We start from the raw sequence: 57,087 nt of genomic DNA on the forward strand, positions 1-57,087 counted from the left end.
CCTCAAGTGGCTCCCACTGGCTGGGCTGCTGGGCCACTACGCACTGTCCGTCGTCATCCCACTCAACGGCTGGCCTCCGCGCCTGCTCTTCCTCACCTACGCGATCTGGGTCGTCGTCACGACCCAACGCACCATCCGGCAGTCCCAGCACCCGGCGCCGCCTCTCCACGAATCCGCCACCCGGCGCAGCGATCTCGATTGACTGCGCCGCGCACACTTCGGCTTGAGCGCCCGGCGGCCGGACGGCCGAACGTGGTGGGTGTCAGCGAGCGGATCGCGGCGTGAGCGGATACGGCTGCGCATGCGCCCGAGACGCTTGAGCTCACCGCGGCCGTCGGTCGACGGCGACCGAGTGACACCGTGGCGCTGTGAGCGTGTGGGATGAGCTGACACCGGAGCAGTGCGCCGTGATGACCCTCGCAACCGAGGAGACGTACCTCAACGGCGTCATCTACTGCCACAACTTCCTCGTGCACCGGGTGACAACCGATGGCGCTGCTATCGCGCCGCCGATATCGGAGGCGGCAGTACGGTCGTTGATCCCGCACTTTGCCCAGGTCGTGGCCGACCTGATGGAACGCAACTGGATCGAGATCCGCGAGCCTTACGACGGGGTGGAAAAACGCCGCACCCATGTCGGCGGCGCAGGTAGCGGCGAGGTTGGCTGATCCGGATTCGTGGATCTGGGACGATGACGGCGGCAGACGGATGGTCATGCTGATGACGACCGACCGATGGGACGCCCTGTTCACCAAGTAAGGTCATCCCGCAGTTGCTGTAGGTCGTCGAACGTCTCGCAGATGGTGTTGTCACCGACGAGCAAGAACCTGGTGACCTCGGGGTGCAACGTCGACGGGGGCAATCGGCGAGTCGGCCGAACATGCCGTCCTTTGGCATGCAGGACTGCTGTGGTCGTCTGGGCAATGCGATCAAGCGCGACCAGCGGCATGACAGCGTGGGTCTACACCCGAGCGCGCAGGCATGGCGCGCAGCGGTGTCAGCTGCATTCGTCGACCGTCGAGTGCGGCCGGTGTCGAGGCGAGGAACGCGAGTTCCTCGGACTGAACCGTCCCGTCGTCAGGGCTCTAGATCGCTGCGATGTCGCGGATCCCGACGACCCGGTTCATGCGTAGCCGGCACAACAAGTTGCCGGACTGGCTGTTGAGCTGACCGTACGTCCCCGCCTCCCCGGCCGGGACGTAGCGCTCGGCGATCCGAGTGGCCCAGGTGGTCAGGTCCGACGGATCCTCGGCGATGGAGACGCCGCCGCGCACCGCAACGAAGTCGTACGGGAACCGCTCGACGTCGACGGTGAGCGCGGCTCTGGGATTGGCGCGCAGGTGACGCCCCTTCACAGAGTCACGGCCGGTACTGAAGACAATGTCAGGGCCGTCGACGATGAACCAGATCGGCGCCACGTGCGGGTCGCCCGTCGGCCCGGCCGTGGCGAGTTTGCCAGTGTGGGTTTCCTCCGCCAGGAAGGCGATCGCTTCGTTCTCGGTCATTGCTGGCACACCTGAAGTGTGTCGCGACTGGCGGCGTCCACAGGATGAGTGTCGGCATGATGTGGCGGACGCCGGTCTGCTGTGTCATCCCTAACGGGGACCGTCGTCGTCGATCTGTCACGACGATTGACGGTCCTTGAAGGCCGCTTCGTACGTCTCGAGCCCCTCGCCCTGTCTCATGTCCCCGCCCTGTTCGCAGCGGGCGGCCGGGACGACGAGGTCTGGCGCTGGCTGAGCGCGCCGACTCCCCGTACATCGCAACGTCGTGCACCCCGCCGAGCGGCGACGAACACAGAAAAACGAGCAGCTGCCCGAGCTCCGCACAATGACAGCTGCATGAGCGCGCACGTGATCTTGGGTGAAGCGGTGCACAGGAGTTCGAGGGCGTCTGGCCGCTCGCGGCGTCAGGTAGCGCTGGGGCCAGCGGCGCGGTGAACGCGAACGCGGTGTCGATCGTGGCGGTGAGGGCCGGGCCGTCGGTGGTGTGCCGGGCGGCCCAGGCGGCGAGCGCGGTGGTGAACGTGGTGAGGTCGCGGTGGACGCCCTGGAGCAGGTCAGCGAGGTGGGCGCGGGTGAGGGTGATGTGCGGGCCGGAAAGGATCGGAGCGCGGTTTTCTGGTGGCCCGGTGTCCTGCCAGACGGTGATCCGGTCGCCGATCGACATCGTGGGGGTCGGGTCGTGGCCGAGCCAGGGCGGTTCGCTGCCGCTGAGGGCGCGGGCCCAGTCGCGCCAGTCCTCCAGGCCGGAGCAGCAGCCCGGCACGAACGCAGTGTTGGTATCCGTCAGGATCAGGCCGCCCGGCGCGATCAGGTGTTCCGCGGTGGCCAGTTCGCCGGGCGGGATGTTGTTGTAGTCGGCGACGACCGCGGCGAACAGCCCGACCTCCGGGTCGCCGCAGGTGCCGTCGAGGGTGAGCCAGGCGCTGGGTTCGAGCGTGGCGACGAGCCACGGCACGGGGTCCGGTGCCGTGAAGGGGGTCTCCAGGACCGCCCGTAACGTGATGGCCACCTGTCGATTCTGCGTTGCGGCATGGGCTGCTGTCATGCGTCAGCCGCAGCCACGACGGCCATACCTGACCTCACTCCTTCGTCCGCCGGGCACAGCGCGTCGTCCTTCTTGGTGGTCGCATGAGCGGCTGCTCTCGTACGCGCGAGCGCTGTCGGCGGCATGTGCGTAAACCGGTTCACGGCGATGGGATCATTGCACGCCGGCGCGGATCAGTAATGCGCGACGATCTGGGCGACCGAGTGACCGAGCAGGCCAGCCACTCGGGCGAGCTCGCCGGCGTCGAGCTCGCCCTGGGCCCGGGTGGGATTCATGGCGCTGATCTCGAACCGCGCGAATCCGATCGGTTCGTCGTAGTGCAAGCCGTCCAGTTCGACGACGGCCTTGCAGCAGGGAACCCTTACGTCCAAGTGTTCAAAGCTCACGCCACCGTTCTGCCTGACCAGGTCGCCCAGCCAGTCCATGGCGATGCTACCGGCGCAGCGCGGACAGGTGATTCGGGTGGTGTACATGCCCGCATCGATCAGCGTTACCCGTTCGTAGAACTGGTTCTCCACCCGCTCGACATCGCCGCCTGAACCTGACAGCAGCTCTGCCACATAGGCCGCGGCGGCTGTGGCGGCCGCGGGCTCGGGCTGCCAGTCTCGGTCGGTCGGTATCAAACGGATGTAGCTGTCACTCACAGTTCTCAGTCTCCCTGGTACCGCGGACCGGGCACGCTGGGTACTCCTGCTCTGTACGGTCATAGGCAGGTCCGAGCACCCGCACCCGCCTTGCAGCGTCATCGGTGGGGAGGCACGGAGCGTGAACGCAGTAGGTGCGGCCGGCGCGCTGCGTCAGCGGCATGAGCGGAAACGTGATCAAGCGCATGCAGCGGCAGATCCGGTTGCGAGGATCGCCCGTGCGGCTGTCATGATCTGCTTCGGCGTGGAGGGATGCGCGGTTGGCGCCGCGCACGGCTGCTCTCGGGGGTATCGATGGACCACGCCTTGGACCGAACGCTGGTCGTCTGGGCGGCGACGTCGCCGGATTCCGGTCGGGTGACACCGGCCCGCCCGGGCTCGACCTGGGTCGGCGCGGTCATCGCGATCGACAAACCGATCCACCGGCGACGGGTTCTCGGCGGCACGATCAACGAATACCGCCGAGCCGCTTGATCCACTCGCAAATCCCCAGCTCACAAGCGTGAACACAGTTTTGGCACGGTACAGGCCGAGCACGGCCATGAACACGGTCTGGACGGCAGCCGGATCGTCCTCGCCGGTGATGCCGTCGGCGTGACCGGCGCGCTCGGCGCGGACATGGCCGACGAGCTCATGCTCCTGGCCGACAAGCGAGGCAGGCTCTCCTTGGCCGGGCACGTACCGGTCGGTCCCCGGACCCTGGCCGTGCTCCGTGCCGCGCTGGCCTGACGGCGCGGACCGATACGTAGTCCGGGCTGGGTTGCGTCTCGCCCAGGCCCGGACAACGTTTCGAAATCACGGGCCCACCAGGCCGCCGGGCTGGTGACAATCAGCTGGTCAAGAGGGCGCTACGGTTGCAGAAACAAGGGATCCTCACGCAATGATCACCGCAGACTTTCCGGTCGATCAGCAACGTCTTCCCAACAAGAGTCATCCACGGGACAGCTAGTGGGATCACGGGCCGTAGTCAACCTGCTGGGGCGCTCGGACGAGCTGGAACTGATCGAGGCTCTGCTTGCCGGGCACAGCCCGACCGGCCCTAGTCTGCTCTTGCGCGGCGGGCCCGGGATCGGCAAGACAACGTTGCTGGACGCAACGGCGGCCCGGGCCGAGGCAGCCGGGCTGCAGGTGTTGCGCGCTTCCGGGGTGGAGTCCGAGGCGGAAATCAACTTCTCGGTGCTGCACCAGTTGCTCTACCCGCTGCGCGAGCGTGCCGACCGGCTGGCCGTGGGCCAGCGTGACGTCGTCGACCGGGTTTTCGATCTCGCGCGGGCAGCCTCGTTGGATCCGTTGGTCGTCTCGACGGCGGTGCTGGCCCTGCTGGGCGAGGTCGGCGCCGAGCGTCGGGTGCTGCTGGTGGTCGACGACGTGCCGTGGCTGGACCGCGCCAGCGCGACGGTGCTGGGCTTCGTCGCCCGCCGCCTCGCCGATACCCCCGTGATGTTCCTGGCCGCGGCCCGCACCGCGGCCGTCAGCTTCTTCGACGAGGTCCACCTGCCCGAACACGATGTCGGCCCGCTCGACGAGCAGCCGGCGGCCACCCTGCTGGACACCTGGCATCCGCAGCTGGCACCGCCGGTGCGGCGTCGGCTGCTCGACGAGGCTGCCGGCAACCCCCTCGCGCTGCGCGAGTTGCCCGTGGCGCTGACCGACCGGCAGCGCCACGGCGAGGAGCCGCTGCCCGTGTTCCTGCCGCTTTCCAGGCGGCTGGAGGCCGCCTTTGCCCCGGCGATCGAGAGCCTGCCCGCACCGACCCGCCACCGGCTGCTGCTGGCCACGCTGAAGCCCGAGGCCGGCCTGGCCATGCTCCTGCCGGCCACGGGTCGCGCGGATGTCGATGATCTTGAGCCAGCGCGACAGACCGGCCTGATCGTTGCGGACCCGGTCGTCAGCCGCATGTCGTTTCGCCCTCCGCTGATCCGCTCGGCGATCGTGCAACTGTCCTCACCGGCCGAGCGCCGCTGGGCGCACGAAGCTCTGGCCGCCGTGACCGACGAGCCGTGCTCGAGGGCGTGGCATCTTGCCGAAGCCGCGACCGGCCCGGACGAAACGGTGGCCCACGCGCTGGAGCAGGCGTTCCTTGCCGAGTTCCGCCGTGGCGGTGCGGCCACCGCGGTGACCGCGCTGGTACGCGCTGCCGAACTGAGCCCGCAACCGGCCGACCGTTCCCGCCGGCTGATCGAGGCCGCGTACCTGGCCAGCAGCACCGGCCCGCTGGACCAGGTGCCCCGGTTGCTGGCCGGCGCCCGGGAGGCAGACAATGCCCGGCTGGTCTCGGGTACGCGCAGCGGATCGGTCTTCGCCGCGGCTACGGCGGTGTACCTGTTTCATGCCGAGGGCGATGTCGATGGCGCGTATCGCCTGCTGACCCGGGCGCTCGACGACGCGGGCACCGCCAAGACCACCAGCGAGTGGATCGACGACCTGCTGTACGCGTTGCTGTTCGTCTGCGTCTACGCCGCCCGACCCGTGTTCTGGGACCTTCTGGGAGACGCGCTGACCCGATTCGACCCGAAGGCGGCAACGCCCCTGCGGCTGTGCTACGACACGTACACCCGCCCGGACCGGACCTCCGCAACGGTGCACGAGGGCCTCGCCCGCGCCTTCGCCGCGCTACCCACCGAAGCGGCACCCCAGTGGCTCATGCCCCTGGCCTTCGCGGCCGTGCGGATGGACGCCCTGTCCGACTATCGCCACCTGGTCTGGCGCATGATCGGACAGGAACGCGAGGGCGGCGCGATCGCCTTGGTACTTTTCGGAATGCTGCTGCTCAGCATCGACTCCTACCACCACGGGCAGTGGGACGAGTCCGAGACACTGGCACGTGAGGGGCTGGACCTGGCAGTCACCTACGGCTACCACCTGCTCAAGGCACAGCTTCGGATCCGGCCGGCATACATCGCGGCCGCCCGCGGCAACGCCGACCTCGCCCAATCCCTGACCAGCGAGATCATGACCTGGGCCGCGCCGCGGGGCCTCGGGCTGACACAGGCATTCGCCCGGCATGCGCGCGCCATCGCGGACCTGGGCCAGGGCGACTACGAAGACGCCTACGCCCAGACCTCCTGGATCAGCCTGCCCGGCATCCCCGGCACCGGCATTCCTGCCCGCTGGATGGTCATGGACCTGGTCGAGGCGGACGTGCGCACCGGGCGGGTCGAGGAGGCCCGCGCCCACGTCGCCACCGCCCAGCAGGACGGCGTCCCCCGCTTCTCCTCCCACACGGCGCTGATCACCGCCGGGGCGGCGGCTCTGGCCACCGACGACGACCAGGCCGACCCGTTGTTCCAGGCCGCCCTGGCCCTGCCCGACGCCGAACGGTGGCCGTGGGAACACGCGCGCATCCACCTCGCCTACGGACAATGGCTACGCCGCACCCGCGACACCACCCGCGCCCGCCTACACCTCCGCGCCGCCATCGACACCTTCGACCGGCTCGGCGCCGAACCGTGGGCACAGCGGGCCCGCCACGAACTCCGCGCCACCGGAGTTGCCGTCACCGCCCGACCCGACACCGGCACAGCCACGCTGACCGCTCAGGAACGACAGATCGCCACGCTGGCCGCCACCGGTCTGACCAACAAACAGATCGCCGAGCGGCTCTTCCTGTCCCACCGCACCGTGAGTGGCCACCTGCACCGGATCTTCCCCAAGCTCGGTATCACCTCCCGCGCGGCCCTGCGCGACGCCCTGGACACGATCACGCCCGACGAGAACAACCATGCCCCACAGTCAGCGTCCGCACCGAAGATCAGGACGGCCGACGATCCCGTTCGGTAACGCACCGCTGAACCTGCTGAACAGAACTCCCTGCTCAACGTTTTCAGCCGGTACGGCGACCATCCAGGCCCAAGAAGTACCTGGATCAGTCACCCCTCGTCCATGGTGGCCGTCATATCCTGGGTGCCGACCACCGACAGCAGCCGGAGTGCGTTGTGGGACAGGCTGCCGCGTTCGGCGGTGAAGCAGACCAGGTACTGGTCGCGCATGGGCACGGCGAGGGTGTCGCAGTTGAGCTGGAGCGTGCCGACCACCGGGTGCCGCATGGTCTTGTAGTGATGGAAGCCGGTCTCGACGTGGTGGTCGTCCCACAGCTCGGCGAACTCGGCACTGTGCTCGTACAGCGTCTTGACCATGGTGCGGATCTGCGGGTCACGTGGGTAGCGGCCGGCGGCGGTGCGCAGCTGGCCGACTGCCAGCCGGCCGAACTCCTCAGCGCCGGTCATCCCATAGTGGCGTGTGGCGGGGTCCGGGTCCAGGAAGTGACGGTGGATGAGGTTGCGCCGGGCCGGTGGGACGGCGGAGAAGTCCTCGAACAGGGCGGCGGCGAGGGAATTCCAGGCGATGACGTCGTAGCGGGCGTTGACCACGAACGCCGCGATGTCGGTCATGTGTTCCAGCAGGTTCAGCACCGTGGCCGGCACGTCCGAGCGCGGTCCAGCCAGCGATTCCGGGACGACGCCGGCGAGCTCGAAGAGGTGGCTGCGCTCGTCGGTGTTGAGCCGCAGGGCGCGGGCCAGCTCGCCAAGGACCCGCGGGGACGGGCTGGACCCTCGGGCCTGTTCCAGCCGTGCGTAGTACTCGACGGAGATATGCGCGAGCCGGGCGACCTCTTCGCGGCGCAGCCCCGGCGTGCGCCGTGCGGTGCCGGCCGGCAGGCCGACGTTCTGTGGTCGCAGCCGCTCGCGCATGGTGCGCAGGAACTCGGCCAGGTCGTTGCGGTCCATGACGGCAAGTATTGTCCGCGGTCCGCATGCTGCCAGGCACAGATTGTACGTGGATGAGCCGCACGCCCGGACGCCTCGGACCGCCCTGCCAGCCCGAGGCGCCCGCGGCCCGTTGGATGATCAGGGATGGACCTGTGAGCCGACACCGAGGTCGAGGCGGATCGACTCGAGGATGACCAGGGTGCTGCTGGTCGTGAACACGTCCGCGGCGGCCAGCACGCCGGTGTACTTCGCGATCACCGGTGCGGCGGCGTAGTCGGTCACGGCGTCGAGGTACGTCTTCACCGCCGCCCAGGTGTTCGGGCCGTACTTCACGAAGTACGGTGTCGGGTCGACGGTGGCGAGGGCGGTGCGCACGTTCGTGGCGATGTCCGTGATGTACCGCTGGTGCAGCACGACGTCGTCGCGGGTGCCGAGCCGGCCCAGGTGCCCGGCGATGTAGTGCTTCCAAGGGTACGACAGGGCGGTGGCCGGTGCGGCCATGAAGCCGGGTATGTCCTCGCTGAGGTTGAGGTTGTAGATGGGCACCCAGCCGGGGATCGCGACGTCGACGAGCATCAGCGTGTCGTGGTCGGGCAGGTGGATGTAGACGTTGTCCGGCGTGTGGTTGGTGCCGTGCCAGGCCAGGTTGATCCGCTGCCCGCCGACACGCAGCGTGTAGCGGTCCTTGAAGGTGACGTCGGGTGCCGGCCGGGTCGGGTCGTTGTCGCGTAGCAGCAGCCGCTTGGTTTCGGCGTGGCCGAACCGCACCACGTTGCGGCCGAACAGCGACGAGGCGCCGAGATGGTCGGCGTGGTGGTGCGAGTACACCAGATGCGTCACCTTGTTCGACACACCGTTGGCGGCGGCGATCTGGTCGATGGCCCGCTGCAGGTTGTGCCCGATCGTCGGGGGCGCGTCGAACAGCACGACACCGTCGCTGGTGGTCAAGAACGCCGCCTGGTAGGTGCCATCGGTCACCCAGTACAGGTTCCGCTCCACCTGCCCGATGTAGTAGCCCTGCTCGTTGAGCGCAGGCCCGAGCGCCGATGCAGGGACAGGCGCGTAGTCGGGAAGCGTGATTTCGGCGTACGCGGGTCGGGCGGATGCAGGTCCGGCAAGGGCACCGACCGCCAGCGTGGCGATCGACGGTGCGGCCACGACGGCGGCGGTCCGGGTGAGGAACGACCGCCGGCTCGTGGACGGCGTGGATTCGGACACGGTTGTCTCTCCTTGAATCGTGCGATGAAGGCAGCTGTCCACAGTGGCCGGGCCGGGCCGAGTGGCCGGTCGGGTGGGCTCAGCCCGGCTGGCTCAGTCGGTGGTGAGGGCGTCTTTGTGCGCGGTCAGCCAGTCGCGGAAAGTCTGCAGGCCGGGGTGCAGGTTCCGGACGAGGTCCAGGTCGCGGGCGCCGGTAAACGCGTCGGCGGCCTCGGTGTAGTACTGGAACATGTTGCCGATCTCCGCGGCGGCGGGCATGCCCAGCGCGCGGAACTCGTCGTGGGTCAGCGGCCGGTAGGCGACCGGCTCGCCGTACAGCTCAGCGAACCCCGCCGCCAGCTGCTCGCCGGTCAGATGTTCGCCGGCGATGCTGACCGTAGCGCCAATGAACTCCTCGCCACGGGCGAAGACGCCCAGCGCGACCCGGCCGATGTCCTCGGCGGCGATCCCGGCCAACGCGCTGTCACCCATCGGCAGCGTCAGCACCAGGCGGCCGGTGTCATCGCGGCGCGGGGCGAAGCCCTGCAGGAACGCCTCCCAGTAGAAGGTGGTGCGCAGCAACGTCGTCGGCACGCCGAGGTCGATGAAGAACCGGTCCGCCTCGGCCTTGGCGTCGAAGTGCGGAACCGTGTACGACCCCTCAAGGACCGGCACCCGCGGGTCGGTGACCGGGATGTGCGCGCGGGTGTCCTCCAGCGTCGACCAGATGACGTGCGCAAGCCCGGCGCCCTTCGCCGCCCGCGCCGCGTTACCGGCCTGGGCCAGCTCGATCTGCGGGGACATGCCTTCCCAGTAGTTCGTCACCACGTACGCGCCGTACGCGCCGGCGAACGCCCGGCGCAGGCTGGCCTCGTCCCCGAGGTCCGCCTCGACCACCTCCGCCCCGCGCTCGGCCAGCGCACGCGCCTTGTCCGAACCCGCCCGGCGGGTGATCACGCGGACCGCGAACGGCCCGTCCGGGTCCGCCAGGATGGCGCTCGCCAGCCCACCACCCTGCGCACCCGTGGCTCCCACCACCGCGATGATCTTCTTCTCCGACACCGTCACTCCTCACATCGTGTCTGCGTGACGGGCCCGGGTTCTGCGCCCTGTCACGGCTCGATCGTGCGAGCACACTGGAGGACCAACCAGGTACAGACTGGGCGCGGCTCGCAAACTGACCCGATACAGCCGTGGACGGTGATCGCAGTGGCACCACGGTGGATCACAGCCCACGCCCCAGACGCCGGCGGCCAGCCCGGGACCGTGCAGCCATTCGGTGTTGCGCACCGCGCCCAGCGCCACTACCGCCACGTCGGTGTCGACGGTGGTCCCGTCGGACAGGTGGGCGCGGCGCAGCCGGCCGTCACCGTCGCCCTCCAGTGAGGAGACGGTGACGCCACAGCGCAGGTCGACGCCGTGCCCCCGCTGCAGGTCGGCGGCCACGGCGCCGATCTGTCGTCGCACGCACGGTGGCCGAGTGCGCTGCGCCCGTTCACGCATCAGACCTCTGAGACGCAGCGTGCAGCCGCTGGCAGTCGACGTCGGTCGGCAGGGTGGCGAACAGCGACGTCCCGCGACCTGCCGGACTCGACAACCTCAGGTGCCCGCCAAGCGCCTCGACCCGGTCGGTGAGGCCCACCAACCCCGAGCCGAGGGCCGGGTCGGCTCCCCCGACACCGTCGTCGCGAACTGAAACCACGAGCACCTCACGCCCGGTCGCGCGATCGACGGTGATGTCCACGTTGACGTCGACCGCGGAGGCCTGTGCATATTTGGCGGCATTCGTGAGCGCCTCGGACACGACGTAGTACGCGGCCACCTCGACGCAGTCGGGCAGCCGGCGCTTGGGACCCGGGCTGACGGTGACCGGGGCGGGGCTTCGGCGGGCGAGCGTCTTGAGCGCGGACATGAGGCCGCCCTGGGACAGGATGGCCGGGTGGAGGCCCCGGGAGATCTCCCGCAGGTCGTCGAACCTTCGCTCGTCCGGGACAGCTGGGCCTTGAGCTCGCCGCAGTCGGCGGGCACCGACGCCTCCGCCGCGCGAAGTTCCAGGTCGAGCGACACCAGGCGCTGCTGGACACCGTCGTGCCGTTACGCCAGTTTCAAGGCAGTGCGATTTGCCGGCCCGGTACGCAACGGAACCGGTGACCTGCGTCTACGAACATCCGACTGCTTCAGCGCATCGCTGTACGCGAGCTGCTGCGCGCGCTCACTGAATCAACATCTGCCGACGCGGTGTCAAGCAGCTGCCCGCAGTCGATGTCGGTTGGTAGCGTGACGAACAGTGACGTCCCGTGACCTACCGGACTTGCGAACCGCAGGTGTCCACCGAGCGCCTCGACCCGGTCGACGAGACCCACGAGCCCCGAGCCGAGCGCCGGGTCGGCGCCGCCGATGCCGTCGTCGCGGATCGACAGGGTGAGGATCTCCCGCTGGCTTGTGTCGTCGGCGGTGACGTCGACGTCGACGTCGATCGAGGAGGCGTGGGCGTGCTTGGCCACGTTGGTGAGCGCCTCGGACACGATGTAGTACGCGGCGACCTCGACGCAACTAGGTAGCTGGCGTTTGGGGCCTGGGTTGATCGTGACAGGGACGGGGCTGCGGCGGGCGAGCGTCTTCAGCGCGGGTCTCAGGCCACCCTGGGAGAGGATGGCCGGGTGGAGGCCACGGGAGATCTCCTGCAGGTCATGGAACGCGTTGGCCAGGCCTTCGGTTGTCCGGTCGAGCCGCTCCTTGACCTCGTCGGGGTCGCCCGGCAGCAGCGCCTGGGCCTCGCGGAGTTCGAGGCCGAGCGACACGAGGCGCTGCTGGACGCCGTCGTGCAGGTCGCGTTCGATACGGCGGCGGGCCTCATCGGCGGCCAGGACGATCCGGGTACGCGACATGTTGAGCTCCGCCCGGCTCTCGGTGTTCGCGACGGCGGTGCCGACGAGGTCGGCGAACTGCGCCAGCCGGTTTTCGGTATCGGGTGGCGGCGGCTCTCGCCGGGCCCACAGGACAACGAGGGCGCCCCCCACGCGGCCCTCGACCATGATCGGCGCGGCGACCGACGAGCGGATGCCTTTCGCCCGAACCAGGTCGGCGAAGGCACCGCGGCGGTCGTCGTAGCTGTCCACGCGGGCCGGGCGGGAGGTACGGAGCACCAGCTCCGTGATACCGCCCTCGACGAAGGGCCCACCGTCCAGCAGGCGCTCGAGGCCCGGCTTGCTGTGCTCGGCGACTACGGTGACGGTGCCGGCGGTCTCGAAACGGAACAGCCTCGAGGCGTCCGCGTCGAACAGCTGCGCCGTCTCGGCGGCGACCGCGGCGACAACGTCGGCCGGGGGCACACCGTGCGCGACGAGCACCGCCACCCGCCGCAGGCTCGCCTGCTCGCTAGCGAGCTCGCGCAGAGAGTTGCCCGTGGCCTCACGCTCGCTCGCGGTCCGCAGCAGGAGCTCCAGCCGGGGCACCACCCGGTCGCGCAGCTGCCGCAGGATCGACTCAGACACGCCGGCCGAGACGCTAAGGGTCCCGGTCCGAGAGCCGTACCGCAGCGGGAACGCCACCCGCCGTTCGTCGCCTGGGACGCTGTCGAGCTCGATCGCCGCGAACGGCAGCTGCAACGCCCGCGCCAGGCGGCGCGACGCCTCCGGCAGCCACGAGCGCAGATCGTCCGAAGCCAGCATGAGGCGGGCCAGATCGGCGAAGACGTCGGACTCCCGGCGGCGTTCGACCGCCTCGACCGCCCGGACGCGGGCCAGCTGGGCCAACGAACTGGCCAGCATCGCCACGACGAGGAACACTGCGAGTTCCACCCACTCCTTCGTGTCCTGGACGTCGAGGCGCCGAACGGGCGGGACGTAGAAGATGTTGTAAGCCGTGGCGCTCACGACCAGCACCGCCACCCCCAGCCACAGGCCCCACACCGTCGAGACCACCAGCACACCCGGGAGGAAGACCACCACCAGGGTGTTCAGCGACGCGACGCGTCCGAGCGGATAGACCAGCAGTGTCTCGACCACGACGAACAGCGCGCCGACCGTGATCCCCAGCGCGAGCGGCGGCGGCTTCGGCCGCACCAGCCAAGCCGCAAGGCGTGCCTGCATCACCGAACCGAACCTCTCTCCACAACCCGACGCGCCACCAGCATCACCCTGATCGCCACTGGCTGGTGGTACGGCGCAAGCGATTCGCCGCGTCACCCCCACCCCCGGCCATGGCGGCTTCGCAAGCTGGACACCGCGACGAGGCCGTCGTGTCCGCCCCGACAACCACCGAGCCGGTCACCGCACGTCACGCTATGCCGGTCACCGATCGCAATCGAGTGGGCCACCGGGTGACAACCGACGGGTCGACCGGCCCGACATCAACGTTTGAGCCAGGCCCTCGACGTCCGCGACCGGGTCCCGGCCCTCCACCTTCGGAGGATAACCAGATTACCGGTCCACCGGCGGGGGTCAGCCGCCGGCGTCCGGCTTGACGGCCGCCACCACGGCAGAGGCCATCCGGATCGACCCGGTCCCGGTCGGGTGGAAGGGGTTGCTGTCGCCGAGGCCCTGGATGTCGGCGCCGAGACCGTCGACGCTGTCGGTGCACAGCGGGGCGAGCCGTGGCGTGGCGATGCTGAACCGGTACTTCTGCGCGCCGCTGACCAGCAGGTCGTTGAGCGCCTTGTTGCGGCTCGACAACACCGTGATGCCGGCCGGTGTCAGCCCGCTGACGCCGGCCGGGCCCTTGGCGTCGCCGCAGTTCGCGTCCGGATTGAACACGTCGTAGGACGTCATGACGATGATCTGCGGCCGGCCGGGGAGGTCGTTGAGCGCCTGGAGGAGCTCACCGTAGTCCCGGTCGAACGCGGCGAGCCGGTAGTCGAACTCGCCCTCGGTGAGGTTGTCCTGGCAGTCAGCGGCGTAGCAGTATCGCAGGAAGTCGCCCCAGGACAGGTCGTTCGGGCCAATCACGACCGTGACGAACTTCAGTCCTTGCACCTGCTGCAACCGCCCGACCTGGCTGGGTAGCGTCCGCCCGCCCTGTGTCTGCGGACCGAGCAGGCCGCTGGGGATGGAGGCCCCGGAGCAGGCCAGGTTCAGCACCCGGGACCCCTGCATGCTGCCGATCTCGCCGGCGAGGGAATCCGAGCTACGCCCGCAGGCGGTGTCGTCCGCGGTGGCGCCGGCGACCGGCGCGCCCCCGACGCGGGCGGCACGCGAGTCGCCGATCACCGCGCCGGTGTAGCCGGTGGCCTTGGGGCCCACCGGCAGGGGCGGGAGGTGGTGGGTGCCGACGAGGTCGGCGAGCGACCGGACGCCCTGAAGCCCCTGCACCGTGCCCGAATAGGCGAGCGCCCCGGCTCCGGCCCAGGCGACCATGGTGACCGCGACGGCGACGGCCGTCATCCGGAGGCTCTGCCGGGTGCCGCGCTGCCACAGCTCCGCCGCCGGAAGGTGCTGGTGTGGTCGACGGCTCTGCCGCCGGAGGGTGGCCAGGATGCGGAGGTGGGCGGCGACCGCGGTCGCGGTAAGGGTGACGGCGAGCAGGCCGAGGGTGGCCCAGCCGTACCACCGCAGGAACCCGGTGCCGACCGTGGACATCGCCGTGGCCCGCACCTGTGAGCCCGTCGCAGGGTCGGCCGCGGCGGCGGCCGCGGCGTTGCGCTGGATCGGCCCGAGCGTCAGCTGCGGTCGCAGGGGTCCGTAGACCTCCAGGGGCGCGACGTCGAGCCGGGTGTTGCCGATCTGCACCAGTTGGACCGGCCCGGACAGCGACGGGCTGGGCACCCGCGCGCCCACGAACAGCTCCTGACCGGCGACCGTCAACTGCTGGGGTGGCGTCAGCGCGATGGTCGCGGGAATGCCGACGAGCAGACAGAACGCCATCAGCAACACGGTCGGCAGGGTGCGTGCCTCTCGCAGGACGGCACGAAGCCCCCGCCCGTTCTCGGACCTCACGACTTCTCGGTTCTCCCATCCGGGGGACGCACAGGATTTCGGCGCTTTCGGGCGACGCGCCGTCACACCCGGCCGGGCGGCTGCCCGTCCGCGGGGCGCCGGCCGGTCAGTGCCGCGGACGACGCAGACGTCGGGGTGGCTCAGCGGCGCGGCGGCCTGCGCCTCGGCGCGCAGCTGCCTTCGTCGCGCTGCTCCGTGTCGAGCAGTTTTCACGGCCACCCGGCGCTTGAGCACCTCGTCGTGCGCACCCACACGACCGACATGCCGCCCTTGCCGATGGGTTCGATCAGCCGGTACCGGCCGGACAGCAGCCGAGAAGTCGCTACCACGCCCGGCCCGCCGGCAGGGTGAGGTCGCGCCCCGACGCGGCTGATCCTCCGCCAGTCCGGCGCCTCCCCGCCGGTCGTCCCGGTGTGCGGCGGCCGGTCGCCGGCGAGCGGGTCGAGGTCACCCTCGCTGAGCACCGCCGCACGCAGCGAAACCGCCACCAGTTCCGCCAGCAGCGCGCTCACGCGCACCTGCCGACCCTCGGCCGGTTGCAGCGCGCGGACCTCCGAATCGGCGCGGAAGGGGTTGCACGCCTCGTCGATGGCGGCCACCTGGTCGATGACCAGTCTCCGTGCGTCGGGGAGCTGGTCCCGCAAGGTGACGAGCAGGTGCATGGTCGTGTTCCACACCGGCCACATGGCGGCGCCTGTCATGCGGGTGTGCGGAATGCTGTCCTGATACATCGGATCCTCACTCCTCGGTGTCGTGGGTCCCATGCTGGGTAGCAAAGTTATCCGTGGGCTGTGCGCCGCCTGACGGAGTCCTGTCCGGTCGCACCTGCCGCCAGGCGGGAGCCGGGTGAGCCGACACCATGGCGAAGGACCACCGCTGTCGCCGACGCGGTCAGCGACGCCCGGATCCCCGGTCCGGATCACTACTGGCGTCTCGAGCTGCCCGACGAGCCGATTATCGTGACGGGCGATGAGGGCAGCCTCCGCGAGCTGGTGGCGAACCTCCTGAGCAATGGCCGCGTCCATACGCCGCCGGGCACCACGGTGGCGACGCGGCTGGTGGTGGCGGAGAGGCAGGCCACCCTCACCGTCCTGGACGACAGTCCGGGCATCCCGGCCGACCTGGTTTCCACCATCTTCGACCGCTTCACCGCGAGGCGTCCCGGCGTCACACCGTCGGCACCGGCGGCTTGGCCTAGCCATCCTGCAGGCGATCGTGCCGGTGTACCAGGAGCAGGCGATCCTCGCGGGGTCTCTAACGGTGACGGTCGTGGTCGCACGGCTCGCGCTGGCGGTGCGGCTGCGGGCGGTCGACGTGGCCGCCGTCGTCGCCCTCGGGGTGCTGGCCACGTCGTCCGGTCCGCAGGAGCCGGCGCGGCTGTCCAGCGCGGTGCGGTTCGGCCTGGCCGCGGTGTGCGTTCCGGTGGCGGTGGCCGGCTGGGTCGGCGTGCGGCGGGGGCCGCCCGGCGCGAGCGCGGCGCTGGCCGGGCTGGCGTTCGGCGGTACCGCGCTGTGTGCGCGTGCGCTGATCCTGCCCGTACTGTCGCCGCCGGATCTTCCGATGGTTCTGGGAACGTTGGCCGCCGATCCGCTGGTCTGGGGGTTGCTCGGGTTCGGCGGCACCGGAATGCCGCTCTACGCGCACGCGCTGGAACACGGCCAGGTCGGTCCGGTCACCGCGCTGCTGTGGATCGTCGAGGTCGCCGTGCCGTCGGCCGTCGGCGTCCTGCTGCTCGGCGACACGGTGCGGGCCGGTTGGGGCATAGCCGCGGCGACGGCTTTCGTCGCGGTCGTCGCCGCGGCGGCCGTGCTGGCCAACGCGCCCGCGCAGGGCCTTTCTATCTGACGAGGTTGACTGCTGCGGCGAGGAGGTCGAAGTCGGCGGCGATGCGGAGCCGGTCGCGCATGCGTTCTCGGCGTCCGCCGTGGCGGCGGCGCATGAGGTGGCATCGTCCTGGCGGCGACGGCCGCCGGCACGGCGCGGGGCACGCTGCGACTGCCACACCGGTCGATGTAGCGGGCGACGCCGTCCACCGCCAGGTCGCGTTCGCCGCCTCAACCGCCGTGAGGCGGCAAGCCACGCGGCGTCATGCGCCGGCTCAGCTGCCGGCCTCCAGCTGAATCAGTGCCTGTGCGGACAGCACAGCCCGATCCGGCCACGGCGGTCGAGGCTGGCCGACCCGCCAGCGCAACACCGCGACCCCGTGCCGCACTGCGTGACATCCACGCAAGCCACCAGACACTGCCTACGGCCAGATACGACGGGAGTGGCGCCGAAGCTCCACAGCTGCCGCTAGTTGGCGCCGACGGCCTTGAAGTCCTGGGTGACGAAGACGTGGTGTGGCCAGTTGACGCCGATGTTGTGGACCTCGTACTCGCCGCTGCTCAGCTGCACGACGCGGTCGCCCCCCCCGGGAAGCCGGCCAGCGAAGCTTCCGTTGCCTGATTCGCAGCCGTTGCGCTGACGACCGTCCCTGACCTCTCGGTGTAGTTCGCTGGGATCTGGCCGACCTGCTTTGCCGTGGTCGGTGCACCGCGCTGGAAGGGGACCACCCCTGCCGCCGAGGAAGCCGCAGATCCGTAGTCGCCTGCCGGTTGCACGATGCCCTGCGTGGCCGTGATGGTCGTTCCATTGGTCGTGCCAAGTACGAGGACGGTTTCGCCTGCTGCAATGGCACTCGCCGAGGTCGCGCTCGTCCCCTTCTGGTACGTCGTGGCGGACGCCTCGTTGACGGTCACCTTCTGACCGGCTGATGTCGACATTGTGAAGCTTGACGTAGACACGCTGTCGACTGCGCCGGCTGCTCCCCCTGCGGCCGGTCCAGACCGAGCGTTGGATCCCCCGCCGCCGGACCCGGGCCTGCCAGAGGCGCCACTGCCGGGCACGCCGTGGCTTGCTGACGCCAAAGGGGACGTGGCTGTCGCCGAGGGAGACGCGGCGCAACCGGCGGAAAGTCCGATCACCGCACACATCAGCGCAGCGCCCCCGACCCCTCCGATTCCTCTGTTCGACAGCAATCGCCGTAATCCAGGGCGGCGCGCCTGCTTGGCCGGAGTTACCGAGGCCGACGAGTCTGGTGAGGACGCTGGCGAGGGAGGCAGCGCAGCGCCGGCGTCGCCTGGACTTCCGGCAACCGGCGGCCCTGAAGTCACGCCCGAAACGGGGCTGCGGGAAGCGGCTCGTGGGGGTTTGTCGGGTCGTAGTCGGTCATGATGGCGCTCCTCTACTCAGGCAGTTGTGCAGAGAGTGCCAGCCGTTCATGTGAGGTCCGTGTATGCGGCCTGTGATGGAGCTGAGGCTGCTCCGAAGCCTTCTGTGCCTAGTTGCCCAGGCGCAAGTGCCGGTCGGACCCAATGGACTGACCAACCGCGAGCGCGTCATGCGAGTACTGCTCGGCTACCGCTTCCCCTGTCGACCTCGCTGCTCGCGCCTTCACCGCCGTCGGCCACTTTGACAGGCTCATTCGATCCGTTTCATGCGTTTATGCACTGTAAATAGCAAACCGACAGTAATAGCAGTGCATCTTCCTCTTTTGCACCAAGCACGCCTGCCATAACCTCTCGGACGGGAGCGCTCCCGAGGCTGATTCCCCACCCTTGAGGAGCACTGTGACACGTCCAACTCGCGCACTGGCCGCCATCGGCTTGATGCTCGCCTCGGTCGTCACCGCCGCCGCGGGCGGCGGCGGCACCGCACACGCCAGCACCCAGATCTGCGACACGTTCGGCACCACCACGGTCCACGACCGCTACGTGGTCATGAACAACCGCTGGGGTGCCGACACCGCCCAGTGTGTCAACGTGACCGGCTCCGGGTTCTCGGTCACGGCAAACCACAACAAGCCAACCAACGGCGCACCCGCGTCGTACGCCGCCATCTACTACGGCTGCCACTACGGCAACTGCTCGCCCCGCACCAACCTGCCGATGCAGGTCAGCCAGATACGCAACGCTACGAGCAGCGTCAACTTCTCGTACCCGAACAGCGGCACATACAACGCCTCCTACGACATCTGGCTGGACCCGACGCCCAACACGCAGGGAACGAACAAGCAGGAACTCATGATCTGGTTTGCCAAGCGCGGCCCGATCCACCCGGTCGGCGCACGCGTCGCCTCGGTCAGAATCGACGGCCGCACCTGGGACGTCTGGTCCGGCTTCAACGGTTCCAGCGACGTCGTCTCCTACGTCGCGCAGTCGTCGATCAAGAAGTGGGACTTCAACATCCGCAGCTTCATCACCGACGTGAAGAGCCGCAGCGCTGTCACCGACGCCTGGTACCTGACCAGCATCCAGGCCGGATTCGAGCCCTGGGTCGGCGGCACGGGCCTCGCCGTCAACACGTTCACCGCGAAGGTCGACGGCGGTGGCGGTTCCACCCAGCCGCCGTCGCCGTCACCCTCATCCGCGGCGTCGCCCTCACCGAGCGGCGGCCTGTGCCGGTGACGTAGTACGACGTACGGTGGCTCGACGCGCCGATCAAGCGCGTCGAGCCACCGCTGCCGTCCTGGCACAGTCAGGCGCTGGCGTCCGGCCTGATCTCCTGGGCCACGGCCGAGGCCATCCGGATCGATCCGATACCGGTCGGATGGAAGGGGTGTGCACCGTCCAGTCCCTGGATGTCGGCGCCGAGACGGTCGCTGTCGGGCGTACACCACGGGGTCAGCCGCGGGGTGGCGGTACTGAACCTGTACTGTGCGCACCGCCGACGAGCAGGTCGTCGAGTGCCGTGTTGCGGTCGGCAGCAACGTGATGCTCGCCAGGTCGAGCCCCTTCGCGTTGGCTGACCCTCTGGCGTCGGCGCAGTTCGCGTCTGGGTTGAACACGTCGTACAACGTCATGACGATGATCTGCGGCCGGTCCGGCAGGTTGTCGAGTGTTTGCAGGAGTTCGCTGTAGTCCCGGTCGAACGCGGCCAGCCGGTAGTCGAACTCTCCCTGGGTGAGGTTGTCGTGGCAGTCGGCGACGGCGTAGCAGTACGTGAGGAAATCACCCCAGGCAAGGTCGTTCGGACCGGTCACGACCGCGACGTACTTCAAGCCCCCGCACCTGTTGCAGCAGCCCGACCTGGCTGAGTAGCGTCCGCCCGCCCCGCACCTGCGGACCGAGCAAGCCATGCAGCGCAGAAACCCGTTGCCGACCGCGGACATCGCGGCGGCTCGCACCCGTGGGCCCGCCACGGGGTCGACCGCGGCCGCGGCTGCGGCGTTGCGCTGGATCGGGCCCAGCGTCAACTGGGGGCGCAAGGGTCCGAAGACCTGCAGCGGCGCGATGTCGATCCGGGTGTTGCCGATCTGCACCAACTGGGCCGGTCCGGACAGCGAGAAGCCGGGCGGGCGCGCACCCACCGACAGCTCCTGGCCGGCGATCGCCAGCTCCTGGGCGGCGTCAGCCCGACCGTCGCGGGAATGCCGACCAGCAGGCAGAATGCCATCAGGAGCACCGTTGGCAGGAGCGCGCCTCCCGCACCATGGCACCGAGCCCACGCCACCGGGAACCGTTCTCGAACGTCACGACGTTTCAGCACTTCCATTCCGGGGATCCAGCGCAATCCGGCGGGGACTGCCGATTCGGCTCGTACCTCCCGCAGGTGGCGGCAACAGTACCCGGCCCAGCAGGCGCACCGCCGTGGTACTGAGCAGGGCCGCGTCAAGGAGGACAGTACTGGTCGTCGGCCGGTGTGATGCGTGTACGCGAGGGTACGGCTGGGATTCCGGCTGGACGTAGCGGCACGGCCCTGAAACGGAGGGAGCAAGGCAATGAACAGCCAACCACCGACCACGACCACGGACACCGGCATCCCCGTGTCAAGCGACGAGTATTCGCTCACGGTCGGCGCCGGCGGTCCGAACCTGTTGCAGGACACCTATCTGATCGAGAAGATAGCCCACTTCTCCCGGGAGCGTGTCCCCGATCGCGTGTACCACGTCAAGGGCAGCGGCGCCTTCGGCTACTTCGAGGTGACCGCCGACGTCACCCAGTGGACCAAGGCCGCCTTCCTCAACAAGATCGGCAAGCGCACGCCGATCCTCGCCCGGATCTCGACGGTGGCGGGCGAGGAAGGGTACCCGGACACCGACCGCGACGTGCGAGGCTTCGCCCTGAAGTTCTACACCGAAGAAGGCAACTACGACATGGTCGGCAACAACACGCCGGTCTTCTTCGTGCGCGACCCGATGAAGTTCCCCGACTTCATCCACTCGCAGGAACGCATGCCCGACAACGGGCTGCGCGACAACAACATGCAGTGGGACTTCTGGACGCTGTCGCCGGAGTCGGCGCACCAGGTGACGGTCCTGATGAGCGACCGGGGCACGCCACGCACCTTGCGGCACCTGAACGGCTACAGCAGCGACACGTACATGTGGCAGAACGCCGGCGGTGAGAAGTTCTGGGTCAAGTACCACTTCAAGACCGAGCAGGGCATCCAGAACATGACCGACGCCGAGGCCAGGGCCATGAAAGCCGAGGACCTCGACTACCACCGGCGCGACCTGTGGGAGGCGATCGGCCGCCAGGACTACCCGGCGTGGCGCCTCGAGATGCAGATCATGCCGTACGAGGACGCGGCCGACTACCGGTTCAACCCCTTCGACATCACGAAGGTCTGGCCACACAAGGACTATCCGGCGATCCCGATCGGCCGGATGGTGTTCAACCGCAACCCGGAGAACTTCTTCGCCCAGGTCGTCCAGGCAGGGTTCGAGGTGTCGAACATGGTCCCGGGCATCGGCCCCAGCCCGGACCGGATGGTGCTGGGACGGATGTTCGCCTACGGCGACTCGCAGCGCTACCGTACCGGCCCGAACTATGGGCAGCTGCCGGTCAACCGGCCGCTGGGCGAGGTGCACAACTACAACAAGGACGGCCCGATGCGCTTCCACCACCACGGGAACCAGCCGGTGTACGCGCCGAACAGCTACGGCGGGCCCAAGGCCGATGCGCAGCGCTACCGCGACCCGAGCTGGTTCGTGGAGTCCGCCGAAATCATGCGCACCGCCTACCAGGCGCACCGCGACGACAACGACTTCATCCAGCCCGGCATGCTGTACCGCGACGTGATGACACCCACCGACCGGGAACACCTGGCCGGCAACATCGCCTGGCACCTGAAGCAGGGGGTGGAGCACTTCATCCAGGAACGCGCCATCAACGACTACTGGGCCAGGGTCGACCCCGACCTCGGCGCCCGCGTCGCCCGCGAAATCGGTCTGACGGCCGCGTCGCGGTAGCGGGCGGACGGACCGGCGCGCTTACGGTTGGGCTGTCGTGCGGCAGTGGACGCCGTTGAGCAGGAAGCTGTCGGGGATGCCGGCGGCGCCCGAGCCATCGATGGTGGTCCCGACATCGTGCACCGACGCGCCGGCCGCGAGGTCCGGGTGGCCGGGCAGGGCCGCCACGTCCACCCGTTGCCCCTGCTGCTGCCAGACACCGTTCCAGCCGTCCCGCACCTGGAGACCGTCCGGCAGGTCGAACTGCAGCGCCCATTGCCTGACGTCGGTGCCGCCGGTGTTGGCGATCGACAGGGACACGGACGCTCCGCGGTCCCAGGTGTCCTTCACCTGGTACGTCACGCTGCACGTCGGCGCCACCGAGGTGTCGGACGGGGAAGCGTCGGCCGCTGGGGCGGTCGGTCGAGCGGCCGGGTCCGATCCGCCGGGCCGCCAGGACCCTCCGGAAACCGCAGGACCTGCCTGACCGGCAACGGCGACGGCGACGGCCACACCGGTCGCGGCGGCCAGCACCGCCGCGACCGTCACCTTCACCGCGACGCGGCGGCCCCGTCCGTCGCGTCGCGGCGGTATTGGGAACAGTTCCGCCGTACCGGTCAAGGTCCGCGGGTCGGTGGCCGAGGGCGGCGGGTCGTTGTCCACCGCGCCTACCCGTACCCCTGACAGCGCAGCGAACTGGCGGGCGAGTGTCGCCGCAGACGGCCGCAGCAACGGTTCCGCGGCGACACAGTCCTGGTAGAGGGCGGCGACCTGCAGCGGCATTCCCGGGATCAGCGGCAGCGGTGTCGGTCCCGGATCGCCGCGCAGCAGCCCTTCCCCGCGGTTCGCCGGCCGCCGGCCGGTCAACGATGTGAACAGCACGACGCCGAGGGCGTAGACGTCGGCGGCTGGACCGCCGGTCCCCCGGCCGAGAGCACGACGCACCCGAGAACCGGCGAGTGCGGCGATGCCGAAGTCGACGACCTTGACTCCGGTGTCGGTGAGCATGATGTTGCCGGGTTTGATGTCGCGGTGGACGAGTCCGCGGGCGTGTGCGGCGGACAGCGCGGCGGCGATGTGGGCGCAGACCTCGACCGCGGCCCGCCAGGGCAGCGGTCCGCGGGTGAGGCGGGCGGACAGTGTTTCGCCGTCGAGGAGCTCCATCACCACGAACGGTTCGTCGTCGGTCACGCCGTAGTCGTAGACGGCGCTGACGTTGGGATGGCTCAGCAGCGCGGCGGCCTGTGCCTCGGCGCGCAGACGGCCTGCGTCCGGCAGTCGCGTGGTCAGCAGCTTCACCGCCACCCGCCGTCTGAGCACCTCGTCATAGGCCCGCCAGACGACCGACATGCCGCCCTCACCGATGGGCTCGATCAGCCGATACCGACCAGACAACAGCTTTTGTTGCTCTACCACCCGGAACAGTCTGCCACGCACACGGGGCAGCGCTCCCGGGCGAAATGGTTCGCGCGCTTGCCGTACCGATTCATCCGCCGCTGCCTGCCTAAGTCTCATCGTCTTGGGCATCACGCCGAGGTGCTCCGTCCGCACAGGCGCATACGGTCGTGTGGAACCTTCGAGGCGTTCGCTTCACCGGCAGGACGCGCCGACACCGCGGAGCGCATCCCGATCAGCGAAGGACCCCGTACTGCTGAGGAGGACGGCATGCACAAGTACGCTGCCTACGTCACCGAATTGATCGGCACCTTCTTCCTGGTGCTCACGGTCGGCGCGAGCGTTCTCACCGGGAGCCCACTCGCTCCGCTGGCCATCGGTGCCGCGCTGATGGTCATGGTCTACGCCGGTGGTCACATCTCCGGCGGCCACTACAACCCGTCGGTGACCATGGGCGTGCTGCTGCGGCGCCGGATCGAGGTCGCCGACGCCGTCGCATACTGGGTGGCCCAGATCATCGGCGGCGTGCTGGGCGCGGCCGTTGCCTACTGGGTGGTGAACCCGAGGGGTGTCGCGATGCTGTCCCTGTCCGGACGGGCCTGGCTCGCGGCTGCCCTTGTGGAGGCGTTGTTCACCTTCGCGCTGGCCTACGTCATGCTCAATGTGGCGACGAGCAGCAGCAACCCGAACAACTCCTTCTACGGTCTGGCGATCGGGTTCACCGTCACTGCCGGCATCGTCGCCGTGGGCCGGATCTCCGGCGGCATGTTCAACCCGGCGGTCGTGGCCGGCGCTTTGGTGATGGGGCTCCTCCCCTGGTACACCGCCGCGCTCTACCTCGTCGTCCAGCTGCTTGCCGGCGCCGTGGCCGGTGTCGTGTTCCTCGCGCTCAATCCGGATGAGGTGCAGTCGAGACCGCGGGTCGAGGAAGCCGCACGATGAACTCCGTCCTGCCCGGGTGGCTGTTCACGCCGACGCTGCCCCCGTGCCCCTCGACGATCGCCTTGACGATAGCGAGCCCGAGGCCGCCGGTGCCGGTCGTGTAGCGGCGGGACGTGTCGCCCTGGATGAACCGGTCGAAGACCTGGGGAAGCACCCGGGCCGGGATGCCCGGGCCGTCGTCGACGACGCTGAGCTCGGCGTGGTCTGCCGATACAGTCAGCCCAGTGGTCACCGTGGTGCCGGGCGGAGTGTGGACGAGGCCGTTGGCCAGGAGGTTCGCCGCCGCCCGGTGCAAGCTGGCCTCGTCGCCGATCACGATCACCGGCTCCTGCGGCAGATCGAGCCGCCAGCGGTGGTCGGGGCCGGCGACGCGCGCGTCGCTGACCGCGTCGATGACGAGCCAGGACAGGTCGACCGGCACCCTGGCCAGCGGCCGGTCCGAGTCCAGCCGGGCAAGGCGGAGCAGATCCTCCACCAGCACGGTCATCCGCATCGTCTGGGACTCGACCCGGCGCATGGCGTCGGCCACGTCTGGATGGACGCCGGACCTGCGGCGGGTCAGCTCCGCGTAGCCGCGGATCGTCGCCAGCGGCGTGCGCAGCTCATGGCTGACGTCGACGCTGAACTGGCGCAGCCGCGTCTCACCCGCGTGACGCGCGGCGAGGGCTTCGGCGACATGCCCGATCATGCGGTTGAGCGCGGCGCCGACCTGGCCGACCTCGGTACGCGGGTCGGCCTCGGGAACCCGCACCGCCAAGGCGACCTCGCCACGGTCGAGTGGAAGCTCTGCGACGTGCTGGGCGGTGCCGGCGATGCGCTCGAGCGGACGTAACGTCCTGCGCGTGATCAGCCCGCTGAACACCGCCGCCAGGACCAGGCTGACCAGGCTGACACCGGTCTCGACGGCGGCAAGCTGCAGCTGCGCGGCATGCAGCGGGGCCAGCGGAAGCCCGGTGATGAGCCGGTCGCCGTCGGCAGACCTGGCGGCGAACAGCCGATAGTCGCCGAGGCCGGGCACGTGGCGGGTGACCGGGCGGTCGAGGGGCAGGCCCCTGAGCACCGTCGTCTGCTGCAGGGACAGGTTCTGTTGTGCCCCGGTCGTGTTGTCGCGCAGCCCGGAGTCCGTCACCGTTGCGCCGACGATCCGGGTGAGCACGGTCTGCGCGGGCACACCCGGCGCATTGGTCAACGGGTTGTTCACCGGCGGCGAGCCCGGCACCTGGATCTTCCCGTCAGTCTTGTCGAACGACACCACGCGGCCGGAGGTCGTCCCCAGCTCCCGGTCGAGCTGGGCGATCTGCAGGCGGTGCACGACGACTCCTGTGACGACGCTGAGGGCGATACACACCGCGGCGAGCAGCGCCACGTTCTCGGCGATCAGTTGCGTACGCAGCAACCTGGAGGTCCACCAGCGCGTCCACCAACGCGGGTGGCCGGGCGGAGCGTGGTCAGTCGGTGGGTCGCAGGACATATCCGGCACCCCGCACGGTGCGGATCATCGGCTCACGGCCTGCGTCGATCTTCTTGCGCAGGTGGGAGATATACAGCTCGACGATGTTCGTCTGGCCGCCGAAATCGTAGTTCCAGACCCGTTCGAGGATCTGCATCTTGCTCAGCACCCGGCGTGGATTACGCATGAGGAACCGCAGCAGTTCGAACTCCGTGGTGGTCAGGGCGACCGGCTCGTTCGCGCGGTGCACTTCCCGGCTGTCCTCGTCGAGCGTCAGGTCACCGACGACGATCGCGGTGGGTTCGGGCCTGGCCATGCCACTCGTCCGCCGCATCAGCCCGCGGAGCCGGGCCACAAGCTCCTCGAGGCTGAACGGCTTCGTCACGTAATCGTCGCCGCCGGCGGTCAAGCCGGCGACCCTGTCCGTGAGGCTGTCTCTGGCCGTCAGGAACAGCACCGGAATCTCAGGGGTTTCGGCGCGGAGCCGGCGCAGCACTTCCAGGCCGTCCATGTCGGGCAGCATGACATCCAGGACGACCGCATCGGGGAGGGCCGAACGGGCAAGGCGGATTGCGGTGGCGCCGTCGGCGGCGTCGCGTACGTCCCACCCCTCGTATCGCAGCGCCGTCAGGAGCAGATCGGTCATCGCCGCCTCGTCTTCGACGACGAGCACCCGCACCGGTCTGCCGTCAACGCGGCGCAATTCATGTCCGCCTCGCGCCGCGACGGGTGGCATCAGATCCGTACCTGTCCGGAGCGTTTCGTTCATAGCGTCACGAATCCAGCTCGATCGCGGGTCTGCGCATGAGGCTCCTCACTGAATAGGACTCCGTTAGGTGGAGCACAGGTTGCGGATAGGTCCGCTACCCAGCATGGGACCTACGACACCGGCTGTGGCCGGATTCCAGAACGGCCCGGGACGCCATGAGAAGGAGTGAGGCCAGGTGCGACAGGTCGACATGAACAGCATCGAGCGGGTCTCCGGCAACGCTTCGCAACCGCGGAGCCGAGCACTGTTCCGCACACCGCCGTGCCGTGGCAGAGCGATGGTCCGGGCGCCACCACCGCGCCGCGGCAGGCCTGTGCAACGGCGCCCGGTTGCTCGCCGAATCTTCCGGCGAGCAACCGTCCACTGGACAGGGCCCTGTCCAGCGGGGCATCACCCGCGAGAAGGTCGCCGCTCGGCTACGGCCGGAGCCGGAACCTCATGAACGACCGAAACTGAAGGGCGACATCGAGATGCGTCAAGGCAACAACCACCAGCCCGAGCCGAACGGAGCACCCGTCGCGGCGGCGGAGGCACACAACCGTTCGGGCGGCCGTGGGCCGTCTCGCGGGCTTCCGACCCACCAGGCAGGCATCGCGCTGTGGCCGGTGTGGGATTCGACGCTGCACCTCGTCGTCACCGAGCGAGACCGTCTCGCCGAAGCCCGGAAACTGGTCATCGAGCAGGTGACCGCCATCGACGAGGCGTGCAACCCGTTCCGCCCCGATTCGGAGGTGCGCGCGCTGCGGCGGGCCCGCGGCCGACCGGTGCGGCTGAGTCTCCTGCTGGCGGAGCTCGTGGCGGTCTCACTGCGCGCGGCGCTGCTCAGCGACGGCTGCCTCGATCTCATTTCGGGCGAGGTCCTGCGTGTGCCCGACATGGAACTCCTGCAGTCACCGCTGTGCGGCGGCAAGACCGGCGGGCGGCGAGGGCCGGACTGGGGCAGCGCCCGCCTGCTGGACGAACTCCCGAACGAATGCGACCTCACCGTGCCGGCCGGGACGATGCTGGACCTGAGCGCCATGGCCGGGGCCTACGCCGTGGACCGTTGTGTGCGGTTGGTTCACGAGCGGTGCAACGTCGGAGTGCGCGTCGCCGTCGGCGGCGATGTCGCCAGTGCCGGACAACCTCCCGTCGGGTGGCGAACCCTGATCCGGTCGACTCCGGCTGTTCGCAACCTTCCGCTCACCTTGGACTGCACCATGTCGACCACGACCACACCGGTCAGTCAGCAGTCCCGGGACCGCGCTCCGTTGTATTCCACGTTTCGTCCAGGAAGCCGTTCGGCCGTCCCGCCGTGGCGGTCCGTGTCGGTCGCCGCGGCTCCGTGCACGTATGCCAAGGCACTCAGCATGGCCGCGATGATGCGCGGTCACGCCGCGCCGGACTGGCTTCGTGGTCTCGGTGTGTCGGCCCGGCTGGAGGCCACGAACGGCGAGGTGATCACTGTGGGGCGCTGGCCGACGCACGGGCTCGGATAGCTGTGGGTCCGGCGTGGTAGGGGCGCAGGGTCTGTTGTCTGGTCGGTATCGGCTGATCGAGCCCATCGGTGAGGGCGGCATGTCGGTCGTCTGGCGGGCCTATGACGAGGTGCTCAGACGGCGGGTGGCGGTGAAGCTGCTGACCACGCGACTGCCGGACGCAGGCCGTCTGCGCGCCGAGGCACAGGCCGCCGCGCTGCTGAGCCATCCCAACGTCAGCGCCGTCTACGACTACGGCGTGACCGACGACGAACCGTTCGTGGTGATGGAACTCCTCGACGGCGAAACACTGTCCGCCCGCCTCACCCGCGGACCGCTGCCCTGGCGGGCCGCGGTCGAGGTATGCGCCCACATCGCCGCCGCGCTGTCCGCCGCACACGCCCGCGGACTCGTCCACCGCGACATCAAACCCGGCAACATCATGCTCACCGACACCGGAGTCAAGGTCGTCGACTTCGGCATCGCCGCGCTCGCCGGCCGTCCGGTGGACGGCCCGGTCGTCGGTACACCGGGCTATCTCGCGCCCGAGCGCCTCGCCGGTGAGGTCGGAGGCCCGGCCGTGGACGTCTACGCCGTCGGCGTCGTGCTGTTCGAGTCGTTGACCGGGCGCCGACCCGCCGGCATCGACGGGCTGGTGCGCGACGACGCGGAGCTGACGGTGCCGCTGGTCCCAGGGATGCCGCCGGAGGTCGCGGTGCTCTACCAGGAGTGCCTCGCCGTCGACCCGGGTATGCGGCCGTCCTCGACGACCCTGGCGAGCCGGCTGGCGGCCCTGGCGGGGATGCGGGCGGGCGCGTTGGACGGCGGCCCGCTGCCCTCGAGCGCCGAACCGCTGAGCATGACCGGGACCGAGGACCCGCGGACCGCGCCGCCACGCCGCGGTCTGCGGGCTCCTCACGCAGCGCTCAGAACGGCGCTGGCCGGCACGGCGGTGGCCGCCGCCGTGCTGGCGGGGGTGGCACTGGTCTTCGGCGTGCTAAAGATCCCCGGCACCGCAATGCAGGCGACACCGGCGTGCACGGTGGGGTACCGGGTCACGCAGACCTGGCACGACGGCGCGACCGTCTCACTGTCGATCACCAACACCGGCAGGACCGACATCACGCGCTGGGCGCTCACCTTCGACCTGCCAAACGGCCTGCGGGCACGATCCGGCTGGAACGGCGACTGGCGCCAGCAGGGCACGCACGTCAGCGTCGCCGCCACCCCGGACAACGCGTACCTCGCCGCCGGCGCGTCGGTCAGCGACGTCGGCACGAACGTCGACGGCAAGGACGCCGGCAGTGTCCCCGGCCACTTCACGCTCAACGGGGAGCGCTGCCGCAGCGACTCACCCCTCTCCTGACGGAACCCCCGGCCCGTGGCGCAGCCCCGCAGATTCACCCAAGACCAGTGTGTGTCTCCTGGTGACATTGCTGCTGACCCGGGTACCGGCCGCCGGGGTGTAGCAGCAGCGCCCAGCACCACGTGGCGGGTACCTCACCAGATGCGGCAAGAGGTGCAGCGAGACCGGGGAGGTGATGTGCCGCTTCCCCGGTCGAGGCCCGCAGTGCGGACACACAATCCGGCGGTGCCGCCGTGGCTGGTGTCGGCCGTGATCAGCGCTGCCGGCAACATCGGCTCTGTGACCGGGATGCAGCTGCTGATGTTCGCGGTGCTGGGCACCGGACCGCTCGGGGCGATGGGCCCGTGGTGGTCGGTCCTGGGACTGTTCCTCGCCGGAGCAGCCTGGGGAACGGGACTGTCGATGCTCGGCTGGGTGTTCTTCCCCATGCGCCGCAGCAGCACAGCATTGCCGAGGCGTACCGGGTGATCGCGCGGCTGCTTCGCGCGATCGGCACGCAAACGTTCGACGACGAGCGGGGGAATCTCACGACCGCGCTCAACACGGCCTTCGACGAGATGCTCACCGCACGAGCCACAGTGGGCGGCCACGACGCCCTGCAGACCCGCCTGATGGCCGCGCTCAACCAGACCCACCAGGTCGTCGAGGCCGCGATCACGCTCGCCCACGAAGGGACCCGTCCGCCACCGGCCGCCGTCCGCTACCTCGACGCCGTCGCCGACACGATCCAGCGCACTGCGGCTGGGCCCGCGCCCGCGCTGCCGGCCGAGACGGACACACCCGGCGGGCCCGCACTGCACGAGGCACTGGCCGCCACCTCCGACGTCCTGACCGGCGGTGCTGTGGCAGCGGGCCAACCAACCGCGAGGAGACGCGACCGGCTACGAACATCGCCACGGTCCGCTCCGGGCGCTGGTCTGGTTGTTCGCGCTGCGACTGGTGCTGTGCACGGGCGTCGCGGCAGTCGTCCCGCCCGCAAACGTGGGCCGGCTGTGGGCCGTTGCCCGGTCCACAGTCCTGGTCACTGCACGCCCGGCCGTGATCCCCAGCGCTCAGTGGCGAAGGCACCATCCGCCGTCGGCATCGCGCTGCTCGACGATCCCTCACCGTGCCGTGCAGGTCACGTTGACGCGGCTCCACGCGGTGTTCATGTACCCGAGCGGGTTCCACAGGTGCTCGGGTCGTTCGGGTTGGCAGGTCGCGCTGGAGTCCCACGCCCTGGCAGTGATCTTGACGGGCCCTGGCGCAAGGTCCACGACCAGCTGCCACAGCCGCCAGGCCCACGGGCCCGGTGCGGTGCCGAGGTCGGCCTGCCGCCAGCGCTGGCCGCCGTCGACGGACACGTCGACCCGGGCGACCTCGCGGTCCTCGCCGGCGCAGGCGTAGCCGCTGACCCGTACCGGCCCAGCCGGCAGAGACTGGCCCTGGTCGGGTGTCAGGATCGCGGCGTTGAGCGCGGCCACGCCGAGGGGCAGCCCGTGCCCCGCCGCGGCCTCGGCCGGGTCGGCGTCGGCCGGCAGCAGCCGGTAGTCCCCCGCCTGGAAGTAGTTGTCGGAGCAGTGTTCCTGGACGGTGATGCGTCGCAGCCATTTGACGCTGCGCGCGCCGATGTAGCCGGGCACCACCACCCGCACCGGCGCACCGTGCACAACCGGTAGCGGCACACCGTTCATCTGCCAGGCCAGCAGGACCTCACCGGCCGTCGCCTTGGCCATCGGGATGGACCCGCCGAACAGCGCCACTCCGTCGGGCCTGGCCGTCGCGTCTGCCTCGACGAAGGCGACATGGCGACCCCGCTGGTGCAGACCAGCTGCGCCGAGCACGTCGGCGAGCGCGGCGCCGGTCCACTCCGCGGTGGAGATCGCGGCCGGCCCCCACAGCGTCTGGCCCGGGATGGGCCGGACGGTGCTCAGCTCGGCGCGGCGGTTGCCGGCGCACTGCAGCGTGGCCACTACGCTGTGCTGGGCGAACCGTTGCCGCAGGTCGGCCAGGGACAGGGTGAGCGGGCGGTCGACGAGCCCGTCGACGTCGAGTCGCCACGTGTGCGGGTCGAGCTGCTGGATCGGGCCGTGGTTGCGGCTGTAGAACGTGTCCAGCGGGGTGACCGGCCGATGGTTCAACGCGGCCGGGGTGGGCTCCGCGTTGTACGGATCCTCCTGATGCACGATCGTGTCGTCACGTTTGGCCCACTGCCCCATTCCGGCAGCGTACGGCGTACCGGGACCGGCGCGGATGTGCCAACCGCCGCGCCCTCGCGGGTTCACCCGGTTCCTCGCCCGGCGCTGCCCGCCGGGCGGCGTCGCGATCTTCGCGGGCATGTTCGCGGGCGATGCGGGTACGCCGCACCGATGGTCGTGGCGTGGCGTGGCGCGGCGCTGTCGGAGCGGGTGGTAGTGCGGTTGCTGGTGGGTTTGGCCGCGGCTGCGGGCTGCCTGGACGCCGTATGCGTGACGCGGCTCGGTGGCGTGTTCGCCAGCGTCATCACCGGCAACCTGGTGCAGTTGGGCCGCGGGGTTGCCGCGGTCGATCCTCGGCTGGCGGCAGGTGCGACCGCGGCGTACATGTCGGCAATGCCCGTGGCGACGCCCCAGCCGGCGCTGTAGACGAACCGGCCGTCGTTGCCGTCGATGACGCTCGGCGGTGCGGCGGCGGTGACGTCGGCCCGGTCGAGGGCGATGTTGATGCCTGTGGAGGCCGGGTTGCGCTGGCCGGTGTTGACGATCGTGACGGTGTGCGGGCCGTTGCCGAGCACCGGGCTGGTCCACACGACGCCGGACGCGGTACGGGTGGCGGCGTAGTTGTCCACGGTGGTGGCGGCGCCGCCGTCGACGGCGACGGTCATGCGGCCCTGGTCGACGTCGCGGACCGCGCGCAGCGCCACCTGGATGCCGATGAACCGGAACGTGGCGGTGGCGCCGGCGACGTGGCTCCAGTTCGCGGTCCCGGCGTACATGTCGGCGACACCGGTGGTGACGCCCCAGTTGGCGCCGTAGGTGAAGTCGGCCGCGTTCGCGTCCACGATGGACGGTCCGCCGCCGGTGCCGCCGTCGATCGGGTTGCCGAGGGTCACCGTGTACGCGTCGGTGCCGGACACCATCGTGACGGGCACGCTCAGCGAACCGCCTGTGACGGCGACGTCGCCGCTGCTGACGATGACCGGCCCGGCGAGGGGTGACTGGTTGGGGATGCGCTGCACGGTGACCCGGGCCCGGCCGCCGGACAGCAGCCACGACGGGACGCCGCTGAACGCGACGGTGGCCGTGCCGGTCTGCCCGTTCTGGTTGCCCAGCAACACGACCGCGCGACCGGCACCTGATCCAGCGCGGCTGCGGCGGCGCCGTTGGTGGCGACCAGGTTGCCGGTCAGCTGGGCGTACGCGCGGTACACCCACCACTGCCCGGTCGGCTGGCCGTTGTTCAGCACCGAGTCCAGGGTGCCGGCGGTGCAGCAGTCCGACCAGATCGCGTGCGCGGCCGCGGACACGTCGGACGGGGCGAGCCGCGCGAGGTACCAGGCGAGGTACCCCGGCTGCTGCTGTTGCGAGAACAGGTACTCGTCGATGGTCATGGGCAGCGGGCCGACCCCGCGGGCGGACATGATGGCCTTGGCGTCGTTGGAGTCGGCAAGGGGGTCGTTGCCGAAGTGCCAGTTGAGGACGCCCGGCAGGGTGCCGTCGGCCTTGGTGCGCGCCAGCCACGCGTCCAGCCAGCCGTGGTTGTAGCCGCTGTAGGACGGGCCGACGATCACCGCGGCCGGGTCGAGGCGCCGGATCTCGGTGACGGCGGTGTTCCACATCTGGCGCGGGTACCCGATCCGCGCGCCCGCCGGGGCATCCGCCATCAACTGGTCGTTGTGGTCACCGTTGCCGGAGCCCTGGTTCTGAGTCCATAACGAATGGTGTCCAATTTGCCCCATATGCATGGGTTTATAGCTTCTATTTTATCTCTAACCTGTACATCAGGTAAAGAAATCGCATCTTTGACTATCCAGGTACACAAACGATGCCATAACCTCCGCCCTGGGAGCGCTCCCGAGAGCTCATCGCACCAAGGAGGAGCAATTGGCACGTCCACTCCGCGCGCTGGCGAACGTCGGCGTGATGCTCGCAACTTCGTTCGTCGCCGTCGCCGTCACCGGCGGTGGGGCAGCGCAAGCGAACACCCAGCTCTGTGACAAGTTCGGTTCGACGACCATCCAGGACCGTTACATCGTCATGAACAACCGCTGGGGTGCCGACACCACGCAATGCATCAACGTGACGAACGACGGATTCGCGATCACCGCAGACCACCACAAGCCGACGAATGGCGCACCGGCCTCGTACACCGCGGTCTACTCCGGCTGCCACTACAACAACTGCTCGCCCGGCACGAACCTGCCCATGCAGGTCAGCCAGATCAGCAGCGCGAAGAGCAGCGCCACCTTCTTGTACCCAGACCGCGGCGTCTACAACGCCTCATACGACATCTGGCTGGACCCGACGCCCAAAAAAGACGGGGCGAACCAGCAGGAACTCATGATCTGGTTCAACCACAGTGGCCCGATCCACCCGGTCGGCTCACAGGTCGCGTCCGCAACCGTCGGCGGCCGTGCGTGGGACGTCTGGACCGGCAACAACGGCTCCAACGACGTGATCTCGTACGTCGCGCGGTCGCCGATCAACAGCTGGGACTTCAGCGTCCTGGACTTTGTCAACGACACGAAGACCCGTAGCAAGGTCACCAACTCGTGGTACCTGACAAGCATTCAGGCCGGGTTCGAGCCGTGGGTGGGCGGCACGGGTCTCGCCGTCACCTCATTTGCCGCCAGCGTCAACGGTGGCGCCGGTTCGACGCCACCCGTGTCTCCTCCATCCCCCACGACCGCACCCCCGACGACCCCGCCTTCCACGACCGCACCCCCGACGATTCCGTCCCCCACCAGTCCACCTTCGCCCGGAACGCACGTCGACAACCCGTACGTGGGCGCCAAGGGCTACGTCAACCCAGAGTGGAAAGCGAAGGCTGACGCCGCGCCCGGTGGCGGCCGCATCTCCAACAATCCGACCGGCGTATGGCTGGACCGGATCGCGGCGATCAACGGTGTCAACGGCGGCATGGGCATGCGGGCGCACCTCGACGCCGCGCTGGCACAGGGCGCGGGCTACATCCAGTTCGTCATCTACAACCTGCCCGGCCGTGACTGCGCCGCGCTGGCCTCCAACGGTGAGCTGGGTCCGGCGGAGATCGACCGCTACCAGACCGATTACATCGACCCGATCGCGGCGATCCAGGCCGACCCCAAGTACCGCAATCTGCGGATCATCAACATCGTCGAGGTCGACTCGCTGCCGAACATGGTCACCAACACCAGCGGCGCCAGTGCCACTACCACGTGCCAGACGATGCAGCAGAACGGCAACTACCAGAAGGGCATCTCGTACGCCCTGGGCAAGTTCCACCCGATCGCGAACGTCTACAACTACATCGACGCCGCGCACCACGGCTGGATCGGCCATTCGAGCAACTTCGAACGGGCTGCCGACCTATTCGCCACCGTGGCCAAGTCCGCCACGGGCGGCGTTGCCACCGTGGACGGCTTCATCACCGATACGGCGAACTACTCGGCGCTGACCGAGCCGTACCTCACCACCAACACCACCGTCAACGGGACCTCGATCCGGCAGTCCAAGTGGGTCGACTGGAACGACTACGTCGACGAGCTGACATTCGCGCAGGCGTTCCGGAACAAGCTCATTTCGAAAGGCTTCAGCCCCAGCATCGGCATGCTCATCGACACCTCCCGCAACGGGTGGGGCGGCCCCAATCGGCCGACCGGCCCCAGCACCTCAACCGACATCAACACGTTCGTCAACCAGTCCCGTGTCGACCGCCGTATCCACGCCGGCAACTGGTGCAACCAGAGCGGCGCCGGTCTCGGCGAGCGTCCGAAGGCCGCCCCGGCTCAGGGCATCGACGCATACGTTTGGATCAAGCCGCCAGGCGAGTCCGACGGCGGCAGCAAAGCGATCCCGAACAACCAGGGCAAGGGCCTCGACCAGATGTGCGACCCGCAGTACACCGGCAACGCCGGCAACGGCAACAATCTGACCGGTGCTCTGCCCAACGCGCCGCTTTCCGGGAACTGGTTCCCGGCGCAGTTCCAGGAACTGATGCGCAACGCGTACCCGGCCCTGAGATGAAAAGGGTGACCACCTCGCCGTAGGCGAGGCCATCCCCGGGCCCCGCCCATGGCCGTTCGTCCGCCATGGCGGGGCCCGCGCCCCGTCGACTCTGTCGACAACGGATGCACCCGTCCCCCCAGGGCCCCGACAAAGTCGCGGAATGCCCGATTCTGCACCCGGCCGGACCTTCCTGGCGGTTTTGGGGGCAGGGACATCGGGTGACTGCACTATGGCTTCTGCCCGTACGTTGGGAGCGTGGTCGCCGCTGCGCATCCGGGCGTTTCGCGCGCTCTGGCTGGCTGCGCGATGCCGAACAGCCGCTGCGCCGAGACGGTGATCCGGTCAGTGGTGACGCCCAACCTGCTGACGCAGCACGCCTCGTGACGCCGCCGCGCGATGCTGCCGTCGTTCACATGGTCGGCATCAGCCGCACGGCGTGAGTGCCGCCGCACCCGTCCGGGCGTGAGCGTCAGCGGCTCAGGCAGAACGAGGCAGGGTCGGCGCGCAGGCGGGCGTCCACCGCATCGCGCAGCGCCCGGTCGATCGCCTTGACCGTGTAGCGGGCGTCGAACGCGTCGGCCTCGGCGGTCAGCCGCCGTCCGCGATGCACGGCCACGATCCGGGCCGCCTCCTCGAGGAGCGCGCGCAGCTGCGGACTGTCCAGGTGCCGGCCCGCCTCCGCGGCGTCGTCGAAGCGGGCCGGGCGGTGGTGGTCCATGGCGTACGACAGCCCGCCGCGGCGCAACGCGTCGAGCACCGGCAGGACGAGGGCGACGAGACGGTCGCCGTCACCGCCGGGGTTCCGGTCGACGTCGCGTCCCCGATTGCGCCTAATGATCAGCGTTGTCTGGTCGATAATTGCCTCATCCATGGCGTCACCTGCGGTCCTTCTCGCCTGTCTCAACCGTCCGGCTGTCCGGGCAAGCGGCGGGTGGCACGCAGGTGAACAGTTCGTGACACGGTCCGGGGTTCGCGGGCCGACCGACCGTCGGCTCGCTGTGGTGACGATGTCGTCAATCGACGCGCAGGGCAGCAGGGGAACGGTAACCTCGTTGGCCATGGCTCTTTCCTAGGCGTTGCGGACGGTCCGTCGCACATGGAAATAGCCAATCATCACCTGATTCCATCCGATCGGCCGATGCGACTGCCGTCGGCGTGCAGCTCAGCCAAGGGCGGGTAGGCTTCTGCAGCGTCACCCTCATGTGTCGCCGACAAACACGCGCGCTTCCGCAGCTCGTCACCTTGTATAAGCGGATTTTCTCCGGTGACAGGCGTGGCCGGCTGACCCGGACGGTGGCGCCGCAACTCACGAACATCGAAAGTGATGAGATCTCGCCGGCGCCCGAACTCAGCGACATCTGGCGCCGGAAGTCGGTTCTGTCCCGTGAAGAGTGATTGATCTTCGATGGGTGGTGTGAACCTTCGTCGATCGGAGGGTGCAGGATGCCCCTTGTGATCGTTCGTGCTTCGTCGGCTGCCGTGGATGTTCTCGAGGAAGCGATTCGGCAAACGTCCGCGTCCCGCACACGGTGTTGACGCAGAAGAAGCGGCGCACCGTCAGGCACAGTTCCACCAGGCGGCCCACGGCTGGCAGGTCAGCTAGCCAACGCTGATACCGCGAGTGCACCCGCCCCGACACGACCGAGCATGCCGGGCAGCTTTGCTCGGCACTGCGCGACGCGGCATGGAGAACGACGCCACCGCTGGCTTCGGTGATCTCGTTGATTCTTATGCTGCCAAGGTGCGGCAGCAGTCTGCCGATGTCCTCACACCGTCACCCAACGATCGATCATGACCGACGTCGATCACTCTTCACGGGACAGAACCCGGAACTCGCGAGCAAAACCACTCGGCCTATCCACCATCACCACGGCTTCCACCGCACCTGGTGCCTCAGGAACGGCATCCACCCACTCGCCGCCGAATCGCGCGAGCGATACGAAACAGTCCGCCGGCTTGACGGACTACGGAACGGTGTAGCCGCCCGCTGGCGCCGGGTCGTCCGCGGGCCGTGGATCGGCTGCCGTCCAGGGCTGCAAATCCTGATACGGGGGGCGGCTGGCCGGTCGCAGGAGCCGCTCGCTGCGAGGATCGGCCGGCCCGGTGTCGGCGGTGAGCAGGGCCCGCGCTGCCAGGAAGTCTCGGAGTTCGGCGTCCTGCTGTTCGGTCAGCGGAACCCGAGGCAGGTCGAAGATGCCGAAATGCTGCACACCGAACACATATGCCTCAGGCGTGACCCAAACGGTTTGCACAAGCGGCCAGCGATACGTCATGGCTGACAGGTCGGTACTGGCATGCAGCGCTTCGTCATCAACCCGGTACTGGCGTGGCAGCGACCAGAACTCCAGCACGTTCATGAGCGCGGCATAGTTGCGCCATGCCCGCCACAGCGCGTACGTCGTTGGGACGGCGAAGAGCCCGATCGTCAGTGGGACGGCGGAGAGCCCGATCCAGACGACGCCGTCAACGAAAGCGACGACCGTATATCCGAGCAGCACGAGCACGCCAGCGGTGAGGACCCCCGGCAGCGCGGCATGCCTGGCCTTCGGGGCCGCGTACGTCCGGAAGTAACTCTGCGGCCGGGCGAAGGTGAACTCGATATGCACGCGGCGATAGTACGGCGCCGAACCGTTGCACGGGTCACGGCAGCGCAGCGACCGATACCAGCAACCGGCCGCTCCAAAATCACGTGCGCACTCATCGGCATGTCCGCACACCAACCGGCGCTGGACGCCGATCATTGGGCGTGGCGGGCAGCACTCGACCGGCTCAAGGTCGCCCGTACACAGGTCTGCGTCGCCGACGACCGGGCGAACAGCGCCCCTGGCAGATCGCTGCGGCCGAGGCAGCCCTGACGCGTACGCGCGACGCGTCGATGACAATGTCGCGGCCCTCGGTCGCCCGCACGGCCTCGACCGGGCGGTGTGCGATATGTGTTCATCCTTCGCCTCGCAATGACCGTCTCCTTGTTCCCGATCATGCATGTCTGCCGAGTCGTGTTCGGGCAGTTCTTGCCGCGGAAGGCGCCTGTTCGGGTGAGGAGCTGATCACCGGGCGCGGTTAGCATGTGGGCCTATGTGAGGGAGGAGCCTGTCGATGGCTGAGGTCGTACGGTACGCGCTGGACGATGGTTCGGTGGTGTTGTTCGAGGTTGAGCCGTTGGACGGGTTCGATCAGGCGTCGACGGACCGGGTTGTCGGGCGGATCCGGGAGGCCGTCGGACCTGCGGTGCGCGCTGCTCGAGAGGTGCTCGATCAGGTGAAGGCGCATGGCCCGTCCGAAGTCGAGGTGAAGTTCGGCATCAAGGTCAGCGGGAAGATGGACTGGCTGGTGGCGAAGGCGGCGACCGAAGGCAGCTTCGAGGTCACGTTGAAGTGGCAGCCGGGTGCTGCGGGAGCGGAGCCGGCCGAGGCCGTCGGGTCGTGATCCGGTCGCTGGCGCCGGCGTCGGATCCGTGGACGCTTGCCGTGTACCGCAATGAAACCGGGTCTGCTCCGATCGGCACCGCGGTAGCGGTCTCGGCGCGGATGGCGGTGACGTGCGCGCACGTGGTGCTGGACGGGTTCGACGAGCCGGGCGGTGGCCGACTCGTGGCGCCGCTGTGGGTCTCGTTTCCGAGGGCGGCGTCGGCGTTGGGATGGAAGATCCGCCGGTTGGTGGTTCGGGTGGAGTACGACGTCGATGACCCGCAGATCGCTGACGTAGCGGTGTTGCATCTGGCCGAGGACATGCCTGCCGCGATAGAACCGGCCCGGCTGAAGTTGCTTGAGCCGGAGGTGTTGGCGGGCTCCGAGGGTAGGCCCGGATTGCGATGGTGGGCGTTCGGGTTTCCCGCGTCGAGTCGCCGCACCGGCAACGAGGCGTCCGGGACCGTTGGCGCACGTCTGGCATACGGCTGGGTGCGGTTGGATACCGACTCGCCGTATCCGGTGGAGAAGGGGTTCAGCGGCGGTGGTTTGTGGCTGCCGCAGTACGGTGCGGTGGCTGGCATCGTCGGTCAGGCCATGCCGGCGGGCAAGCATCGGGGCGGCGACGCGCAGGCGTTGACCTTGGCACAGGCCGCGGTGTTCCTGCCGAGCGCGAAACTGCAGGTCCTTGCCGGTTGGGCAGCGCCGGATGCCGGTGCTGCGGCGATGGCGGCATGGGGATGGCAGTTGGCGACGGACCCGGAGGCGGGGCGGCATTGGCGTCCGCGGAGTCGCGGGGTGATGACCGATCTCGACCGGGGGTACCGGTTCCAGGGGCGGACGGCGGCGTTGACCCGGATCGTGGAGTGGCTGGACCGGGCAGCTTCCGACCGGCGGATGCTGGTGGTGACCGGTTCGCCGGGTGTTGGCAAGTCCGCGGTGCTGGGCAGGGTGGTGACGACCGCGGACAGCCGTTTGCTGGCGGAGCTTCCGGCTGAGGATGTCGGTGTGGTGGCGTCGATCGGGTCGGTGGGGTGTGCGGTCCATGCCAAGGGCAAGACCGCATTGGACGTGGCGACGGAGATCGCCAGTGCCGCCGGGGCGGTGCTGCCGGACAGGGTCGAGGATCTGGCGGCCGCGGTCCACGCGGTGCTGGCCAGAGGATCGCGTCGGTTCAACATCGTGATCGACGCCATCGACGAGGCCGCGACCGTGGCGGATGCCCGTGAGGTGTTGACCGGGGTGGTGCTGCCGCTGGTGCAGGCCTGCGGGGACATCGGTGTGCAGGTGGTGTGCGGGAGCCGCCGCTACGACGCCGGTGGTCACCTGCTGGGTGTGCTGACCGGCGCCGGCGTCGAGGTCGACCTGGACGAGCCGGAGTTCTTCGAGCTCGCCGATCTGACGGCGTACACCTTGGCCACCCTTCGGCTGGTCGGTTCGGAGCGTCCGGGCAACCCGTACGGCGATCCGGTGGTCGCAGGGGCGGTCGCGGCCCGGATCGCGGTGCTGGCCGAGCCGAACTTCCTCGTCGCGGGGCTCGACGCCCGGACACGCGGCATGTACGACACGGTCGCGGCGGATCCGGCGACGCTGACGCTGACCGCCACTGTCGGCGCCGCGCTGGACGCCTATCTGGATCGGGTGCCGCCGGTCGACGGAATTGCTGTCCGTGCCGTGTTGACCGCGTTGGCGTACGCGGAGGCACCGGGCTGGTCCAGCGAGGTCTGGCAGGTTGCGACCGCCGCGTTGGGCAGTCCCGCAAGCGACGTGCAGCTGGAGCGGTTCGCGCGCTCCGCAGCCGCCGGCTTTCTGGTCGAGACGTCCACGACCGCCGACGTATCGGTGTTCCGGCTGTTCCACCAGGCCCTCAACGACACGTTACTGCGCGACCGGGGACCGGGCGGCGTCCGCGCGGACGAGCGGCGTCTCACGCTGGCAATGCTCACGTTGGGCCGGGAGCGGACGTGGGCGGACGCACCGCCGTACCTGCTTCGATCGTTGGCCGGCCACGCCGACCGGGCTGGTCTCATCGATGAGCTCCTGACCGACGACATATACCTGTTGTTCGCGGACCTGCCGCGCCTGCTCCCGGCGGCGAACCGGGCGCGGACCGAGACCGGCCGCAGTCGGGTGCGACTGCTGCGTCTCACCCCGCAGGCCGCTGCCGCGCCGCCGCGCGAACGCATGGCGATGTTCAGCATCACGCAGGCCCTCGAACAGCTCGTTCCCCTGACCACCGACGTCGCCGGGCCGTACCGAGCACGGTGGACGCGCGCCTCGCAACGCGCAGAACTCCGCCGCTTCGATGGCCACACCAGCGGGCTGACCGCGCTCTGCACCATCACCATCGACGGGCAGAACCTGCTCGCCTCCGCAGGTGTCGACGGCACCATACGGATCTGGAATCCCACCACCGGCACCCAACACCAGCAACTCAACGGCGACTCCGACGGGGTGAACGCGCTCTGCGCGATCAACGTCGAGGGAAGCACCCTGCTCGCCTCCGCCGGCTACGACGGCACCGTGCGGATCTGGGACCCCATAACCGGCGCCCTGTACACCGAACTCTACGGCCACATCGGCGGGGTGAATGCGCTCTGCACGATCAACGTCGACGGACGAGCGTTGCTCGTTTCCGCCAGCAACGACCAGACGGTACGCATCTGGGACCCCGTCACCCGCGCTCAGCGTCATCAGCTCGACGGCCAATATGACTACGGGGTGAACGCGCTCTGCACCATCACTGTTGACGGGCACGTCCTGGTCGTGTCGGCCGGCTTCAGCCGCACCTTGCAGATCTGGAACCCCGTCACCGGCACCCCACACCACCAGTTCGATGCCGACACCCACTGGATACGGGCGCTCTGCACCATCACCGTCGACGGACAGACCCTGCTTGCCTCCGCCGACAACGCGGGCACCATAAGGACCTGGGACCCCGTCACCGGCGCCCAACAGCATCAGCTCAACTACCACATGCACTCCGGCATGAGCGCGCTCTGCCCGGTCACCGTCGACGGACGAACCCTGCTGGCCTCGGCCGGCGACGACGGCACCGTGCGGATCTGGGACCCCGCCACGGAAACCCAACACCACCAACTCGACGGCCACACCAGCCGGATCCAGGCGCTCTGCACCATCGCCGTCGACGGACAATCCCTGCTCGCCTCCGCGGGCGACGACCGCACCGTGCGGATCTGGAACCCCGCCACGGAAACCCAACCCGAGCAACTCGACGGCCACACCCACTGGATACGGGCGCTCTGCACCATCACCGTCGACGGACACGCTCTGCTCGCCTACGCCGGCGACGACCAAACCATACGGATCTGGGACCCCGCCACCGGCACCCAGCACCACCAACTCGACGACCACACCGGCTACGGGGTGAACGCGCTCTGCACCGTCACCGTTGACGGACAGACCCTGCTCGCCTCCGCCGGCAACGACAGCACCGTACGGATCTGGAACCCCGCCACGGAAACCCAACCCGAGCAACTCGACGGCCACACCGGCGGGGTGAACGCGCTCTGCACGATCAATGTCGGCGGACAAACGTTGCTCGCCTCCGCCGGCCATGACGGCACCGTACGGATCTGGGACCCCGCCACAGGCACCCAGCACCACCAACTCAACGGCCACACGTACGGTGTGAACGCGCTCTGCGCCATCACCGTCAATGAACAACCCATGCTCGCCTCCACCGGCTACGACCGCACCGTACGGATCTGGAGCCCTACCACCGGCACCCAATACCGCCAACTCGACGGTCACACCCACTGGGTGAACGCGCTCTGCACCATCACCGTCGACGGGGAAGCCCTGCTCGCCTCCGCCGGCTACGGCGGCACCGTACGGATCTGGGACCCCACCACCGGCACCCAACGTCACCAACTCGACGGCCACGCCGGCCGGATTCAGGCGCTCAGCACGATCTTCGTTGACGGACAGACCCTGCTCGCCTCCGCCGGCGACGACCGCACCGTGCGGATCTGGAACCCTGCCACGTGGAGATGCTTGTGGACGATCCCGGTCCACCACCAGGTGCTGGCGTGCGGTGTGATCACCGACAGCCTCGTAATCGGCATGGACGTCGGCCTCATTGCCATCGACGTTGCAGGCGGGCGAGGACTCTCAGGTTCCGGCTCCGGACGTTGAGAGAGGGCGACGCCGGACGTCTTCGCCCGGCAGTCGGGGTTGCGGTCGACGTCTGCGCCGACGACCGCATCCCGGACAAGGACGCCGTGCAGTCGTGGCTCAGACGGCCGCGGAGACGCGGTCGGTGAGGGTGGCGTCGGCCTGGCGGAACACGGAGCCGGCCGGGCCGTCGAACATCAGGCGCCGGCAGCCGTCGAGCTCGAGGTACACGTCGCCGCCGCCACCGCCGGTCGGCCGGAACAGCGCGAAGCGGCCGGCGTGAGCGGTGCACGGCACGATCGGTCCGGCGTCGAGCATGCGCCGGCGCAGGTCGGTCCATGCCTCTGCGGTGAGGACCCCGCCGCGTTCGAAAGTCCCGGCGGGCTTGACGCTGCCTTGTTCAGAGGCCGGCACCGTGTAGATGCACAGCCGCATCCCGGCCGCGGGCGGGTCGAAGGCGCCCTTGTCCCCGCGCTGTTCGGCGGCCGAGATCCCGACCATCTCGCCCCAGCCCTGCGAGCAGCCGGACTTCGCCGCCTCGGCCGACTCGATCTCAGCCAGCACGGTGGTCGCCACCGTCGTCGTGTCGAGCTGGTCCAGCGCGTTGCGCACCTCGATCCTCGGCTTGCCGCACGTGTCGGTGGCCACGCCGGGGCGCACCCACCGCCCGCCGGCGTCGAGCATCGCGAACCACACCACACCCACGAGGTCCGCCGTGCACGCATCGCTCGTGAGCGGCTGATCGTCGAGGCGCAGCGTCTGGGTCAGCCGCGCCACCGACGTTGCGCGCTTCTCCAGCAGCACCAGGTCCTCGCCGCCCCCGGCGCGCTTCTGCGGGGCGCGGGCACACACAACGGCCGCCACCGGTGTGAACCCGGCCGGCAACGACGGCATGGACAGAGCCTCCGTCGGCTTGGGGTCGAAGCCCGTCGCCGTGCCGAGCTCGGTCCGGCACGACGTCCACGCGTCGTGGACCTCGGCGGCGGACGTCCCGGACGGCGGGCCGGACGCGCCCGGCACGGCAGGCTGTGATCCGGGCCGGGCGCACCCGGCGAGCAGCATCAGGGTTGCGGCGACGACAGCGGTGCTCCTTCTCGGCATGCGCGCTTGGACGCCGCGCCCCGCCCGCCGGTTCCCGCGTGTGGGTGCAGTCGACGGTGTTGCCACGTGGCTTACCACGTGGTAAATCTCCTGCCACGTGGCAAATCATGCTGTCCTGTTCCATGAGCCCCGCCAGCCGAGGAGCACGTGCATGGCTCGACACCCCGCTCGTCAACCCAAAAGATCCCCTCAGCGACGCGCCGCCGCCGCGCTCGTCGCCGCGCTGTCGCCGGCGTTCAGGCCGCACCGCCCACCTACGCGGATGGGCAGGCCGTGAACGTCTGGCTCACCACCGGCGACCTGGTCAGCAAGCTGACCCCGCAGACCTCGCTCGCCTTCGCCACGAACTACCGGGCCGTCACGATCAGCTGAGGGACGGCAGCACAGGAACCGGGACCGCGCCGCGCGTTCAGCGGCGCGGTCCTGCCGTGCTCTCCCGCACGACCAGGGAGAAGTCGGTGACGGTGTCGTGGTCGGCCTCGTCGCTGCCGTTGACCCGGTCCAGGAGCAGGGCCACGGCGGTCTCGGCGATCTGGGCCTTGTCCGGGGAGACCGACGTCAGCGACGGGATGCTGTAGGTCGCCTCGTCGATGTCGTCGAAGCCGACGACGGCCACGTCGTGCGGGATGCGGTAGCCGGTGTCGTGCAGGGCGCGCATCAGCCCCTGCGCGAGGAGGTCGTTGGCGCAGAAGACGCCGTCGGGGCGCTCCTCGGGGGGCAGGGCGAGGATGCGCCGGCCTGCCTCCGCGCCGTCGCGGCGGTGGTATCCGTTGACGCTGAACACCAGTTCGGGGCGCTGCGGGACGCCGGCCGCCGCCAGGGCCTGCCGGTAGCCGGCGAGGCGCAGGTCGGCCATGTGCGATTCGGTGCTGCGGCTCGCCCCGACGAACGCCACCCGCCTGCGGGGCAGCGACAGCAGGTGCTCGGTCGCGGTGCGGGCCGCGGCGACGTTGTCGATCCCGACGTGGTCGATGCCGGCGTGGTCCGGCGCGACGGAGACCTGCTCGCCGAGGAGCACGACGGGGAAGCCGCCGCCGCGGTTGAGGATGTCCTCGCCGCTGCTGGCGATCGGGCTGCAGATGAGGCCGTCGATGAGCCGCTGGTGGCCGAACCCGTTGAGGGAGGCGTGCTCGCGGGTCAGGTCGCCGAACGTCTGGATGATGAGCACCGTAAGGCCGCGGCGCTCGGTGGCCTGCACGACGAGGCGGGTGAGCTCGGCGAAGTAGGACACGTCGAGCTCCGGCACGGCGAGCCCGATCATGCCGGACCGGCCGCTGCGCAGGTTCTGCGCGGCGCGGTTGGGCTGGTAGCCCAGCTCCTCGATGGCGGCGAGGACCTTCTTGCGGATGCGGTCGCTGACGTGCGGGTAGTCGCTGATGACGTTGGACACCGTCTTGCGCGCCACGCCGGCGCGGCGCGCCACGTCCTCCTGCGTCACGGCCAACGCGGACACCCCCCATTTGTTGGAAAAGGCTGCAGAGAGCGACTGCTCGTGCAGCCACTGTACAGGTTCTCTGCCACGTGGTAAAACTTTCTCTGCCACGTGGTAAACCCCGGCGAAGTGATCGTGGGAACGCCGGTAAAACACCGCTGACGTGCTACAACGCAAAGACCAAGGGAGGCGCACATGCCCCGCACCGCGATAGCACCGACATTCGTCGGCGAAGGAAAGATCGAGCTCCGTGAGCACACATACCGTGACCCCGGCCCGGGCGAACTGCTGCTCGCCGTGGGCGCGAACGCGATCTGCGGCACCGACCGCGAGCAGTGGTTCGAGGGCTCGGCCGTCGTGCCCGGACACGAGGCGGCCGGCACCGTCGTCGCCGCAGGCGAGGGCACCACGGTCGCCGAGGGCACCCGCGGCGCCGTGTTCCTGATGGACTACTGCGGCACCTGCCACAGCTGCCGGCTCGGGTACACCAACCAGTGCCTCGCCAAGCGCAACGACATGGGCTTCACCGCCGACGGCGGCTACGGCCCCTACGAGATCGTCCACGAGAGCAACTTCTTCGCCGTCCCGGACAGCGTGACCGCCGCCGAGGCGACCCTCCTGCTCGACGTGATGGGCACCAGCGGCCACGCACTCGGCCGGATCCACCGCATGCGCGAGGACGTCGAGTCGCTCTACGTCGCCGGCGCCGGACCGATCGGCCTCGGCATCCTCGTCATGGCCCGCATCCGCTACGGCACCGACGTCCCCGTCTACGTCAGCGACGTGTCGCCGTGGCGGCTGGCGTTCGCCGAGGAACTCGGCGCCACCCCGGTCGACGCGACCCGGCCGGTCACGCTCACCGGCGTCGACGCCGCGATCGACTCCGGCCTCGCCGGCACCTACTGGCCCGTGTGGATCTCACACACCGTCTACTCGCTGCCCCTGGCCATCTTCCTGCTGCACAACTTCATGCGCGGCCTGCCGAAGGAACTCATCGAGGCGGCCCGCGTCGACGGCGCCGGCCACGTCCAGATCTTCCTGCGGGTCCTCGCCCCGCTGCTCGTCCCGGCCGTCGCCGCGTTCAGCATCTTCCAGTTCCTGTGGGTGTGGAACGATCTGCTGGTCGCCCTGACCTTCGCGAACACCCCCGGCACCAACCCGATGACGGTCGCCCTGGCCAACCTGGCGGGCAGCCGCGGCAGCGCCTGGTACCTGCTGTCGGCGGCCGCCTTCGTGTCCATGCTGCTGCCCCTGATCGTCTTCCTGTCGATGCAGCGCTTCTTCGTCCGGGGGCTTCTCGCCGGGAGCGTGAAGGGATGACGGGCGCGATCACGGTGCTGCCGGAGCTGCGGCACCGCTGGATCATCGAACAGGTGCTGACCGCGGGGGCGGTCACCGTCCGCGAAGTGGCGCAACGCTTTCACGTGTCCGCCTCCACCGCCAACCGCGACTGCGACCGCGTCGCCACCCGCTTCGGCCGCCGGGTTCACGGCGGGATCGTCCGCGACCTCCCGTGAGCCCGCGCGCCCGCCCCAGACGCTCCATCGGGTGTGTCGTCAGCGGTTGCCAGCGCCGAGGTCGCCAGCCGGTCGGCGAGCGCGACGACGCGGTCGCGCAGCTCGTCCGGGCGCTCGATGACGAACGGCAGGTCGAGCGCGGCGAGCACCGCGGGCAGCCAGTCCAGATTCTCCGCCCGGATCTCCACACATTGCCAGCCCTCGTCCGCACCGTCCCGTACCTCGGCGACGCTGGCCGGTAGCCGCTTGCGGACCTGCTCGAGCGTCCCCTGAATCCGCAGCGTCACCTCATGCCGGTACGGCGCCCGCGCCATCGAGGTGAGAAGGCGCTCCGCGGGCTCGCGTCCGGCGGGCGGCTCGAACGAACCTGGCAGCGTCCTCGCGTCGGCGATGCGGTCGAGCCGGAAGGTCCGATCCTCGCCGACCTCCGGATCGGCACCCGTGACGTACCACCGGCCCGCGTGGTTGACCAGCCCGAACGGATGCAGCGTGCGGGCGCTGCTCCGGCCGCGACCCGAGGTGTATTGGATCGAGATCGGCCGGTGGTGGCGGACCGCGTCAGCCACGGTGAGCAGGACACCCGTCTGTGGCGTGGGAAAGTCGCCGGGCTCGGCGGTGAAGGCGAGGGATTCGAGTACGGCGTCCAGCCGATCCGCGATCCGCGACGGCAGGACGCGACGGATCTTCGCGGTGGCCGTTTCGCTTGCCGTGCCCGTGCCCGTTGTCGTCGCCAACCCGGCGCGCCGGCCGGCAACCAGGCCAAGCAGCACGGCCAGCGCTTCGTCGTCGCTCAGCATGAGCGGCGGCAGACGATAGCCGGCGGCGAGCCGGTACCCACCGTAGCGGCCGCGCACCGACTCGACCGGCACGTCGAGGTCGATCAGATGGTCCACATATCGCCGCACGGTGCGCGGTTCGACACCGAGGCGGTCGGCGAGCTCGGCCATCGTCCGGGTGCCGCCGGACTGCAGGAGTTCGAGCAGCGTGAGCACCTGAGCCGTCGGTCGCACCATGCGCCGAACACTACCGACAATACTGGACCGTTTCTGTCCAGTATTCGTCCTAGCCTGGATTTCGACGGGCAATACGGACCTACTGAGCAAGGAGAGAACCATGGACTTCGTCTCGATCCGCGTGATCACCGGCGACATCAACCGCCTCGTCGGCTTCTACGAGAAGGTCACGGGTGTGCAGGCGATCTGGGGCAACGAGGACTTCGCCGAGGTGCGGACCGCCCACGGCACGCTGGCGATCGGCAGCACCCGCACGGTCCCGCTGTTCGCGCCCGGTTCGGCCCGCCCGGCCGACAACCGCACCGCGATCATCGAGTTCCTCGTGGACGACGTGGACGCGCTCTACGAGGACCTGCAGAGCGTGGTGGAGGACTTCGTGAACGTCCCCACGACGATGCCGTGGGGCAACCGGGCCCTGCTGTTCCGCGACCCCGACGGCAACATGGTCAACTTCTTCACCCCAGTGACCCCCGAGGCGATCGCAAAGTTCAGCCGCTGACCGGGCCGGCGCAGACCCGGCGTCGGCCTATGGGCAGGGGAGTCTGTCCACGAACGTGGCTGTCGCGGGGCGGGTCTGCGCGGCGCCGTTCGGTCGTTGTGCGGCGCGATGGCAGCAACCCGATCTGTTCACCCTCGGTGATCAGTTGGCAGGGCACGTCAGGGCCGGGTTCAGCTAGAGCCCGGCGAGGGACGTCGTCCCTCATGCCGGTCCGCGACGGTTCCGTGGCGGTCAGGCGTCCGGCTCCTCCATTCCGCGCCGCAGCGCGCCGGCCTCGTCCGCGCTGATGACCGGATGCGTCGTGATGTCGAGCATCGCCAGCACGACGCGCCGGTCGCCCTCGGGCGAGAAGATGTCGGCGCCGATGCTCCGCGAGATGTGGGCCTGGAACGCGGGGATGCCCATCTCCATCGCGACCATGAGCGCCGCGCGGGTCCTCAGGTCGGCGGTCGGCGGGGTGGTGCGCCGCTTGTCGGCCTCGCCCAGCACCTGCTCGGTCATCGCCACCATCTGGTCGAAGATCTGCCCGGCGCCGTCGAGGTCGTCGATCAACGCGCGGGCGAGGTAACGCCCGAAGGGCAGCAGCGGGCTCCGGGCCTCCTTGAGCGTCCGGGGGTCGCCCAGCCCTTCTTCGGTCGTCGCGAGCTCGAGGTATTCGCGCATCGCCTGCAGCACGTAGGCGTCACACGCCCGGCCCAGCTCCTCCTTGGAGCCGAAGTGGTGGCGCACCAGCCCCTGCGACACGCCGGCGGCGCGGGCGATCTCCCGGATCGTGGCTCGGGCGAACCCGTACTCCGTGAAGTACTGCAGCGCCGCGTCCCTGATCCGGGCCCGAGCGGTCAGATCCTCGTTGGGCACGCCACGGGCGTTGGTGATCCTCATCGAATTTACCGCTTTCGTTGGCCTGCTCTTGTCATGCAAGAAGCTGCCTCTAGGTACTAGGATACTATACGTGCGTATAGCCACTCCACCGATCGAGGGGAGCACGGCGACATGACAGGTCCCATCATCGCGGCGCGTGATCTCGTCAAACGATTCGGCACGAACACGGCGCTCGACGGCGTGTCGCTCGACGTCGAGCAGGGCACGGTCCTCGGCCTGCTCGGACCCAACGGCGCGGGCAAGACCACGACGATCCGGGTGCTCACCACACTGATCAAGCCCGACAGCGGTCACGCCAGCGTCGGAGGGTTCGACGTGGCCACCGACAGCCAGCGGGTCCGTTCGCTCATCGGCCTCGCGGGCCAGTACGCGGCGGTGGACGAGATCCTCACCGGCCGGGAGAACCTGGAGCTGTTCGGGCTCTGGTACCACCTGCCGAAGCAGGAGTACCGGCGCCGCGCGCAGGAGATGCTGGAGCGGCTCTCGCTCACCGACGCGGCCGACCGCCAGGTCAAGACCTACTCGGGCGGCATGCGGCGGCGCCTCGACGTCGGCGCCAGCCTGATCGCGGACCCGCCCGTCATGTTCCTCGACGAGCCGACCACCGGTCTCGACCCGCGCAGCCGCAACGAGCTCTGGAAGTTCATCCGGGAGCGGGTGGAGGCGGGCACGACGGTCCTGCTCACCACGCAGTACATGGAGGAGGCGGAGCACCTCGCCAACCGGATCGTCGTCATCAACAAGGGAAAACTCATCGCCGACGGAACGGCCGACCAGCTGAAGCAGCAGACGGGCGGCTCCACCCTCGAGATCCGCGTGGCCGACCGGCGCGACGTCGGACGCGCCGCGGCCCTGCTCGCCGAGGGCGGCACGGCAGCACCGCGCACCGACCCGGAGCAGGGCCTGATCAGCATCCCGGCCGCGGCGGGCGTCGACCTGCTGCTCGAAACCGGGCGCCGCCTGCAGGAGGCCAGGATCGCCGTCGACGACCTCGGCACCCGCCGGCCGACGCTCGACGAGGTCTTCCTCGCCCTCACCGGCGGCGAGACACCGACCCGCCCGGGACCACTGAGCCACGCCGCATCGGAACCGGAGGCGACGCGATGACCGATCTCCCCGTCCCCCAGCCACCAACGGTGACGCCGCTGCTCGCCCTGCGGGACTTCACCGGCGTCGCCAAACGCAACCTGTTGCGGTCCGTGCGCACCCCACAGATGATCCTCTATCTGGTACAGCCGGTCATGATGCTCATCCTGTTCCGGTACATGTTCGGCGGCGCCATCAAGGTCTCGGGCACCACCTACGTCAACTTCGTCGTGCCCGCCATCTTCGTGCTCGCCGGCCTCATCGGCGCCATGACCTCGGCCATCGGGATCGCCGACGACCTCAAGAGCGGAATGATCGACCGTTTCCGCAGCATGCCCATGGCCCGCTCGGCCTTCCTCGCGGGCCGGTCGCTCACCGATCTCGTCAAGAGCATCATCACCCTGGCGGTCCTGGTCGGTCTCGGCGTCGCGGTCGGGTTCCGCTTCCACGCCGGCGTCGGCCCGGTGCTGCTCGGCCTCCTGCTGGTCCTCGCGTTCGGGTACGCCTTCAGCTGGATGATGGCGGCGATCGGGCTGTCGTCCAAAGACCCGGAGAGCGCGCAGAACGCGGCCACCGGCCCGGTCTTCCTCCTGCTGTTCGCGAGCAACGCCATCGTGCCCGCCGAGACGTTGCCCGGCTGGCTCCAGGGGTTCGCCAGAAACCAGCCGCTGGGCGTGACCACCTCGGCCGTCCGGGCGCTCTTCGAGGGCCACGACGCGGCCGGATACGTCTGGCCGTCACTGGGCTGGTCCGCCGGGATCACGGTGGTCTTCTTCGCGATCTCCCTCACCCTGTACCAGAAGGCCACGTCGCACTGAGGTCATCTCAGCAGCGCAGGGGGTGACGGGTTGGCGGCTCACGCGCCGGTAAAGGTGAATGCTGCCCAGTGCAGCACACCGCTGCGGCTACGCGTGGGGCCTGGGTTCGTGAAGCCCGATGCCAGGTCCGGGTAGGCGGAGACGATGTCGCGGTCGGCGGTGTCCCGAAGCCAGAGCTGTGACTGCCGCAGCGCCTCGGCCGGCTCGAGCCCACCGCCGTGGCGCAGGTCGTAGAAGCGGCGCATGAGCAGCATGGTGCTGCCCTCGTAGACGCTCCACAGTGACGCGACGACGCCCGCGCAGCCCGCGTACTGCAGCGCCGATCCGATCGAGATCGCCTCGTCGGGCAGTGTGAACCCGGGCAGTCCGGTCTCACACGCTGACAGGATTGCCAGCCGGGTCCCGTCCATCTTTGCGGCGAGCAGCTCGTCGACGGTGAGCGTGTCGGATCCGGCGAGCATGAGCGCGCTGGTGCCCGGTGTGGCGAGATCTGCGTACGCGTGGCACGAGAAGTGCACTACCGAGTGCCCGGGCAGCGCCGCTCGCACGGCCGCGGCGCTGGCGCGTGCCCCGTCGAGGACCGTGGCGCCGGGGAACCAACGCGTCGCGGCCTGTGCCTCCCGGTCGGACAGCTGCAACGGGGCGCTGCCGCGGTGCTGCGGATCGCCGACGAACAGCAGGTCGCCGTCGCCGTTCGCCGCGGTACGGGCGCGCCGGTAGGCCTCGCGGTTCGGGGCGTACGTGACAAGCCGTTCGTCGAGGGCGTAGACGCGTCGACCCGCCGGATCTGGCCACCATGCGGCGTGCAGCGGGACTGCTGACAGCAGCCCGCACGGCACGAGCACGACGTGCCGGCAGCCGTCCAGGGCCGGGCGCAGCGGCCGCCACAGGTCAGCGCCGATGCTGCCGAGCGCCCCGTCAAGGCGATGTGCGAACTGCTGCCGGTCCGCCCGGGAGTGCTCGAGGTAGGACGAGATCAGTGCGTTCAGGCGGCGGTCGGTGACGGTCGGCAGCCACACCACCGTGGGCTCGTCCTGGCGTTGGGGCCGCGTCACGATCGCCACACCGCCGGCGTCGGTCGCGGCGAGGTAGACGAACCAGGCGTCCCCGTCGGATGTGGGTCCTTCCGGTTCGCCCGTATCCTCGGCTTGCTGCGGCCGGTGCAACGTCTGCCGCGCCAGCAGATTCTGCCCGCGCTCCATAGCGGTGATCGCGCGCCGCGGATCGCCCTCCCGCGCCCACGCGTATCCGGCGTACGACGACAGGCCTTGGCTCGCCTGCAGGATCTGCTCGCGGTGCCGCCGGCTCGACTGGCGCCCGAGCAGGCCCGCGACCGTGTCCAGCATCAGGTCCATCGCCTCGGCGGCCTCTGCCCACGACGACCGCCCGAATGCCCAGACCGACCACACGTGCTGGGTGCGGAGCCGGGTGACGTCGTCGGCGTTGCGGCTCACGCTTGCGCGCCGGTAGAACCCGGTCCCGTCCCGGAGGTCCGCGTCGTCGCCGGTCAGTTCGTAGCGGTGCTGCGCGGTCCGCGCCGAATTGTTCAGGGCGACCTGTTCGATCAGTGGTGGCGGCGCCGCGGCCAGGACGGCCGCCAGCAGCTCGCCAGCCCGGTCAAGGTCAGCCCGATCGTGCCGCGACTCGTACCGCAGCACCAGCTCGGCCGCGAGCGCGTTGACGAACCGGGGCCACTCCGTCATCTCCACCGGCGTCAGCTCGCGGATCCGCTCGTGCAGGGTGATGGCGCGGTCCAGGTCGGCCCCGGCGGTCCCGTCGCCGCGTTCGACGGCGCGCATCGACAGGCCGCCGGCGAAGTTGTTCTGGTACCGCAGGTATACCGGCAGCGGCACGGTCTCCGGCGGCACCTCGGCGGCCCGCTCATACGCGGCGACCATGCGGTCGGTGACGGCCGGGTCGTGGTCGATGGCCCGCAGCGACTCCAGGCAGTTGCCGTAGGTCGAGGCCACGAACGCGGCGGTGTCCTCGGCCAGGCTCTCATTTTCTGCGAGCCGCGACGTGATGGCCAGTGCCCGGTGCAGGTCGTCGATGACGCCGAAGTGGTGGAACCGGTCGCGGAGCGAGTACGCGAGGTTCGCCTCGCCGTACGGGTCGGCGTGCTCCTCGATCAGGGCCGTCTGGATCGCGATCGCTCGCTGCAGATACGCGACGTCACCGAGGGCCTCGTAGGCGCCCCGCAGCGCGCCGGCGAGCCGTCCCGCGCGGGCGCGGCGCAGCGGCGTGCCCGTCTCGGCCGCCTCGGCCGCCTCCTCCAACGCCGACACCGCCTGGGTCAGCAGGCGTGGGTCCGCCTCGTACTCGTTGAGGCTGTACGCCACGTCGCCGAGCGTGCTTTGGCAGCGGTCGCGGCCGCCCGGCTCAGGTCCCGCCGATGCCACCGCGTCGACGATGAGCCGGTGCGCGCGGCGCAGCTCGCCCAGCCGGGTGACCGGCCGTCCATTGGCCAACGCGACAACGAAGTTGTTGAGCACGACGGCCCGGGCCGGTCCGTTCGCCGTCGCGAAGTCGGGGTGGCGCAGTACCGCGTCATAGCGCTCGATCACCGCGTCGGTCAGGCCGTCGTCGGGCGCGTTGTGCCGGAACAGGGCGTCGCTGGCAGCGTCGGCGTCGAGCATCTCCGGATGCAGCGACGGTGGCAACAGGATGCCGTAGCCGCCGATCGCGCTCCGGGCGAGATCGGCGAACACCTCAGCGACCGACGTCGCACGGGACCGCTCGACATAGCTCCATCGGTGGGCGAGAAACTCCGCCGCGCCGACGCGCCCCTGCTCCCGCAGAAGGTCGATGTTGGCGTGGGCGAGGCGCTCAGCCTCCGCGGCGTACAGGCATCGGTCCTGCAGCACCCGATGCAGGCCCTGGAAGTCCAACCGCTGATCGATCAGCGCGGTGAGCGCGGCAACGACCGCATCCTCATCGCATTCCGGCTGCGTCACGCACGCTCCCGTATCGCCGTCAGTCGAGCATCAGCTGCACCGCGGTCAGCGCAAGCCCGGCGAGCGCCACGAGCTGCAGGCAGGCCGCGGCCAGCAGGAGCCTGAACTTGATGTTGGTCCCGTTGCGCAGCGACGCGGTGGTGCGCACATTCAGGTACGAGCACTGGTTGCCCGCCGTGGTCGCATCGTCGGTCCAGTGATCGCTCAGCATCGCGTCGAGCGTACGGATCGCCGCGACCTTGAACCGCCAGTTCAAGCCGGCCAGCACAGCCAGCATGCCGGAGACGATGAACGCCACGAGCGCCACTGAGAGCGCGACGGCGCCGTATCCGCGCAGCACAACGTCGTTGCCGTTGAGGATCGCCGCCACCAGTAACGTCACCCCGGTCAGCCCGCTCGCCCCGACGATCAGGCCGGAGGCGCGCGCGTTGACCGAATCGCGCCGGTCGTACTCCCGCTGCAACTCCTTCTCGATGAACGCCGCGTATGGGCTCGCGCCGTCAGTCATCGCCGCCGGCCTCACCCTGGGCGGGGACCGGGTCACCGCCCTTCGTGACGTCGTCCATCTCCAGCCAGCCCCGATCCGGCGGCCAGACCGCCGACTCCCCTGGGACCGGCCCGGACGGCGCCGGAGCTGGCGGCGGCTCCTGTTCGTCCGGCTCGCTCATGAAGACGCTCCGCACGCACGCATACAAAAACCGTAGCCGGATCGACACGGATGAGCATCAACCGTTCCGGCGATCACCCGTGACCCCGCCGGGCGGCCCGGCCGCCCGGGTCGCGAAACGTGACGTCCATGCCGACCAGGACGCGACCAAGTTGGGTGGAGTCCCAGCTCGAGCCCGGCGCCCGTCATCCGACTTCCCGGGTGGCTCCCGCTCGCGGGCCTCGCCGCCAGTCGACAGACTCAAGCCCGGACGCCGCCGCCGCTCAGCTCTGGCGCAGCGGCGGCAGCGGGATGGGCACCCCGAGCGCCGTCGCACCTGCGCCGATGCCACCCTCGCACGTGTTGGGCGGCGCGGTACCGATGCCACGTGTCGAGGGCCGCTCGGCCGCCCAGAACATGAAGCCCAGCATGCCGGAGCTGACTCCTGCGCCGTTCGGCGCGGCCGTCTGCACGTACGGCGCGAGAGCCTTGGTCACCGACGTGCCGTAGCTGGTGCACTCCGGGCGGACCTTGCTGCCCTCGGCGATGTACAGGCCGCCGGTGAACTTCGCCGGCGCGAGCGGCGGTACCGGCGGACTGTACTGGGACTTGCCGTCGATGTGCTCCTGCCAGTTGCTCTGCGCGGTCGACGCCGACGGCTGCCGCGCCGGCACCATCGCGTTGGCGAAGTCGAGCACAGGCGTGTCGGTGCGCAACCAGTCGGCGCTCGCCTTGCGGTTGACGTCGATGAGCCAGCGGTCGCCGGCGGCGACGTCGATGGTGAGCCGCGCGGCCGGGTCGGTGCCCGCAGCGTTGTACGGATGGACCACCCGGTACGCCGAGACGAAGTTCTGCAGCTGCGTCAGGTTCGGATTGCTGTTCTGCTCGTAGTCGATCTCGATGCCGACGCCGAACTGCGTCGCCACCGCAGCGGCGCGCTGTCCCAGCAGCGTGCCGTTCTGGGCCAGTGCGGTGTCCCAGTCACCGGTGTAGGTGATCCCACCGATGGAGAACATCACCCGGATGCCTCTGGCAGTGAAGTAGTTGACGATCTCCTGGGTCATTCCCCGCGGCACACCGTTGACGTTGCCGGCGTCGGTGGTCTGGTTGAGCAGCCGCAGCGGGTTGACGAAGCTCAGCACCACCAGGTTCACGGACGGGCGGCCGTCGCCGCGGTCAATGAGCCAGTGGTTCTGGCTGTCGAACTCGGCCGCGCTGCGCACGGCCGCCCACAGGCAGGCGTCGTTGCTGCAATGCCACGCGCCGAAGACGGACACGGGTGTGACGGCCGCCGCGGCGGGCGCCGCCTGGCCGGCCAACGGGAACAGCGCCAGCATCAGTGCGGCGAGCATTGTGCCCGCGCGTCGACGTGAACGGACCGACCGCCACATGGTGGACCTCCAGATGACTGAAAAGACTCCTTACTGAAAGAGCGCCGTCGGCGGTGCCGCCGTTACACGCCCCGGCGGTCTCCCCCGCAGCACCACACCGATCGGCGACCGCTTCCGGCTCACCGGAGAACGCCGGCGATCGTCATCGACCGTGACCTCGCCTCCTACTACGAGGGCCTGAACCTTGCGCCGGAAGCCTCGTGCCGGAGCCTGCAGATCCGGCGCAAGCTGGAGCTCTCCGTCCAGGGCGGAGTACTGGTCGCGCGGTACGACCTCTGGCTGCCGACGGATCATCCGCTGTTTGCGCACTTCGAATCAGGCGAGGCCGTCGACGAGGCCGGGTTCCTGGTCCGCGACGTGCTCGGACCGGTGGAGGTCAGCGAGTACCCGAGCCTGATCGGTGATCCGGTCAGGAACGA

50 protein-coding genes and 2 pseudogenes (1 of these 52 only partly in view) are annotated in these 57,087 nt (G+C 69.5%); 24 read left to right on the forward strand and 28 right to left on the reverse strand.

Annotated elements, in window-relative coordinates:
• Positions 1-202: hypothetical protein (locus tag ACFPIJ_RS00005; protein WP_380112406.1), on the forward strand; the 202-nt coding region annotated here is incomplete at its 5' end.
• A 166-nt stretch (positions 203-368) separates the two neighbouring features.
• Positions 369-668 carry a hypothetical protein gene (locus ACFPIJ_RS00010; RefSeq protein ID WP_380112407.1) on the forward strand — a complete coding sequence of 100 codons (300 nt, stop codon included), beginning with the start codon at positions 369-371 and terminating at the stop codon, positions 666-668.
• Positions 669-1,085: 417 nt separating this feature from the next.
• On the opposite strand, the gene ACFPIJ_RS00015 is transcribed toward ACFPIJ_RS00010, so the two are convergent.
• Both ACFPIJ_RS00015 and ACFPIJ_RS00020 read right to left on the reverse strand, forming a co-directional pair.
• A complete protein-coding gene (locus ACFPIJ_RS00015) occupies positions 1,086-1,505 on the reverse strand; it encodes a PPOX class F420-dependent oxidoreductase (protein ID WP_380112409.1) in 420 nt (139 codons plus the stop codon).
• A gap of 1,218 nt (positions 1,506-2,723) precedes the next feature.
• Positions 2,724-3,194 (reverse strand): hypothetical protein, encoded by a 471-nt coding sequence (locus ACFPIJ_RS00020; RefSeq protein ID WP_380112410.1) that lies wholly within the window; start codon positions 3,192-3,194, stop codon positions 2,724-2,726.
• Between the two features lie 252 nt (positions 3,195-3,446).
• On the opposite strand from ACFPIJ_RS00020, the gene ACFPIJ_RS00025 reads away from it, so the two are divergent.
• A complete protein-coding gene (locus ACFPIJ_RS00025; protein ID WP_380112411.1) occupies positions 3,447-3,668 on the forward strand; it encodes a hypothetical protein in 222 nt (73 codons plus the stop codon).
• A gap of 474 nt (positions 3,669-4,142) precedes the next feature.
• Positions 4,143-6,974, forward strand: coding sequence for a LuxR C-terminal-related transcriptional regulator (locus ACFPIJ_RS00030; RefSeq protein WP_380112412.1), 2,832 nt, complete (start codon positions 4,143-4,145; stop codon positions 6,972-6,974).
• An 89-nt stretch (positions 6,975-7,063) separates the two neighbouring features.
• On the opposite strand, the gene ACFPIJ_RS00035 is transcribed toward ACFPIJ_RS00030, so the two are convergent.
• The 8 genes from ACFPIJ_RS00035 to ACFPIJ_RS00070 all read right to left on the reverse strand — a co-directional run bounded on the left by ACFPIJ_RS00035 (position 7,064) and on the right by ACFPIJ_RS00070 (position 15,764).
• A complete protein-coding gene (locus ACFPIJ_RS00035) occupies positions 7,064-7,921 on the reverse strand; it encodes a helix-turn-helix transcriptional regulator (RefSeq protein ID WP_380112413.1) in 858 nt (285 codons plus the stop codon).
• A 120-nt stretch (positions 7,922-8,041) separates the two neighbouring features.
• Positions 8,042-9,121, reverse strand: coding sequence for an MBL fold metallo-hydrolase (locus ACFPIJ_RS00040; protein WP_380112414.1), 1,080 nt, complete (start codon positions 9,119-9,121; stop codon positions 8,042-8,044).
• A 93-nt stretch (positions 9,122-9,214) separates the two neighbouring features.
• Entirely contained in the window at positions 9,215-10,162 is a 948-nt protein-coding gene (locus tag ACFPIJ_RS00045) for an NmrA/HSCARG family protein (RefSeq protein WP_380112415.1), read from the reverse strand.
• Positions 10,163-10,171: 9 nt separating this feature from the next.
• Positions 10,172-10,603 carry an FAD-dependent oxidoreductase gene (locus tag ACFPIJ_RS00050; protein ID WP_380112416.1) on the reverse strand — a complete coding sequence of 144 codons (432 nt, stop codon included), beginning with the start codon at positions 10,601-10,603 and terminating at the stop codon, positions 10,172-10,174.
• Positions 10,596-11,012 carry a sensor histidine kinase gene (locus ACFPIJ_RS00055; protein WP_380112417.1) on the reverse strand — a complete coding sequence of 139 codons (417 nt, stop codon included), beginning with the start codon at positions 11,010-11,012 and terminating at the stop codon, positions 10,596-10,598. The genes ACFPIJ_RS00050 and ACFPIJ_RS00055 overlap by 8 nt, the downstream gene beginning before the upstream one ends.
• Before the next feature lie 265 nt (positions 11,013-11,277).
• Entirely contained in the window at positions 11,278-13,191 is a 1,914-nt protein-coding gene (locus ACFPIJ_RS00060; RefSeq protein WP_380112418.1) for a sensor histidine kinase, read from the reverse strand.
• Between the two features lie 351 nt (positions 13,192-13,542).
• Positions 13,543-14,961, reverse strand: coding sequence for a GDSL-type esterase/lipase family protein (locus ACFPIJ_RS00065; RefSeq protein ID WP_380112419.1), 1,419 nt, complete (start codon positions 14,959-14,961; stop codon positions 13,543-13,545).
• A 281-nt stretch (positions 14,962-15,242) separates the two neighbouring features.
• Positions 15,243-15,764, reverse strand: a complete 522-nt coding sequence (locus ACFPIJ_RS00070; RefSeq protein WP_380112420.1) for an FAD:protein FMN transferase — start codon at positions 15,762-15,764, stop codon at positions 15,243-15,245.
• 228 nt (positions 15,765-15,992) lie between these two features.
• Here ACFPIJ_RS00070 and ACFPIJ_RS00075 point away from each other — a divergent pair.
• Both ACFPIJ_RS00075 and ACFPIJ_RS00080 read left to right on the forward strand, forming a co-directional pair.
• Positions 15,993-16,175 (forward strand): annotated as a pseudogene (locus tag ACFPIJ_RS00075) (ATP-binding protein); the annotation flags it as partial.
• A gap of 79 nt (positions 16,176-16,254) precedes the next feature.
• Complete coding sequence (locus tag ACFPIJ_RS00080; RefSeq protein ID WP_380112421.1) at positions 16,255-16,878, forward strand: hypothetical protein; 624 nt, start codon at positions 16,255-16,257, stop codon at positions 16,876-16,878.
• A 539-nt stretch (positions 16,879-17,417) separates the two neighbouring features.
• On the opposite strand, the gene ACFPIJ_RS00085 is transcribed toward ACFPIJ_RS00080, so the two are convergent.
• Positions 17,418-17,771 (reverse strand): hypothetical protein, encoded by a 354-nt coding sequence (locus ACFPIJ_RS00085; protein WP_380112422.1) that lies wholly within the window; start codon positions 17,769-17,771, stop codon positions 17,418-17,420.
• An 870-nt stretch (positions 17,772-18,641) separates the two neighbouring features.
• Here ACFPIJ_RS00085 and ACFPIJ_RS00090 point away from each other — a divergent pair.
• On the forward strand, positions 18,642-19,478 hold the full coding sequence (locus ACFPIJ_RS00090; protein WP_380112423.1) for a GH12 family glycosyl hydrolase domain-containing protein: 837 nt from the start codon (positions 18,642-18,644) through the stop codon (positions 19,476-19,478).
• Between the two features lie 1,313 nt (positions 19,479-20,791).
• On the forward strand, positions 20,792-22,264 hold the full coding sequence (locus ACFPIJ_RS00095; protein WP_380112424.1) for a catalase: 1,473 nt from the start codon (positions 20,792-20,794) through the stop codon (positions 22,262-22,264).
• Between the two features lie 21 nt (positions 22,265-22,285).
• On the opposite strand, the gene ACFPIJ_RS00100 is transcribed toward ACFPIJ_RS00095, so the two are convergent.
• Entirely contained in the window at positions 22,286-23,659 is a 1,374-nt protein-coding gene (locus tag ACFPIJ_RS00100; protein ID WP_380112425.1) for a serine/threonine-protein kinase, read from the reverse strand.
• Between the two features lie 249 nt (positions 23,660-23,908).
• Here ACFPIJ_RS00100 and ACFPIJ_RS00105 point away from each other — a divergent pair, with 249 nt between their 5' ends.
• Complete coding sequence (locus ACFPIJ_RS00105) at positions 23,909-24,580, forward strand: MIP/aquaporin family protein (protein WP_380112426.1); 672 nt, start codon at positions 23,909-23,911, stop codon at positions 24,578-24,580.
• Here the strand turns inward: ACFPIJ_RS00105 and ACFPIJ_RS00110 are convergent.
• Both ACFPIJ_RS00110 and ACFPIJ_RS00115 read right to left on the reverse strand, forming a co-directional pair.
• Positions 24,528-26,051, reverse strand: a complete 1,524-nt coding sequence (locus ACFPIJ_RS00110) for a sensor histidine kinase (RefSeq protein WP_380112427.1) — start codon at positions 26,049-26,051, stop codon at positions 24,528-24,530. The genes ACFPIJ_RS00105 and ACFPIJ_RS00110 overlap by 53 nt on opposite strands.
• Positions 26,029-26,766, reverse strand: coding sequence for a response regulator transcription factor (locus ACFPIJ_RS00115; protein ID WP_380112500.1), 738 nt, complete (start codon positions 26,764-26,766; stop codon positions 26,029-26,031). Before ACFPIJ_RS00115 ends, ACFPIJ_RS00110 begins: the two co-directional genes overlap by 23 nt.
• A gap of 299 nt (positions 26,767-27,065) precedes the next feature.
• On the opposite strand from ACFPIJ_RS00115, the gene ACFPIJ_RS00120 reads away from it, so the two are divergent.
• Entirely contained in the window at positions 27,066-28,277 is a 1,212-nt protein-coding gene (locus ACFPIJ_RS00120) for an FAD:protein FMN transferase (protein WP_380112428.1), read from the forward strand.
• 34 nt (positions 28,278-28,311) lie between these two features.
• Positions 28,312-29,622 carry a serine/threonine-protein kinase gene (locus tag ACFPIJ_RS00125; protein WP_380112429.1) on the forward strand — a complete coding sequence of 437 codons (1,311 nt, stop codon included), beginning with the start codon at positions 28,312-28,314 and terminating at the stop codon, positions 29,620-29,622.
• 134 nt (positions 29,623-29,756) lie between these two features.
• On the opposite strand, the gene ACFPIJ_RS00130 is transcribed toward ACFPIJ_RS00125, so the two are convergent.
• Both ACFPIJ_RS00130 and ACFPIJ_RS00135 read right to left on the reverse strand, forming a co-directional pair.
• Positions 29,757-30,290, reverse strand: a complete 534-nt coding sequence (locus ACFPIJ_RS00130; protein ID WP_380112430.1) for a hypothetical protein — start codon at positions 30,288-30,290, stop codon at positions 29,757-29,759.
• Between the two features lie 435 nt (positions 30,291-30,725).
• A complete protein-coding gene (locus ACFPIJ_RS00135) occupies positions 30,726-31,820 on the reverse strand; it encodes a sulfite oxidase (protein WP_380112431.1) in 1,095 nt (364 codons plus the stop codon).
• Positions 31,821-31,970: 150 nt separating this feature from the next.
• On the opposite strand from ACFPIJ_RS00135, the pseudogene ACFPIJ_RS00140 reads away from it, so the two are divergent.
• The 3 genes and pseudogenes from ACFPIJ_RS00140 to ACFPIJ_RS00150 all read left to right on the forward strand — a co-directional run.
• A pseudogene (locus ACFPIJ_RS00140) lies at positions 31,971-32,180 on the forward strand (DUF1275 family protein); the annotation flags it as partial.
• A 117-nt stretch (positions 32,181-32,297) separates the two neighbouring features.
• Positions 32,298-32,420, forward strand: coding sequence for a hypothetical protein (locus ACFPIJ_RS00145; RefSeq protein WP_380112432.1), 123 nt, complete (start codon positions 32,298-32,300; stop codon positions 32,418-32,420).
• Positions 32,421-32,615, forward strand: coding sequence for a hypothetical protein (locus ACFPIJ_RS00150; RefSeq protein ID WP_380112433.1), 195 nt, complete (start codon positions 32,421-32,423; stop codon positions 32,613-32,615).
• A gap of 118 nt (positions 32,616-32,733) precedes the next feature.
• On the opposite strand, the gene ACFPIJ_RS00155 is transcribed toward ACFPIJ_RS00150, so the two are convergent.
• Positions 32,734-33,462: a hypothetical protein gene (locus ACFPIJ_RS00155; RefSeq protein ID WP_380112434.1), complete on the reverse strand. Its 729-nt coding sequence runs from the start codon at positions 33,460-33,462 to the stop codon at positions 32,734-32,736.
• 220 nt (positions 33,463-33,682) lie between these two features.
• On the opposite strand from ACFPIJ_RS00155, the gene ACFPIJ_RS00160 reads away from it, so the two are divergent.
• Together ACFPIJ_RS00160 and ACFPIJ_RS00165 are read left to right on the forward strand one after the other, a co-directional pair.
• The gene (locus tag ACFPIJ_RS00160) at positions 33,683-35,803 is read left to right on the forward strand and encodes a glycoside hydrolase family 6 protein (protein ID WP_380112435.1); all 2,121 of its coding nucleotides are present in this window, start codon (positions 33,683-33,685) and stop codon (positions 35,801-35,803) included.
• Between the two features lie 237 nt (positions 35,804-36,040).
• Positions 36,041-36,169, forward strand: coding sequence for a hypothetical protein (locus tag ACFPIJ_RS00165; RefSeq protein WP_380112436.1), 129 nt, complete (start codon positions 36,041-36,043; stop codon positions 36,167-36,169).
• An 85-nt stretch (positions 36,170-36,254) separates the two neighbouring features.
• On the opposite strand, the gene ACFPIJ_RS00170 is transcribed toward ACFPIJ_RS00165, so the two are convergent.
• The 3 genes from ACFPIJ_RS00170 to ACFPIJ_RS00180 form a co-directional block, all read right to left on the reverse strand.
• The gene (locus ACFPIJ_RS00170; RefSeq protein WP_380112437.1) at positions 36,255-36,656 is read right to left on the reverse strand and encodes a hypothetical protein; all 402 of its coding nucleotides are present in this window, start codon (positions 36,654-36,656) and stop codon (positions 36,255-36,257) included.
• Between the two features lie 477 nt (positions 36,657-37,133).
• Positions 37,134-37,547, reverse strand: a complete 414-nt coding sequence (locus ACFPIJ_RS00175) for a transposase family protein (protein ID WP_380112502.1) — start codon at positions 37,545-37,547, stop codon at positions 37,134-37,136.
• A gap of 202 nt (positions 37,548-37,749) precedes the next feature.
• Positions 37,750-38,391, reverse strand: coding sequence for a YcxB family protein (locus tag ACFPIJ_RS00180; RefSeq protein ID WP_380112438.1), 642 nt, complete (start codon positions 38,389-38,391; stop codon positions 37,750-37,752).
• A gap of 529 nt (positions 38,392-38,920) precedes the next feature.
• Between ACFPIJ_RS00180 and ACFPIJ_RS00185 the strand changes: the two genes are divergently transcribed.
• Both ACFPIJ_RS00185 and ACFPIJ_RS00190 read left to right on the forward strand, forming a co-directional pair.
• Positions 38,921-39,211, forward strand: coding sequence for a CU044_2847 family protein (locus tag ACFPIJ_RS00185; RefSeq protein ID WP_380112439.1), 291 nt, complete (start codon positions 38,921-38,923; stop codon positions 39,209-39,211).
• A gap of 41 nt (positions 39,212-39,252) precedes the next feature.
• Positions 39,253-43,350, forward strand: coding sequence for an AAA family ATPase (locus ACFPIJ_RS00190; protein ID WP_380112440.1), 4,098 nt, complete (start codon positions 39,253-39,255; stop codon positions 43,348-43,350).
• Between the two features lie 99 nt (positions 43,351-43,449).
• On the opposite strand, the gene ACFPIJ_RS00195 is transcribed toward ACFPIJ_RS00190, so the two are convergent.
• Together ACFPIJ_RS00195 and ACFPIJ_RS00200 are read right to left on the reverse strand one after the other, a co-directional pair.
• Complete coding sequence (locus tag ACFPIJ_RS00195) at positions 43,450-44,430, reverse strand: hypothetical protein (RefSeq protein WP_380112441.1); 981 nt, start codon at positions 44,428-44,430, stop codon at positions 43,450-43,452.
• Positions 44,431-44,839: 409 nt separating this feature from the next.
• Positions 44,840-45,868, reverse strand: coding sequence for a LacI family DNA-binding transcriptional regulator (locus ACFPIJ_RS00200; protein ID WP_380112503.1), 1,029 nt, complete (start codon positions 45,866-45,868; stop codon positions 44,840-44,842).
• A 189-nt stretch (positions 45,869-46,057) separates the two neighbouring features.
• On the opposite strand from ACFPIJ_RS00200, the gene ACFPIJ_RS00205 reads away from it, so the two are divergent.
• Together ACFPIJ_RS00205 and ACFPIJ_RS00210 are read left to right on the forward strand one after the other, a co-directional pair.
• Entirely contained in the window at positions 46,058-47,182 is a 1,125-nt protein-coding gene (locus tag ACFPIJ_RS00205) for an ABC transporter permease subunit (protein ID WP_380112442.1), read from the forward strand.
• A complete protein-coding gene (locus tag ACFPIJ_RS00210) occupies positions 47,179-47,379 on the forward strand; it encodes a DeoR family transcriptional regulator (protein WP_380112443.1) in 201 nt (66 codons plus the stop codon). Before ACFPIJ_RS00205 ends, ACFPIJ_RS00210 begins: the two co-directional genes overlap by 4 nt.
• Here the strand turns inward: ACFPIJ_RS00210 and ACFPIJ_RS00215 are convergent.
• Positions 47,349-48,521, reverse strand: a complete 1,173-nt coding sequence (locus ACFPIJ_RS00215) for a helix-turn-helix transcriptional regulator (protein ID WP_380112444.1) — start codon at positions 48,519-48,521, stop codon at positions 47,349-47,351. The genes ACFPIJ_RS00210 and ACFPIJ_RS00215 overlap by 31 nt on opposite strands.
• On the opposite strand from ACFPIJ_RS00215, the gene ACFPIJ_RS00220 reads away from it, so the two are divergent.
• Positions 48,493-48,891 (forward strand): VOC family protein, encoded by a 399-nt coding sequence (locus tag ACFPIJ_RS00220; protein WP_380112445.1) that lies wholly within the window; start codon positions 48,493-48,495, stop codon positions 48,889-48,891. The genes ACFPIJ_RS00215 and ACFPIJ_RS00220 overlap by 29 nt on opposite strands.
• Before the next feature lie 231 nt (positions 48,892-49,122).
• On the opposite strand, the gene ACFPIJ_RS00225 is transcribed toward ACFPIJ_RS00220, so the two are convergent.
• Positions 49,123-49,773, reverse strand: coding sequence for a TetR/AcrR family transcriptional regulator (locus ACFPIJ_RS00225; protein WP_380112446.1), 651 nt, complete (start codon positions 49,771-49,773; stop codon positions 49,123-49,125).
• 111 nt (positions 49,774-49,884) lie between these two features.
• On the opposite strand from ACFPIJ_RS00225, the gene ACFPIJ_RS00230 reads away from it, so the two are divergent.
• Both ACFPIJ_RS00230 and ACFPIJ_RS00235 read left to right on the forward strand, forming a co-directional pair.
• A complete protein-coding gene (locus ACFPIJ_RS00230; protein ID WP_380112447.1) occupies positions 49,885-50,880 on the forward strand; it encodes an ATP-binding cassette domain-containing protein in 996 nt (331 codons plus the stop codon).
• Entirely contained in the window at positions 50,877-51,677 is an 801-nt protein-coding gene (locus ACFPIJ_RS00235; protein ID WP_380112448.1) for an ABC transporter permease, read from the forward strand. Before ACFPIJ_RS00230 ends, ACFPIJ_RS00235 begins: the two co-directional genes overlap by 4 nt.
• A gap of 38 nt (positions 51,678-51,715) precedes the next feature.
• On the opposite strand, the gene ACFPIJ_RS00240 is transcribed toward ACFPIJ_RS00235, so the two are convergent.
• From ACFPIJ_RS00240 to ACFPIJ_RS00255, 4 genes are all read right to left on the reverse strand, one after another.
• Positions 51,716-54,631, reverse strand: a complete 2,916-nt coding sequence (locus ACFPIJ_RS00240) for a CHAT domain-containing protein (protein ID WP_380112449.1) — start codon at positions 54,629-54,631, stop codon at positions 51,716-51,718.
• Between the two features lie 19 nt (positions 54,632-54,650).
• A complete protein-coding gene (locus ACFPIJ_RS00245; RefSeq protein ID WP_380112450.1) occupies positions 54,651-55,139 on the reverse strand; it encodes a hypothetical protein in 489 nt (162 codons plus the stop codon).
• Complete coding sequence (locus tag ACFPIJ_RS00250; protein WP_380112451.1) at positions 55,132-55,299, reverse strand: hypothetical protein; 168 nt, start codon at positions 55,297-55,299, stop codon at positions 55,132-55,134. The genes ACFPIJ_RS00245 and ACFPIJ_RS00250 overlap by 8 nt, the downstream gene beginning before the upstream one ends.
• A gap of 262 nt (positions 55,300-55,561) precedes the next feature.
• Positions 55,562-56,614, reverse strand: a complete 1,053-nt coding sequence (locus tag ACFPIJ_RS00255) for a protein kinase family protein (protein WP_380112452.1) — start codon at positions 56,612-56,614, stop codon at positions 55,562-55,564.
• A 411-nt stretch (positions 56,615-57,025) separates the two neighbouring features.
• On the opposite strand from ACFPIJ_RS00255, the gene ACFPIJ_RS00260 reads away from it, so the two are divergent.
• A protein-coding gene (locus ACFPIJ_RS00260) for a DUF2339 domain-containing protein (protein WP_380112453.1) crosses the window boundary here: on the forward strand, positions 57,026-57,087 show its start. Its footprint extends 1,717 nt past the window's final position; only the first 62 of its 1,779 coding nucleotides appear in the window; it begins with the start codon at positions 57,026-57,028; its stop codon lies off the right edge, out of view.

The organism is Dactylosporangium cerinum (assembly GCF_042653625.1).
GTDB classification, from domain to species: Bacteria; Actinomycetota; Actinomycetes; order Mycobacteriales; family Micromonosporaceae; genus Dactylosporangium; species Dactylosporangium cerinum.

What these genes read in the sequence shown, in the direction of transcription:
- ACFPIJ_RS00095 (WP_380112424.1), top strand. Translation starts at nt 20,792, where the DNA reads ATGAACAGCCAACCACCGACCACGACCACGGACACCGGCATCCCCGTG.
- ACFPIJ_RS00065 (WP_380112419.1), bottom strand. Translation starts at nt 14,961, where the DNA reads ATGGCGTTCTGTCTGCTCGTCGGCATTCCCGCGACCATCGCGCTGACG.
- ACFPIJ_RS00235 (WP_380112448.1), top strand. Translation starts at nt 50,877, where the DNA reads ATGACCGATCTCCCCGTCCCCCAGCCACCAACGGTGACGCCGCTGCTC.
- ACFPIJ_RS00195 (WP_380112441.1), bottom strand. Translation starts at nt 44,430, where the DNA reads ATGCCGAGAAGGAGCACCGCTGTCGTCGCCGCAACCCTGATGCTGCTC.
- ACFPIJ_RS00015 (WP_380112409.1), bottom strand. Translation starts at nt 1,505, where the DNA reads ATGACCGAGAACGAAGCGATCGCCTTCCTGGCGGAGGAAACCCACACT.
- ACFPIJ_RS00110 (WP_380112427.1), bottom strand. Translation starts at nt 26,051, where the DNA reads ATGTCCTGCGACCCACCGACTGACCACGCTCCGCCCGGCCACCCGCGT.
- ACFPIJ_RS00170 (WP_380112437.1), bottom strand. Translation starts at nt 36,656, where the DNA reads ATGGATGAGGCAATTATCGACCAGACAACGCTGATCATTAGGCGCAAT.
- ACFPIJ_RS00050 (WP_380112416.1), bottom strand. Translation starts at nt 10,603, where the DNA reads ATGCGTGAACGGGCGCAGCGCACTCGGCCACCGTGCGTGCGACGACAG.
- ACFPIJ_RS00220 (WP_380112445.1), top strand. Translation starts at nt 48,493, where the DNA reads ATGGACTTCGTCTCGATCCGCGTGATCACCGGCGACATCAACCGCCTC.
- ACFPIJ_RS00145 (WP_380112432.1), top strand. Translation starts at nt 32,298, where the DNA reads ATGTTGATGCCTGTGGAGGCCGGGTTGCGCTGGCCGGTGTTGACGATC.
- ACFPIJ_RS00135 (WP_380112431.1), bottom strand. Translation starts at nt 31,820, where the DNA reads ATGGGGCAGTGGGCCAAACGTGACGACACGATCGTGCATCAGGAGGAT.
- ACFPIJ_RS00210 (WP_380112443.1), top strand. Translation starts at nt 47,179, where the DNA reads ATGACGGGCGCGATCACGGTGCTGCCGGAGCTGCGGCACCGCTGGATC.
- ACFPIJ_RS00205 (WP_380112442.1), top strand. Translation starts at nt 46,058, where the DNA reads ATGCCCCGCACCGCGATAGCACCGACATTCGTCGGCGAAGGAAAGATC.
- ACFPIJ_RS00225 (WP_380112446.1), bottom strand. Translation starts at nt 49,773, where the DNA reads ATGAGGATCACCAACGCCCGTGGCGTGCCCAACGAGGATCTGACCGCT.
- ACFPIJ_RS00105 (WP_380112426.1), top strand. Translation starts at nt 23,909, where the DNA reads ATGCACAAGTACGCTGCCTACGTCACCGAATTGATCGGCACCTTCTTC.
- ACFPIJ_RS00245 (WP_380112450.1), bottom strand. Translation starts at nt 55,139, where the DNA reads ATGACTGACGGCGCGAGCCCATACGCGGCGTTCATCGAGAAGGAGTTG.
- ACFPIJ_RS00070 (WP_380112420.1), bottom strand. Translation starts at nt 15,764, where the DNA reads ATGTATCAGGACAGCATTCCGCACACCCGCATGACAGGCGCCGCCATG.
- ACFPIJ_RS00250 (WP_380112451.1), bottom strand. Translation starts at nt 55,299, where the DNA reads ATGAGCGAGCCGGACGAACAGGAGCCGCCGCCAGCTCCGGCGCCGTCC.
- ACFPIJ_RS00060 (WP_380112418.1), bottom strand. Translation starts at nt 13,191, where the DNA reads ATGCAGGCACGCCTTGCGGCTTGGCTGGTGCGGCCGAAGCCGCCGCCG.
- ACFPIJ_RS00255 (WP_380112452.1), bottom strand. Translation starts at nt 56,614, where the DNA reads ATGCTGGCGCTGTTCCCGTTGGCCGGCCAGGCGGCGCCCGCCGCGGCG.
- ACFPIJ_RS00230 (WP_380112447.1), top strand. Translation starts at nt 49,885, where the DNA reads ATGACAGGTCCCATCATCGCGGCGCGTGATCTCGTCAAACGATTCGGC.
- ACFPIJ_RS00055 (WP_380112417.1), bottom strand. Translation starts at nt 11,012, where the DNA reads ATGTCCGCGCTCAAGACGCTCGCCCGCCGAAGCCCCGCCCCGGTCACC.
- ACFPIJ_RS00155 (WP_380112434.1), bottom strand. Translation starts at nt 33,462, where the DNA reads ATGGCGGATGCCCCGGCGGGCGCGCGGATCGGGTACCCGCGCCAGATG.
- ACFPIJ_RS00035 (WP_380112413.1), bottom strand. Translation starts at nt 7,921, where the DNA reads ATGGACCGCAACGACCTGGCCGAGTTCCTGCGCACCATGCGCGAGCGG.
- ACFPIJ_RS00115 (WP_380112500.1), bottom strand. Translation starts at nt 26,766, where the DNA reads ATGCCACCCGTCGCGGCGCGAGGCGGACATGAATTGCGCCGCGTTGAC.
- ACFPIJ_RS00025 (WP_380112411.1), top strand. Translation starts at nt 3,447, where the DNA reads ATGCGCGGTTGGCGCCGCGCACGGCTGCTCTCGGGGGTATCGATGGAC.